Here is a 57,671-nt window from a genome sequence, read left to right on the forward strand (position 1 = left end):
AGCCCCCTCCCCACCAATCAAAAGATCGTTACCATCCCCGCCGTTCAGAACATCGTCACCAGCCAAACCGCGCATCTGATCATCACCTGCAGTACCCACCAGTGTATCTGCAGCGCTGGTTCCGTTAATAACTGCCATTACAGCTTCCTTGTGTGTGTTGGAAATTTACGCTGAAAACGCTAAGTCCGTCGGAGGCCTTACCCTTCTCTGAACGCACGTTGGGCGTGATCACTGATTGGTTTAAGCAGGTAGGACAGGACTGTTCTGTCACCGGTTTTGATAAGCGACTCCACCGGCATACCCGGTACCAGCGTCAGGCCGGACAACCGCGTCGCCTCGCCTTTGGAAATGCGGATACCTGCCCGATAGAAACCGGCACCGGTGCGTTCGTCCTGAATCAGATCGGCAGACAACCGCACCACCGTTCCCTTGAGTTCCGGCGTGGTACTGCGATTGAAAGCTGACAGGCGCAACGTGGCGTCCTGCCCGAGGGAGACTTGGTCAATATCCTGCGCACTGATCTTCGCCTCGACCAACAACTCATCATCGGCAGGGACAATCTGCATCAGGCCTTCGGCGGGGGAAATTACTCCGCCAACTGTGTGAACGGCCAATTGCTGTACCCGCCCGGCAATCGGTGAGGTGATGTCGATGCGCTTGAGTTGGTCATTGGCGGAAATTTCACGCTCAATCAATTCGCCCTGGCGTGCGAGTAAGTCGCGCAGCTCTTCTGAGACCTCGCTGCGAAAAGTCTGATCGACCTGTAGCCGTTGCAGCTCGGTTTCGGCGATCTTGCCCCGGGCCTCGGCAATGGAAGCCATCAATTGTCCACGCTCGCCGCGCAGCCGAGCGATGCCGCGAGCCAGGGCATTGACCCGATCCAGAGTCATGAGGCCTTTGTCGAAGAGTTTTTTGACCGCTTGGTACTCCGTGTCAATCAGCTCGATTTCTTCGGACTTGGTTCTCTGCTGGATGTCGTGGCCGACAATGGTTTCATTGAGTTGCTGCACCCGCTGGCGCAGTTGCTTTTTCTGTCCTTCACGAGATGCTCGTCGATCCAGGAACAGTTGCTGCTCACTGGCCATCAGCACACTTGCCTGCTCGACACTCATGCGTGCGAGCAACTCTTTCGGCACCGCGACTTCATTGGCATTGTCGCGCTCGGCTTCCAGGCGTGCCTGGCGTGCCCAGGCTTGATTCAATGATTTGCTCACGATGGCCTGACTGGCTGCTTGTAAGGTCGCATCAAGACGGAGCAAGACATCCCCCGCTGCAACCTGCTGGCCTTCCTTGACCAGTAACTCGGCGACCACGCCGCCTGTAGGGTGCTGGATTTTTTTGACGCTTCCCTCCACCGCGAGGGTGCCGGTGGCAATGACCGCCCCGGACAGATTGGTGCAGATCGCCCAAGTCAAACCGCCACCGAGCAACACCACCAGAGAGATCACACCCAGGCGCAAATGACGGGCTAACGAATGGTTGAGGGTACTTTCCTGATCGTTGTACATCAGTTCGATACTCCCATTTCCACAACATTGCTCGCAGGCCGAGAAGCCGGTGGCGTGATTTTTCTCAGCACGGACTCTTTAGGTCCAAAAGCTGCCTGAAGGCCGTTTTCCAGAATCAGTACCTGATCAATTACTGACAAGATGTTGGTTCGATGGGCGATGACTACAACAATGCCGCCGCGCGCCTTGATCGCCAGGATCGCCTTGGCCAGTGCATGCTCGCCCTCGGCATCGAGATTGGAGTTGGGCTCGTCCAGCACCACCAGGAACGGGTCGCCATACAATGCCCGGGCCAGTGCAACGCGTTGGCGTTGTCCTGCGGACAGATTGACACCGCCCTCCCCGACCTGGGTTTCGTAACCTTGGGGTAGTTGCAAAATAAGCTCGTGAACGCCCGCCAATTGGGCGGCGGCGACGATCGAATTGTCAGCCGCTGAAGGGTTAAGACGTGCAATGTTCTGAGCCACTGTGCCGGAGAACAACCCCACGCTCTGCGGCAGGTAGCCGATCAGCTTGCCGCGGGCCTGATTCGTCAGCAGATCAAGCGGCGCTCCATCGAGCCGCACGTGTCCACGGGCGGGGCGCCAGGCGTTGACCAGAACACGGGCCAACGACGATTTTCCCGATGCGCTCGGCCCCACGACACCTACAGCGGTGCCTGCCGCCACAGCGAAATTGATGTTCTGCAGAGTCAGGCGCTGATTGCCGGGAGCTGCGGCAAATATCCCCTCCACTTGCAAGCTACAATGAGCCGCCGGCAGTTCAGTCTTGTTCTGCTGATGGGGAAACAGGCTGAAGACTTCCAGCAGTTTTCGCCAGGCGATATGCGCGCCCAACAGACTGCGCCAAGTAGCAATAACCTGCTCAGCAGGGGCCAGCGTGCGCGCGACGATGATCGAAGCGGCAACCATCGTGCCACCACTCAGATCACCTTGAATGACCAGATAGGCACCCAGAGCCAACGACCCCGATTGTACGGCCAGGCGCAGGTTTTTCGAGATTCCGCCAAATAAACTACCGATGTCCACCGAACGACGCTGCAACGTGGTGTAAGTGCTGTGGTGGTTTTGCCAGATAGCCGAAGCATGCTCGACCATGCCCATGGCAGCCAGTGCTTCGGCGTTCTGGTGGGACTGTTGGCCGTGATGGTTGCGTTTGTTCAACGCCTCGGACGAGGCTTGCGTCAATTTGCGGGTTTGTCGGTCAGTCATGACCGTCAGGGCGATCAGAACGATCATCAGCACTGTGGTCAGCCAGCCGAATGACGGATGGATATAAAAGCAGACCGCCAGGTAAACCGGCATCCATGGCAGATCAAAGAACGCCACCAACCCTGGCCCACTGATAAAACCGCGGATCTGGTCCAACTCCTGGGCCGGTTTCAAGGCGTCCCCTGTAATCTGTGTCTTTAATGAGGCTCCGGAAATAACACTGAAGACTCTGGAAGACAACGCCAGATCAAAGGCAGAAGCGATTCTGACCATGACCCGGGAACGCACGATATCCAGCAGGCCGGATAATGCGTAAACCCCCAGCACCAACAGCCCTAGGGCAACCAATGTCGGAATGCTCTGACTGGGAATGACCCGGTCATACACTTCCAGCATGAACACCGGCCCGATCAACGCCAGAATATTGATCACACCGGAAAACAGCGCAGCGCCCAGCAGCCCCCGACGCAGTACCGATTTCAATGAAGGTGCAACGACAGGCGCACTGATAGCGTTATGGGGTTTCAACTGGTATCCGTCCCTTGGTTTTCGTGACATCCCTGTCGTCAGTCAATACAGACTCGATGACAGTCGTATGGAAACTTGACGCTCGGTGAGCGTTTAGGACTGAAGTGCAAGTTCCGCACCAGCCAGCCGACAAACGGTCGTTATTCCGTGAAGAATTTCGCGCATAAAAAAACCGATGCCTCGGGACATCGGTTTTTTAAAACAGCCAGCTATCAAGTCATCTGAATGATGGTCTGCATGATGGTGCTCTGGGTGGAGATGGTCTTGGCGTTCGCCTGGTAGTTGCTCTGGGCCTTGATCAACTCGACCAGTTCGTTGGTCAGGTTGACGTTGGACTCTTCCAGGGCGTTGGAGACGATCGAACCCAAGGTGCCGGTTTGCGGAGCATCGTAGCCTGGGATACCCGAGGCGAAGGTTTCCTTCCAGCTGGTACCACCTACCGGCTGCAGACCTTGCTCGTTGGTGAAGCTGGCAAGCGCGAGCTGGCCGATCGGCTTGGTCTGGTTGTTGCTGAAGTTGGCCAGCAACACACCACTGCCGTCGATGGTCAGGTTGGTGATCTGGCCGGTGGCGTAGCCGTTCTGGGTCGGAATCGAGCGTGCGGTGTCGGCGTTGTACTGGCTGGTATTGCCCATGGAAATCGTGATGGTTGGTGCACTGGCGGCGCCGTTGGCGGCCCATACGCCGTTGGTCACGGTGCCAGGTACCCAGCCAGTCAACACCAGGTCGCTGTTGATGGTCGGCGTAGTGGCAGGCGGCACTGGCGGCGTGCTGACCTGAGTCAGCTTGCCGCTCGAATCAAAGCTCATGGTCGAAGGAATGGGAGCGTTCGCACCGGTCGTGGTCGGCGCGGTGCCGTTCAGGTTACGACCATCGATCAAGGTATAGACGTTCCAGGTGTTGCCGGCAGTCTTGACCATGTACTGGTCCATGGAGTGCTGGTTGCCCTGGGTGTCATAGACCGGGGTGGTGAATTGCTTGGTGAACGTCGCCGTGTCGGCCGGGTTGAACGCTGCGGTGATCGCCGTCGCCGTCGAGTTCAGGTTGATCGTCGAGGACACCAGGCTGGTGGCCGTTGGCGGCAGGTTGGAGGTGTCGATGCGCAGGTCGGTCAGGATACCGTTCTGAATCTTGCCGTTGGCATCCACGCCATAGCCCTGCAGGCGTGCAGTGCCGTCGCTGTTGGTGATGTAGCCGTCCTTGTCGGTCTTGAAGGTACCGGCACGGGTGTAGCTCAGGGAGCCGTCGTTGCTCAGGACAAAGAAGCCCTGGCCCTGAATGCCCATGTCCAGCACGTTGCCGGTGTTGTTCACGTCACCCTGGCCGAACTGCTGGGAGACGTTGGCCAGGCGCACGCCGTTGCCGACGGTCTTGCTGCCCGAGCCCAGCCTGGTGGCCGAGTAGACATCTTCAAATTCCGCGCGGGACGATTTGAAACCGGTGGTCGCCACGTTGGCGATGTTGTTGCCGGTCACGTCCAGCTGTTTGTTGGCTGCATAGAGACCGCTAAGGCCGATGTTAAAAGACATGTTGACTCCTTTTGCCGGTTAGTCGGCTCTACATACCAATAGTTTGTACTTTGGACAGGGCGATGCTGCCCAGCCCGGCCAGGTTGAGCATCAGCTCACCGCCCGTCTGGCTGATCGTCACGCTGCTGACCGTGGCCGGCAGGTTGGTGATCAGCGACGTGGCCTTGCCATCGATGGTGGTCGAGGCCGCGAAAGTGTAAGTGCCCGATTCGACCGTCGTGCCCGCGTCGTTCTTGCCATCCCAGATGAAGGCGGAGTTGCCGGCCTTCTGGCTGCCCAAGTCGATGGTGCGAACGGTCTTGCCGTCCTTGTCCATGATCTTGACGGCAAGGGAGGACACCGATGCCGGTACCACTACGGTGCCGTTGAGGCTCTTGGAGGTATCGACCACGGCCTTGTCGCCCGGGGCAATGACCGAGCGCCCGACCAGCGACGAAGCCTGCAGGGCCTGGGACGAGTTGTAGTTGCCGGCGATGCCGCTCACGGTTTCGTTGAGGGTGGTGATGCCTTCCAGGCTACTGAACTGCGCCAACTGGGCCACGAACTCACCGTTGTCCTGAGGCTCCAGCGGGTTCTGGTTTTTCAGTTGGGTAACGAGCAGTTGCAGGAACGCATCCTTGCCCAGCTCCTGGTTGCCGCTCGCCGCCTTTGTCGCATTCCCCAGGCCGTCGGTCGGGGTATTGGTCTTGACCGAGGAGTTGGCCAGAATCTCGTTGAGGCTCAAACCACTTGTTGTATTGGTAACGCTCATGTGACTCGCCCCTTATCACTGACCGAGGGTCAGGACCTTCTGCATCATGGTTTTGGCGGTGTTCATCATTTCGGCGTTGGTCTGGAACGAACGACTGGCGGAAATCATGTCGGCCATTTCTTCGACGACGTTGACGTTCGGGTAGTAGACGTAACCCTTGGCGTCCGCTGCCGGATGGTTTGGCTCATAACGGGCTTCGAGGTTGCTCTGGTCTTCGACCACGCCAAGCACCTGTACGCCCTGCCCGGCCGCGTCCTGTTCCTGGAACAGCGAGTCGCTGCCGCCGGACTGGCCGCCCTGGAACATGGTGGCGAATACCGGGTGGCGGGCGCGGTAGGTCTGGTCGATGCTCGACGAAACGGTTTCGGCGTTGGCGATGTTACTGGCGACGGTGTTCAGGCGAGTGGTCTGGGCACTCATGGCACTGCCGGCAATGTTGAATACGCTAGCAATCGACATGGCTTACTCTCCGCGCAGGGCCGATACCAGCCCTTTGAACTTGCTGTTGAGCAGGGTGAAGCTGGCCTGGAAGTTCACGGAGTTTTCCGCGTAGTTGGACTGTTCCAGTTGAGCGTCCACGGTGTTCTGGTCGATCGAAGGCTGCATCGGCGTGCGATACATCAGCGATTCGTCGCCATTGCCCAGGCCTTCGGCCTCGATATGACGGCTGTTGGTCAAGTTCAGGGCGAAATGGCCGTTCTTGGTCTTCTCGTTCTGCTCGGCGAGCACCTTGGAGAAGTCCAGGTCCCGAGCCTTGTAGTTCGGGGTGTCGGCGTTGGCGATGTTATTGGCCAGGACTTCGGCACGCTGGGCGCGGAAGCTCAGGGCCTGTTCGTGGATACCGAGCGCTTTATCGAAGCTGATGCTCATGTCGGAAACCTTTGGGTGACCAGAATGTACGTACAACGGCTAAAGCAAGCGCCGTGCCACTTGCCAAAACCCCATAAACCGGGGCTTTGCGGGCACCGGCAAGGCGGCAATGCCAGAAAAGCGGCAACTGGTTTCCGCTGGCTGCCGCTTTTCTGCCGCTTATCCAGGGCAGTGACCGTCAAATTGTGGGAGCGGGCTTGCTCGCGAATGCAGTGTGACAGTGACATTTATTTCGACTGATACACCGCCTTCGCGAGCAAGCCCGCTCCCACAGGGATAGTGGAGGGGAGGAAATTAGCGGGCATAAAAAACGGGAGACCCGTGGGACTCCCGCTTTTTTTGACAACCCAAGCCAATCACTTCGCCTGGTAGATGATTCCCGGGCTGCACTGGACCATCTGGTAATGATCCGGCAAACCGTTCAATGCCTCGGAGGCGCCCAGGAACAGGTAGCCGCCCGGCTTGAGCGTGCCGTGGATGCGCAGCAGGATGTCTTTCTTCACTTCGGCGGAAAAGTAGATCAGTACGTTGCGGCAGAACACGATGTCGAACTTGCCCAGGCTGGCATAGCTGTCGAGCAAGTTGAACGAGCGGAATTCCACACGGCTCTTGATCGGTGCCTTGACCACCCATTTACCCGGCCCTTTCGGATCGAAATAGCGTTGCAGGCGATCCGGCGACAGGCCCCGGCCGATGGCCAGGCTGTCGTACTCGCCGGTCTTGCAGTTATTGAGCATGGTCCCGGACAGGTCAGTGGCGACGATCTGCACGCCACCTTTCAACTGGCCAAGGTTGGACCGCTCGAACTCATCGATGGTCATCGACAACGAATAGGGTTCCTGTCCCGACGAGCAGGCCGCCGACCAGATTCGCAGGCGTTGGCCCGGGCTGGCCTTGATGGCCGCCGGCAGCACTTTGTTCTTCAACACCTCGAACGGATAGGTGTCACGAAACCACAAGGTTTCGTTGGTGGTCATCGCGTCCACCACCATCTCGCGCAAGCCACTGCGCGGCTGGCTCTGGATACGCTGCACCAGTTCGCCCAATGACTTGAGACCCTGTTGCTCCATCAGTTTATTGAGACGGCTCGACACCAGGTATTGCTTGTTTTCACCAAGCAAGATGCCACAGGCTTTTTCCAGGAAGACCCGGAACTGTTCGAAATCCAAATTACCCGTAGACAAGATACCGCCTCTTTCATCGCGTTGACTTGCCGGGCGCACAACGCGCCCGACCTTTACTTACTCTGCAGCCTTGATCCGATCGACCACCCGGGAAGCCAGGTCATCGGGCCGGAATTTCGCCAGGAAATCGTCGGCACCGACCTTCTTGACCATCGCCTGGTTGAAAACACCGGACAACGAAGTATGCAAGATGATATGCAGCTTTTGCATACGTGGGTCGCTGCGGATTTCCGACGTCAGGGTATACCCGTCCATCTCCGGCATCTCGATGTCGGAGATCATCATCAGGAACTCTTCCTCGGGCTTCTTGCCCTCATCGACCAGCGCGCGCAGGTAATCCAGCGCCTGACGCCCATCGTTCAACGCCACTACCTCGACACCGACCGTTTGTAGACAGCGGGTCACCTGCTTACGTGCCACCGAAGAATCATCGACGGTCAATACCCGCAACGAAATCGCCTTGTGCTGGGTCTCGGCGTCCACCACACCTGCGGAAATAGCCTCTGGAGTGGGTGCCACTTCAGCGAGGATTTTCTCCACGTCGATGATTTCCACCAACTGGTTATCGACCCGGGTCACTGCCGTCAGGTAGTGATCGCGGCCAGTGCCCTTGGGCGGTGGATGGATCTCTTCCCAGTTCATGTTAACGATGCGTTCCACCGAGCGCACCAGGAAACCCTGGGTCTTGGTGTTGTACTCGGTGATGATCACAAACGGATTGCTCTGGTCCAGCAACCGACCGGAACCAGTCGCCATCGCCAGGTCGAGAATCGGGATGGTCGCTCCCCGGATATTGGCCACCCCGCACACGACGGGACTGGACTTGGGCATCAACGTCAGCTTGGGGCATTGCAGCACCTCACGGACCTTGAAGACGTTGATCCCATACATTTGTTGGCCGTCGAGACGAAACAACAACAGCTCCAGGCGATTTTGACCGACCAGCTGGGTGCGCTGGTTTACCGAATCCATTACTCCCGCCATGCCCTGACTCCTACATAACGCTAATGTGTCCGTCGCGCATTCATCACTAAACGGCACGGGGCTTGCTATTGAACCGGCATGAACGCACAAACGACATTTTCTCGACGCCTGACCACTCTCTGCCGCCACTGGCTCGGTGCGCTACTGGCTGTCTGCCTGTTCGCTTCGGGCGGTCCTGCCCTTGCTGCTGTTCCGGTTACCTTGCCTGATCTCCTTATCGGCGTCACTCAGGGCTTTCTTGAATTCACCGTAGAAGACTATTTGGCAACCAGTCAAACCGAAGGTCGCTACGAAATCGAAGTCAACCAGCTCGACCCGCGCCTGCGCATGCCGATGTGCGACAAGGAATTGACTGCTTCGCTGGAGAGTCCGGCCAGGCCCCTGGGCCGCGTCACGGTGAAGGTTCGTTGCGACAGCGCCGCCCCCTGGACAGTGTTCGTGCCTGCTCAAGTGCGCCTGTTTCGAGAAATTGTCACAACCACTCGTCCGCTCAAGCGGGCCGGAATTGTCGAGCCCCAGGACGTGATGTTGCGCGAACGGGACATCAGCCAGATCACCCAGGGCTTCCTGACCTCCGTTGATCAGGCCATCGGGCAGAAACTTGTCCGACCAATGGTCGCCGATCAGGTCGTGACGCTGGTGCACCTGGAGCAGGCCGAAGTGGTCCGCAAGGGCGACCAGGTGGTCATCACCGCCCGCAGCGGTTCCCTGGCCGTGCGGATGCCCGGCGAGGCCCTGTCCAACGGCGGCATGCGTGAACAGATACGGGTAAAAAACCTCAACTCCCAGCGCGTGATCAAGGCGCAAGTGATGGCCCCAGGCCAAGTGGAAGTGGCGATGTAGTGATCCGGTAAAGGAGGTAGAAAGCTGGCGCTTGATCCCGGTGTTCCCTAGACTGTGCCTTACGCAAAGGCAAGCGCAGACGTGCGCATGCTCATTGAATAAATGAGCCTAAAGTTTTTTTGGGGATGGCCGAAAACATGGCAAGCGTCCAAATACCCAGAGGTTTTTTACCATGGTCATCGATTTCAATCGTTTAAACAGCTCTTCACCGTTGACAGGCACTACGCGTACCAGCGCGACCAAGGAAACCGCCGAAGCCGGTAAATCCGCGCCGCTGCCTACAGCAGCCGAACAGGTCAGCAACGGGGAGTCGGTACACCTCAGCAATGAGGCTCAGCAGTTGCAGAAGGTCACTGACAAGCTGCGCGATCAACCTGTCGTCGATAAGGCCCGCGTGGCCGAGTTGAAAGCAGCCATCGCTGATGGCAGCTACAAAGTCGACAGCAACCGCGTAGCCAGCAAACTGCTCAACTTCGAAGCCCAGCGCTAGGCCGCCCCGCCTGCGCCAGGCTTTTGGACGCTTAAGACCCAAGGCCAGCCATGCACGACACTAATTTATTGCAACTGATCATCGACGACTTTGTTCCAGTGCAACAATTGCTGGAATTGTTGCAGGCCGAATCCGTGGCACTGCACGGTCGCGATATGCCTCTGCTGGAGAACATCCTGGCGCAGAAACAGGCATTGATCATCTTGCTTGACCAGCATGGCCGCAAACGCAGCGAGATCCTCGCCAGCCTCAACTTGCCCGCCAGTCATGACGGCCTTGAGCAACTGGCCAGCCAGTCGACGATCGGCGACCAGCTGCTGTCCCAGAGTAAAGTGCTCAACGACCTGCTCGCCCAATGCCAGGCGACCAACGCCCGCAACGGCCAGTCGATCCAGATGCAGCAGGCCGCCACCGCCAACCAATTGCGCATCCTGAACGGTGGCGAGATCCCGACACTGTATGACGCTAGCGGCTCGACGGCCAGAATGGTCAAGCACCGCCCGCTCAGCCAGGCATGAAACGAACAATGCCTTCGCTCTATCAACGCGCGATACATGCTGGCAAAATGCTGGCTATTCGTAGTCGTATTTTGCCTGGAGATTGACCCACCGTGTTCAATGCCTCAAACGCGGATGATGCTCCGCAGCCACCCAAGGTCCTCACCACGCCCCTGGAAATCTCCGGCAATCTGCGGATGCTGCAAGAAAGCCACGACCCGCTGATCATTACCTTCCATGAACGTACCCAGCGCTTCCAGAGCTATCTGGTCAACGTCGATCGTGAGACCAACTCCATCGCCCTGGATGAAATGATCCCACGCGATGGCGAGCGTTTCCTGCTGGCCGGCGAGCCGTTTCGTGTCGAGGGTTTTCATGATGGCGTGCGCATCGCATGGGATGGCAAGGGTCCACTGACCATTGACGAATCCAGCGACGGTCGCTGCTATCGCGGTGCCCTGCCCGACGAAGTGGTCTACCACCAACGCCGCAACGCCTTCCGCGCCGCCCTGAAACTGGCGCAACTGGTGAGCGTCGAACTGGGCGGCGACAAGCTCAAATCCCCCGTGGACGGCAAGCTGCTGGACATCTCCGCCACCGGCTGCAAGTTGCGTTTCGACGGCGACATCACCGAACGGCTGCAATTGGGCCAGGTGTATGAGCGCTTCATCGCAGCCCTGCCGTTTGGCAACATGACCGCGCCAGTCGAGCTGCGTTACCTGCATTTCGAAGAAAGGATCAACACCACGTTCGCCGGTGTACGCTTCCACAACATCAGTGGCCTGGTGCAACGGCAGGTCGAACGGTTCGTCTACCAGCTCCAACGAGAAGCGCGGCGCTTCGATAAAGACGACCTCTGATCTTCGAGCGCCATAAAAAACGGGCAGTCCCTTGCGGTGACTGCCCGTTTTTTTATGCCCGCTTCAAGGCCTGGCCTGGGTAAAGCTGGGTGTCTCCGGTTCGTCAGACGCCGCTTCGGTTTCAGTAGCCGGCTCTGCGACCGGCTCAGGCTCCACCTCCGGATTGGCCGGCGCCTGCATCTGCTCCTGTACCACCTGCTCATCCACCCGGGGATCGAGGCACGCCACCAAAGGCGAACTCGACATACTGTCCGGCATCGCCACGTGATGCAGCGGCGCGTCATCGACCTGATGCAGGTTGGTCACCGCTTTCGGCCGGATCCGCCATACCAGCACCAAGGCAAAGAAAGCGAAAAAGCCGTACAGCATCTGGCTGCCGAACATTTTCATCAGCACGCCGGCCACCAGCGGCCCGATGCTGGCACCAATGCCATAGGTCACCAGCAGCATGGCCGTCAGCGACACCCGGCGATCCCCTTCGACGTGGTCGTTGGAAAAGGCCACTGCCAACGGGTACAGGCAAAACTGAACCAGCGAACAGCAGAAGCCCGCCACAAACAACACTTCCAGCGGCACCTTCGGCAGGATCGCCAGCGGCAGCGCGCAGATCGCCAGGAACAGCGCAAAACAGCGAATCAGCATCGCCCGGTCATAACGGTCGGACAGCCACCCCAGCGGCCACTGCACCAGCAGCCCGGCGAAGATGCAGCTACCCATGAACAGGCCGACCTGCTCGGTCGTCAGGCCCTGCTGGGACGCGTACAGCGGCGCCAGACCGTAGAACGAGCCAACGATCAGCCCCGACCCCAGTACCGTGCTCAACGACTGCGGGACACGCTTGATGAAGAAACGCGGCTCCATCGGCGCCGGACGTAGCGGGGCCGGGTGAATCCGCCGGGTCAGGGCCACCGGCACCAGGCACAGGGCGAAACACAGCGCCACCAGCATCAGCAGCTCCAGGCCCAGGGCCGGGTGCATGACCAGGATCAACTGACCCAGCACCAAGCCCAGGTACGAGGCGATCATGTAGCCGCTGAACACCACTCCCCGTTGCTTGGCATCGGCCTGTTCGTTGAGCCAGCTCTCGATGACCATGTATTGGCACATCATCCCGAGGCCGACGATCATCCGCAGCACGATCCAGGCCGGCAGCCAGTTCACCAGGCCATGGCCCAGCACTGCCGCGCCGACGATCCCGGCGCAGGCCGAATAGGCGCGAATGTGCCCGACGCGGGCGATCAACCGGTGGCCGATCTTGCCGCCCAGCACCAGGCCGAAATAGTTGGCGGCCATCAGCGCACCGACCCAGAGGCTGTCCACATGGTCGGCGGCCAGGCGCAAGGCCAGGTAAGTACTCAAGAGGCCCGAGCCGATCAACATCATCAGCGAGGCGAAATAAAGCGCTCGAAAAGGTTTCCAGATTTGGCGCATCGGCGTTCCGAGCGGCTCCTTGAGGTGAGTAAGGGCTATCTATTGAAGATAGCCCGAATGCGGCGGTTCTTTATGCCTGGGCCGCTAGGACACGTCGCTCCCAGGGCGTGATTTCATCGAAGAAGCTGGTCAGCTCCAGGGTCTTGGAAGCGATGTAGCCTTCGATGAACTCCGTGCCGAACAGTTCCTTCGCCAGATGACTACGCTTCAGACGCTCCAAGGCGGCATGCAAGGTACATGGCAACGACAGATTATCCGGCACTTCGAATTCACCCTGGATCGCCGCGCTCGGCTCCAGGCGATGTTCAATCCCGTATAACCCGGCAGCCAGGCTGGCGGCAATCGCCAGGTAGGGGTTGGCATCGGCCCCCGGCAAGCGGTTCTCGACCCGCCGGGCCACCGGCGAACTGGCGGGAATCCGCAAGCCGGCCGAACGATTGTCATGGGACCAACAGGCATTGTTCGGCGAAGCGAACGGATGGCACAGGCGCTGATAGGAATTCACGTTCGGCGCGAACAACGCGGTGAAATCCGCCAGGCACGCCTGTTGCCCACCGATGAAATGCCGGAAAGTGGCCGTCGGTTCGCCCGCCTCGTCGCTGAAGACGTTACGACCGCTGCCTGCCTCGACAACGCTTTGGTGGATATGCATCGAACTGCCCGGCGTGTGAGCCAGCGGCTTGGCCATGCAAACCACGGTCAGGCCGTGCTTGAGGGCCACTTCCTTGAGCAGGTGCTTGAACAGGAACGTCTGGTCGGCCAGCAACAAAGGGTCGCCGTGCAGCAGATTGATCTCGAACTGGCTCACGCCCATTTCATGCATGAAGGTGTCGCGAGGCAAGCCCAGCGCCGCCATGCATTCATAGACTTCGCTGAAGAATGGGCGCAGGCCGTTGTTGGAGCTGATGCTGAACGCCGACTGGCCGTCTTCGCGACGCCCATCCAGGCCCAGCGGCGGCTGGAACGGCTGGGTCGGATCAGCATTGGGGGCGAACACGAAGAACTCCAGTTCGGTCGCCACCACCGGGGCCAGGCCCAGGGCTGCATAACGAGCGACAACGGCCTTGAGCTGGCCGCGCGTGGAGAGCCGGGAGCTTTCACCGGTCAGTTCGTCGGCATCGCAAATCGCCAGAGCACGGGGCTGTTGGCTCCACGGCAGGCGGTGGATCTGTTTCGGGTCCGCCACCAGCGCCAGGTCACCGTCATCGCTGCCGTAGAAACGCGACGGTGGGTAACCGCCCATGATGCATTGCAGCAGCACGCCTCGCGCCAGTTGCAACCGCCGACCTTCGAGGAAACCTTCGGCGGTCATCACCTTGCCCCGCGGCACGCCATTCAAATCCGGCGTAACGCATTCAATCTCATCAATGCCCGTCAGTCGCTGCGCGAGTGAACGCTGGCCATCGGTCGTCATGACGCAATCCTTGTTATGTGCGAGCCGCGAACGGCAACCCGTACAAAATAGGCTTCGGCTGTTCGGAATATCAAGCACCCGGTAAGAATAAACACCGAACCTTGGAATACATTGTGGGAGCGGGCTTGCTCGTGAAAGCGGTGGGTCAGTAAAACATTTGCAATGCTGACACACCGTCTTCGCGAGCAAGCCCGCTCCCACAGGTTTTATGTGGTGGCAGCGCTATTTATGCAGGGCATGTTCAGGGCAGGTAAAGCCGGAACACTCCACCGCCCAACACACCGCCATTGGCAATCTCAGTCCGCCCGCTCACGCCGCCGCGCTGGTGCAGCCCGGCAATCCGCGCAGCAAAGTACAAGCCCAACCCGGTGCTGCCGCTGCTGTGGTTGATACCCTGCACATACTCGGCCTGACGCTCGATCATCTCTGGCGGGTAACCTTCGCCGTCGTCATTGATGGTCAGCACCAGTTGCCCGGCCTCGTCGCTCACACTGATCAGCAACGCCTGGCGCGCATGACGAATGGCGTTGTTGATGCAGTTGTCGAGCACCGAAGCCACCAGCTCGCGGTCGAAAAAGCCCAGGGGGCTGAGCGGATCGACGTCGTAGGTGGCCATGATCCCGCGACTGCGGAATACATCCTGATGGCCGGCCAGTTGCGCCTCGATGAAATCGTCCAGCTCATGATAGGCCGGGTGCAGCGGCAACTGGTTGACGCCGAGCTTGTACAGCCCCAGCAACTGCACCATCAGGCCATTGAGATGAGCGAACTCGAACTCGATGACGCCCTGCTCCGAGGTCTGGCGCTCGGCGTCGGGCAGGCGCTCGAGCCATTGCCCATGCGCCTGCATGAGCAAGGTCAGGGAGTTTTTCATGTCGTGCACGGTAGACGCGATCACCGTGGAAAAATCGAGTGCCTGTTCGCTGTCATTCATCGCCAAATGCCTTGCTTCGCAGTTTTTGATAACGCGCAAAACGCGCATCAGTGTCGGGCATCATGCCCACCAGTTTCAGGCAGGCGCGGCACTCCTGCAGCAGTTCCGATTCCACACTGGTATCGGTGCCGTGCAACAGGGACTGCGCCATGTTCAGGGCAATACTGATGTTCTTCGGTTGCATCTTCAGGGCCCGGCGGAACAACTCCCGCGCCTCCGGCAACGCGCCGGTCTTGTAGACCCGCACGCCTTCGCGGTTGAGCTCGGCGGCGGCGTTGCCTTGGTTGAGGATGTTCGGGTCGTCGGTGAGCTTGGCGATGCCTTGCATCACGGCCGGGTCATCACCGTAGATTTCCGCGCAGTTCTTGAGCATCGATTCGCCGGCGCTGGTCTGCCCGAGCATTTGCAACTGCTTGGCCACCAGCAACGCGGCCTCGGCACTCATGAACTGCTCCATGCCATCGAGGCGCTGCAAAGCCTGTTCGGTGAGTTTCTCGGCGGTCTCGGCATCATTGAGCAACAGGCTGGTGGCCTTCATCAGCCGCGCCCGGACCTGCAGCCCGGGGTCGTTGAGGTTCTCCTTCGCCACGGCGCTGAGGGTCGTGTTGATCTCCAGCCGGGTCCGGGTATCGAGACCTTTTTCGCTGCCCTTGCTGATCAGTGCATGGGCCAGGCCGAGATTGCTTTCCGGGTCCTTGAAGCGCGACTGCGCGCCCTGCCCGACCGCCTGGCGATAGGCCCGGGAAGCCGTGTCGTAGTCTTCGTTGGTCATCGCCAGCTTGCCCAGCAACGATTGACGGCGCACCGCCAGCGGCGACAGGCGCACCGCTTCTTCCAGCACGTGCTGCGCCTGCTTGGTGTCGCCTTCGGCCACCAACACCTCGGCCATGCCGTCATACAACGCCGGCATCATCGGGAAGACTTTCAGGGCCTTTTCATAAACGGCCTTGGCCTGCCCCACCTGGCCGCGCTTGAACATCAACTTGCCCAGCCCCGCGTAGGCCCACGGCAACGGACGATCCTCGAGGATGGAGTTGTACAGTCGCTCCAGGGCTTCGTTCTGATTCAGGTCGCGCAACGCATCGGCGCGATAACGCAGGCACAACGGCCCGTAGCGCGGATCCTGCTTGCACAGGGCGATGCAGGCATTGAGCACTTCCATTGGCTTGCCACGATCCAGGGCCTGCAGGATCGGCTTGAGCAAGGTCTTGCGCTGCTCGAGCCGTTCCAGCCGCTGGGCCAGGCCGGAGCGGTTGAACGGTTTGGTCAGGTACGCATCGGGCTCATGCTCCAGGGCACTGAGCACCATCGCCTGGCTCGTCTCGGCGGTCACCATGAGGAACACACTTTCATGGCTGATCAACTTCTCGACCATCAGGTCTTCGAGCACCTGCTGGCCATTCTTGCGCCCGTCGCCCAGGTGATAGTCCTGCAAGATGAAGTCATAGCGCTTCTGCGAACACATGCGCAGCGCCACTTCACCGGTGTCGGCGGTGTCCACGTCCTTGACGCCCAGCTCACGCAACATGGAGCGGATCGAACTGCGGAAATCCGAGAAATCATCGACGATCAGAAAACTTTTTTGGTGGTACGCCAGCATCGAGGATGTCCAGGCAAGTAAGAAAATAACCCAATGGCATAACAACGAAATGCCGTGTCACAGCCCCGAGGCGCGCAGATGATAGCCACCAGCCAGCAACGTTCAAGGGATTTCAGCAACCGCTTGGCCTGGCTGTGTCGTGACGCACATTGCGAGCCGAAACGCTGGAGAAAACCGGGCTCATCGGGTTATCGGCAGGAGGTGGCGTTCCGTTAAGAGGAACGTGGGGGAGAAACCGCGTGCGGACGACCTGCCAGGCACAGAGTCGCGACAAACAAAGAATCTGTGGCGAGGGGATTTATCCCCGCTGGGTCGCGAAGCGGCCCCCAATCTGCGCTTGCGGTGTATCAGTTTGATCCGTTGCCGTTTTGGGCTGCTTCGCAGCCCAGCGGGGATAAATCCCCTCGCCACAATGGGTGATGTAAAACCTCCCTCTTCGACTCAGTCTCTTGCCTCGCAGCGAACGTACTGGCTCCCGCTAATCAACAAACAACTTCACCCTCGCCATTCACACCTTCGAATAACATCCCTGTAAGACCTGCTCGCTCCAGACTAAGCTTCACATCCTCGCTCACTATCAACGCCCCCAAATGCTTCTTGACACGAAAAATATGTTTTCCCTGAACCTTGGCAGGATCAATGACGAGGTTCAGAAAAACACTGTATTCGCCAGCTCGATCAGGTCGTACGGGGTCATTGACCTCATATTTTTTGAAGGCGGACCGTGATTCGTCCACGCAATCCAATTGGGTCTCGACAATCATTACGTAGTGACAAACGTGAGCTTGCTCCCCCGCAACCGTCACTGGCTCAAGCACGACATTCATATACGGTTCATCAACGTCGGGAATTCCCACCAATGCATCCCTGGCCTTTTCGCTCAGGACCGGCACAGAGGCATATCCAGCCAGGGAAAAATCCAGATTCACGCCTTTCTCGCGAACCTCAAGGGCATAGGTACACGGCTCCATGTACTCAGAAGGGGGATCGATGAAGAGCCAGTTGTTGCAGTGTTTTATATCGCCCAAATACCAGCGTTCTGGAAACTGCACATCTTCTCGCAACAGGTAATACTTCATTTCAGCTCGCCGCATGTCATTACTTAACTGAAAGAAAGGGCTGTAGGCCTGCTCGAAACCGCTAATGTCGCCTCAACAACTTCGCCCAAAAACCAACCTTACTCTCCACCGCCAACGCAGCAGGCAGTTCAAGTTCCTGCCTCGCCGGATGCGTACTCGGGCCGTTGGGCCTCAATAAGTCCCCAGGGTAATGCTCAAGCCCCAAGCACTGTGAGTCGTCCATATCGAAAGCCTTGACCGCCACCACGGCCTCTACGCACCAACGACCGAAATAGGCGCCGCCGTCGAAGTTTTCATCGCCGTAGGTGTACCAATAGGGATGTTTATAATTGACCGCCTGTGGATCAGAGCCGGTTTTCGCTCCCGTACGTATTTCCTGATACCAGTGACTGACGAAAGCCTCCAGCTTTGAGGCTTGCGCATCCACCGGTACATCGACTGCCGCCAGCAATCGTCCATAGGGTTTAGGGTAAAGGAGAACGGGCCCTACTGTGCGCGCTGGACTGCGACTCGCGATGATCCGGTCGAGCAGCACATCCTCCCCTTCGTTGCCGATAAGGACCAGCAGCCTTTGCCATTGATCATCTGGTATTTCCAGTGCCAACCCCAAGCCGACCAACCAGAAGCAGACAATGTAATGATCGTAGTTGACGCGCCAGCTGTGACGGGTGAGTTGCTGCTCCGGAGTCCAGACTTACGCACCGAGACGCTCAGCCTCCTCCCAGGCATCGAGTAATCCAGGGAAATAACGCGACAGGTCGGCAATAGGACATCCGGCAGAGTAGCGACTTAGCATCTGGTGCCAGTGTTTCTGCGCAATGATGAAAACGTACTGCGGCGCATAGTCGGGATCGCCGGCAGGTTTAGCGGCGGTTTCAAGCGCATCAACGATGCTCTGATCACTATACTCAACCCATTCCGACCAGTAGCGGGAGTCTCCTAGCGGTGCCCGAATCACCTATGTTTCCTCCCGAAATTTAACATCCTGGAATTTGCCTGTATTTAAGCTGGGAGCCCGTGCGCCTATACCTAAAGCCCGAAGAAACGCTCGTAGGCCGTCTCCACCCGAACAGCAAGCTGATCAGAAATGATGACCAGGTTTTCTAGCGCAGCCGTCTCTGCGGACAACAACGGACTCGACACCGCTGGAGCAGTCAAACCCAGTTGCTGTCGGACCTGGAAAATCGCGTGGATCTCTAAAGGCAACAGATCGAAAGGCGCATGCTTGAACTCAGGATCCCAGGCCCCACCGTTGTCTTCAGCGTTGGATAAGTGATATCGACAAAGCGCTTCCAGCGCATCAGCAAGCCCTTGCTCATTTGTCCATTCGTCTATCACTTTTTGATAAATGCCCAGATCCATCGACTTGATCTCTGGAAGCGCAGCACCTTGCGAATAGACTGAATAAAGCCAGAGCATGAAAGGTTCAAATCGACGCCGTTCAAGATAGCTCGAATCGACGGCGCCTTTGACAGACAACATTCCGGCAAGCACATCGGCCACGGATGCAGCCAGATCACGACGATCAACCGCTATCAACCCGGCCAGCAAGCACCCAGCAATGCTCAACTGGTTAGTCAGATTGGGGACGGTTTGGATGCCTTGAAGAAAACTCGTTTTGGAGAAAGCCTTGGCCTTGAGCATCAGCGCCCAATAACGGTACATCATCGAGCGCGAGACCTCTTCCCAGCCAGTAGCCTCTCCGTCACTGATCGCGACTTCGCCCCGAATGCCGTAATAAGTCGCCAGCATCCCCAACGAGTCAGCCACATTGGCCAATCCGTTTAATGAGTCGCTGGCAAGGTCCTCATCGATATAGTCAAGCTCTTGAGCCGTCAGGCCTTCCGACTGCGACAGCCAGCGCCGGTGCTGATGAAGCCGGACGTTGATTTCATCCATTTCGATATACTCCTTTACGCCAGTACAACGTCGTTCCGCTTACCGTGCTCACTCAGGAACGCATCTGTCGAAGGTTCGTTACGTGAACCTCCAAATTGCACTTAACCAACTGATCCAGCGAAGCCGTCCCTCCAACAAACAATGCCGGCTCAAAACCGTAGACCTCACGCTCGTCAAGTGCACCCAATTTTTTTAGCGCTCGATCAAATAAAAACTCACCTTGATTATCCTCCAGATCATAACGTTCTTTATCAGACATAGCGAAAAACGTCTGAATGGCTAGATCCGGATCTTTATTAGGCACTTTCAGTTTATTCATCAACGCAACGATAGATCCCGTCGGACATGAAACAACAATCTTCTGATTGTATTTCTCCCCCCAAGCATACAGCGTTCCAAAAGCACTCCGGGCAATGACGTGATAATTATCTATGTGCGAAAATTCAGTACCGGCTAACCACATATCGAGCAGGTGTTTGTAATCGTCTGGGTCCACCGTCCAGAAAAGTCCATTGGCATACCCACACCAACCTTCTTTCTGCCAATAGGTGAGCAACGCGTCCGGTAGTACTCCCCGATATTTCGCAATATGGGAGTCAAGCACCTGCCGATATGATGTTGCCTCACCCATTATACGAATGAAACACTCGAAATCTTCGTCTCTCACCTCCGTGTGATCTCCCGTTGGTAGCTCAATGGAGAATATTATTTATGACTGATCCACTCTGCTTTAGTGAGCCACTAAGAACCCACTCTCGGTTAGAGCACAGCGCCCTCCAGCTCGCCAGAATCTAAAGTAAGACTCCAAATTAATATTAAATTCAAACAATGGCCGCCCAACGTACCAAGCAAGATAATAATCCGCAGCCAATCCATAGAACGCCTCAAACAGCGCATAAGTCTGCTCGGCATCAGAAACTCTGCTCCCCCTGATTGCATCCCCAATTTCATCAAACAACCAGTAATGAGGAATATCTTGCTGAAGCCAGTGATCCATATCGTGACCATCAACAAAAAGCATCTGGGCACTTTCACAAATTTTTAGGACCTCGGAATCACCGAGCACCCCGCACACTCTTTCTTGCTCCTTGAACCACTCCCGGCCTAGCTGAATTAATTCGTCCTTTCCAACTTTAAGTCTTGGCAAGAGATACAGAGACTTCTCCATATCTCCAGAGGCTAGAATGCGCTCGGCTCTATCAACCAGCTCTTCCGAAAACGGAAAATAGCTGAATATACGTCGAAGCTCCTCGGAACCACTGTGCGCTTTCAACAATCCCAAAAAGTGAGATTTATCGAAGACTGCCCTGCCTTCACAGAAGGCGCACCAGTCGGACAATAAAGACTTCATACCTATTTCCCCAGCCTTTGGTAGCGGCGGTAATAGAAGAAAAGGGCGAAGAAAAGGGGACAGATTTATTTGGAAACCTAGGAGCCTAACAATTAAATAAACCTTCCCCTTTCCAACAAATAAATCCGTCCCTTTTCCACCTTTTCCACTACAGCCAAGAAGAAAGACTAACACCGATAAAACAACACCGACTCAAGGCCAGTGTCGAGGATAAGTAATGATCAAGAAAATTCTATTTTGCAATCTGACAGAGGGATTGAGCGGCCATCGGAAATAACCAATTGATCACCTTTGATTTGGGCGAGTAATAGACCAAGGCCCATTGCCCCTGCCTCAATATCTTTTCTCCAACCATCAAGATCACCATGATAGGAAATCGCATGAAAAATAGGTCCCGAGGGCGGTGTGACTTTGCACCCGCGATCATTTACCCCTCCGCGAACAGCATTCGGAGGCTCAGAAAAGCAAGTAATGTTATTAAATTGTTTTCGTAGTTTATTTTTCCCATCGTCCGAAAAATAAACAACTTGCTGCCCATCCACAACCGTAACACCAGGTACATTTCGAGCGTTCGACTGCTCAATTTTTCCACCCAGAATTTTTTCTAACGCTTCCCGATCACTACTCATCTCACACCTCACTTTGTTGCCGGGGTAATTACAAATTTAAAGTTTGTGACGCCCGCATCGGCAAACACCTTCGAATAATAACTAGCTAGTTCTCGGCTGTTCGTATGATAAATAACACCGCCATCGAAAGCAGAGGAGTATTTCTTCGCCTGATCTACCATTTTCGTCTGCTCAGCTACTGACCACGGCTTCGAGCCAGCCAGGCTTTCTGGGTTCCGAATAGAACTAGCCCAGTCATCGACAAATTTTGCTTCAATAGCTGTGGGTTTCCCGCCGATCACTGCCACTTCATCAGCGACACCGTTGACACGTTTCCCATCGACAATTGCCGTGTATTTACGTTCAGCAAATGCAGTATCCCCATACATCCCACGCACACCACTTTCGTAACTCTGTGCCTTATCGATGGCCCGGCTACCACTCACAGCAACCGGATTGGTTGTTTCCAGCGCGGTACCTGCCCCTTTTGCACCAACATTGTACTCCCCCGCATTCTCGACAACCTTCCCATTAACAGTCGTCGTGCCAGGGCCATACCCCCCCTCAAGTTTTTTGCTATACGCCCCCTCCACGCTGCTCCACTGCATCGGCTTACCAGCCGCAGCTTCAGCTTTGGCAATGTTGGCCATATCGGCCATTTTTTCAAGCTCTTTGGCCCCCACCTTGATCCCGGTTTTCGCCAGCGCCACGCCGCCCTTGGCCGCCGTGCCCACGCCCGTGGCGATGGTGCCGACTTGCCAGACCAGTTCGCCAATATCCTCGCCCAGTTGCACGGCACGTTCGTCGCCGCCGTGTTCCAGGGCGTCTTCGATACGTGCGATTTTGGCTTTGGCGTCATCGACCATGGCGTTGCCTAATCTCTGGCGCGCCTCGGGATCCTCGATCAAGGCTTTGATACCTTTGATCCCTTCAACCGGATTAAGAAGGAATTGCGCCAGCCCTTCGACGTCGCTCCAACCCGCCTGCGCCAAGCCCTTGCCGATGCCGAATCGGGTCAGTACTTCTTGTTTTTGGTAAATGTACGCCCACTTGGCAACCACCTTAGTTTTGCCCACCAGGTCAGCCTCGCTGTACTCCTTCTCGGCCTGGACCAACTGCTGGGTCGCCAGCCAGTTGTTGTCCACCGCAGCGCCGGCGGCGCTGTTGGCGGTGGCCGGGTCCAGCGAGGAGCTGGTGGCGGCCAGCCCGGTGACGATGCTGACGATCAGGTTGCGCTTGGCTTCGCGCTGGGCTTCGCTTTCGTCGGGGCTGGCTTCGGAGAACAGGCCGGTGAGCAGGCTCGACGCCGCCGCGCCTGCCGCGCCGCTGCCACAGCTCTGGCTGCTGGCGGCGGCGCCCGCGCAGGCGACGATCCCGTGCAGGGCGGCGTGCAACGGCGAGCCTTCGGTGAGCTTGCCGTCCGCCACCAGGTCGCCGATATAGCCAGCCCCCTGCTGCTGCAGGTAGTTGACCACCAGCCCTTGGACGAACGCACTGTTGCCGCCACTGATATTGCCGCTGGCCGCGCCCACCAGGGCGGTGGTGATCTGCCGGTAGGTGCCGCCCGCGCCCCACTTGTCGGCGATGCCGCTGGCTTCTGTATTCAGCCGCTGGGAATTGTTGAGCAAGGCCAGACGCTGGACGTCGGTCAGGTCGGCGTTCGGGTCGAGGGCCTTGGCCCGGTCAGCCTCGGCCTGTTTGCGCTTGAGGTCGACCTCCTTGGCCTTGTTGGCGAGCAAGGTGCTGGCTTCGTTGGAGAACGCCCCGACGATCTCGAAACCGGCACGGATTTCGTCTTCGTCGAAGATCGGCTTGAGGGTGTTGCTGGTGTCGCGGTCGCTGGACACGTCGCGGTTGAGGCTGGCGACGGTTTGCTCGCCATTCTTGCCGGTGCGCTTCTGTTGCTCGGCGTCGTTGCTGATGACGATGGTGCCGCCACTGATGCCGCTGCGGGTGACGCTGCTGGCATCGTCGCTGGCACTGATGGCGATCGGCATGGTGGCGCTGAGGTCGTTGTCGTTCTTCGGCAGGTCGGTGCCCGGGGTCTGCGTGCCACCGCTGGTGGCGTTGCCCTGCTGGTCCTTGCCGACTTCGCGATAGCCGCCACCGACGCTGACAGTGCTGGCGTCGTACTCGGCCTTGTTCTTGATGTCGCGGCTGGTGAGGCTGGCGGTGACCAGGCGATTCTTGCCGTCCTGCACGGCCTTGTCGCTGCTGGCGATGACCGCGCCGACCAGGTCGGTGTTACCCCCGACGCGAATGTCGAACCCGTCATCCCCGGCCTTGATGCCCGATTGCTCGATCACGCTGGCGTAGTTGGAATCGATGTCCGTGGCGCCGAAGCTGCCGCTGACGCCGTTGACTGAACTCATGCCGTAGCAGAACGGCGGAATGCACAGGCTGATGCCAACGCCCAGGTTCTTCTCATCGACCACGTAGGTGTTGGTGTCTTGCAGGCTTTCGATGTTCAGGTCGCCGCCGATGTCGGCCAATACCTGCTTGCCGCTCGCCACCGCGCCTCTGAGGTTGGTGTCACCGCCGGAGGACAGCAGCAACTGGTTGCCCGCCTGGACATGGGTATTGGTATGGGTGAGTCCATCGCCATCCGCCTGGCCACGACTGCCGGATGCACCCAGGTCCAGGGTGAAGCCGTTACGGGCACCGAGGGAGAAGCCGATGCCGATGCTCGCGCTGCTGCCTTTGCTGTCGGTCTCCTGCTTGTCGATATTGCGGGCGGCGAGCAGGTTGATGTCACCGTCCGCCAGCAGGCTGGCATTGCGTCCGGCCTTGATATCACTGCCTTGCACGGTAATGTCGCTGGCGGCTCCGGCCCCCGTCGCGCGCAGGCGGATGTCGTTGCCGGCGGTCATGGTCGAGCCGGCCGCGCTATCGCTGGTGTAGGTGGTGGTGCTTTCGTTCTTCTTGGTGCCCAGGGACAGGCTGATGTTGATCCCGCCCGCCGCGCCCGGGTCCATCGCCACGGCGGTGGCGGCGTTGTTGGCGGCCATGACGGCGGTAGCGGCGGCCAGGGCCTTCATGCGCCCGTCGTCGGTTTTCTCCGACGCCCGTTTCATCTGCTGGGATGTCTGGATCGCGCTGATCACCGGGTTGGTCACGGTGAGGGTGAACCCGGTCTGCTTGAACAGCGTCTCGCGCTCGCGCTCGCGGGTGTTGCGAGCCTCGACGACGTCGATGGTCTGCGCCGTGACGTCGATGTTGCCTTGGGGCGCCGACACCTGGCTGCCCACCTGGCGATAACCCTTGCCGGCTTCGATCAGCACATCGCCAGCGGTCGAACCGACGGTACTGGCCACGGCCGTATGCTCGGTGGTGAGGTCCTTGACGCTCTGTTGCTGGGTGCCCAGGGTGACGGCAATGCCACCGCCGCTGAACAGGCCGCTTTTCTTCACGGACTTGTCGTGGCGTTCGCTGCTGCTGTCAGTGTCCGCTTCGATGTTGACGTTGTTGTCCGCCACCAGGACAGTCTGGGTCGTGGACACCACGTTGCTGCCCTTGAGGTTGATGTCACGACCGGCCTGCACATAGGTCTGCTCGCCGCTCAGGGTGGAGCCTTCGGCCGAGGTCTGGCTGAGCGTGTCACGGGTGGTGGTGGTCTTGCTGGAGAACATCCCGTTGCTGCCTTTGACCTTGTGCGCTTCATCGGCGAACTGGTAGTTCTGGCCGGCGGTCAGGTTGACGTCGCGCTTGGCCTCGACGAACACCGCGCCTTGCTCACTGGTGACACGGGCGGCGCGAGCGTTGAGGTCCTGGCCCGCGCTCAAGCGCACATCGCCCTGCCCTTGGATCAGGGAGCCGACTTCGGTCCGGCTGGCGTCCTTACGCCAGTTGCTGCTGTTCCAGGTCAGCGCTTGCTGGTGCGCTTCGCCGACGGTGGCCAGGTTGATGTTGTTGCCCGCCTCCAGCAACGTGCTACCGCCCTTGCCGGCATTGACCACCTGGGCCCCGGTGAGGTTGAGGTCGTTGCCGGCACTGACCCCCATCGTGCCCTGGGCACCGCTGACGAACAGCCCGGCCACCCGCGACAGGTTGGTGCGGGTGCCTTGGGCGCTGCTGCTGTCCCGGCTGCTGGAGATGACGTTGATGTCTTGCCCGGCCTTGACCGACAGGCTGTCCACGGCACCGATCAGGCCGCCAAGATTGTTGAGGTTTTCCCGCGCGGTGAGCGATGCCTTGTCGGCCTGGATGCGCCCACCGAGGTTCTCGATGTTCTGCGCGGTGATCGCCATGACACTGCGCCCGGCCAGGCTGCCACTGTTGACCAGGTTGCCGGCGATGTTCAGGTTCAACTGCTGCCCGGCAATCAGGGCGCCGGAGCCATTGAGGTCGCCCTCCTGGACTCGCACGTACACCTGCGGCACCAGTACGTTGCGGGTGTCACCGTTGGCCAGGGTGACCTGCTTCTGCACCAGCCAGACGATATCACTGGTCAACTGGGCCATTTGCGCGGAGGTCAGGGCCACGCCGGGCACCAGTTGCCATTGGCTGGCGACAGTCACGGCGTTGTCGATCAGGGCGCGGTACTGCGCTTCGTCATTGGCGTAGCCATCGAGGAAACGTCGGCCGGTGAGTTGCGCGATCTGTTCGCGAATCAATTTCTGTTCGTAGAAGCCGTCGCCCAAACGTTGTTGCGTCAGTGCCGGATCGACTTGCAGGCGCTGCAACATGTAGTCCGACGACAGCCAGGTGCGATAGCTGGCAAAGCGCGGGTCGGTTTCGATCAGGTAGCCGCTGGTGGTCTGGGGATTGGTGGTGAACAGGCTGTTGTTCGGCAATGCCAGGGATGGCCCGCCGCTGCGGATCTGCTCGGCTACGCCTTTGTTGTTGAGGGTGGTCTGGGCCGCGACCTGGACGATGGGCGCCACTTGATAGGTCCTGTCGACCGGGGCGCTGACCGTGCCTGTGGCGGCTATCTGCTCGCTGACACCCTGTGTGGCGCGGGCGCCGATCTGTGTCCCCGTCCCGTTGCCGGCGGCGTTCTGGGCGAACACGGTTGGTTGCAGGGTAATGTCCTGGATCAAGGGTGCGGGCGTGTAGGCGGTGACGGCCGTTCCCTGACGGTCCCGGCCCTTGCGCTGGATGCGATAGAAATTCGTAGCGGTGCCGCTGTCGGTAGTGGTGCGCTGGCCGGTCAGTTCGGTGTTGGTCAGGCTGGCGATGTTGGCCTGCAACAACCCACCGGCAATGATGCGGCTCTTGTCGTTGAGCACATCGCCTGCGTTGATCTGCATCGTCCCACCGGAGAGAATCTGCGCCGGTGCCGAGGTGGCGATCTGGGTTTCCTGGACCACGCGGGTGTAGTCGTAGCGGTTCCAGTTGTCTTTGCGACCCTCAGGCGTGTAGAGGTAAAGGACCTCATCGTTACGCAGGGAAATCTGGTCGCCCTGGTAGCGGTTCGGCGAACCGCTGAGCTGGAATTCCTGCAAGGCCGTGCGGCTGACTTCCACCTGTTGGGTGCTGAAGTGTTCGTTGGTGTTGCGCACGCTTTGCACATCGAGCGACAGGTTGCCGAGGGCCTCGATGGTCGCGCTGGCGTTGGTCAGCAGTTGAGCACGGTCCTGGGCCTTGTCAGTGGCGCTCAGCGCACCGCCGATGGCGAGGTCGCCGGCACTGAAGATCAGCGCCTGTTCGCGGTTGTCCAGGGTGCCGGTGCCAATGTCCAGCGTCTCGCGGGCGGCGATGGTCGCGGCGACACCGTTCTCATCGCGGTTGCTCAGTGCCGAGGTGGCGATCGCCAATCGATCACCGTACAGACGCCCAGTGCCCAGGTTATTCAGCGACAGCGCTTGCACACGCACCTGCTGGCCGTCGATCAGGCCACGGTTGGTCAAGCTGTCGTTGACGGTCAGGCGCACCTGGCCGGCGCTGATCTCGCCATTGGCGGCGTTGTCCAGCGTTTGCGAGTGAACTTGCAACAGGCCGCCCGCCAGCAGTTTTCCGCTGTTGTTGAAAGCCCCACCGGTGCTCAGGTCAACCTTGTTATTGGCCTGGATCTGTCCACTCAGGTCCAGGCCACTTTGCAGGCTGAACGTCAGGTCGCCCAGGCTCAGGGCTCGACCGGTGCCCGCGTAATAGGCGGCGTTGAGGGACAACAGGCTGCCGGCAAGCAAGGTCCCGTCGAGGTTGTGCACCGCCTGGCGACGTTGCGCCGGATCGCGGTCGGTGATGGTCAGGCCTTTCCCTGCGGAGATCAGTCCGCCCTGGTTATCCAGCACCTGGCTGACACCGATGGACAAGCCTTCGTCGGCGCGTACGGCACCGGCCTGGTTGCCGAAGGTGTTGAACGCCAGGCTCATGGCGCGGCCTTCGAGGCCTTGGTTGGTACCTTGGGTGGCGCTGTTGTCGAGCACGTCGGCAGTCACGCCCAGCGTTCCCGCACTGCGCACCAGCCCGCCCTGGTTGTTGAGCGTCTCACCCAGCACCAATTGGACATCGCCAAGGCCCTGCAACTGACCGCCGCGGTTATCCACCCGGGCGCCTTCGACCTGTACGCTCTTCTGGCCAATGATCTGGCCGCCGCTGCCGTTGGTAAGGTCGGTGGCCTTGAGCACCAGCGCGCCCTTGGCGCCGAGGAAGCCGGCGCTGTTGTTGAAATGGGCGCTGTGGATTTCCACCGCGTCCTGGCCGCTGATGCCTTGGGTGGTGCCCGACTGGAGGTTGTTCAGCGCCTGGCTGCCAGTGTCGATGAACAGCTTGCCCTTGGCCTGGATCAGGCCCGCCGCGTTGCGCAATTCGCCGCTGCGCAGGTCGAGGGTTGCGCCGGCATTCAGCGTGCCCTGGCTGTTGTCCACCAGCATGCCGTGGCTGTCCAGATCCAGGGCCTGGCCACTGATCACCCCGCCTTGGTTATTCAGGCCCTGGGCCGACAGATCGATATCGCCCAGCGCTTCAAGGCGCCCGCCGCTGTTGTTCAATGCCTCGGCCGAGACGCTGACCAGCAACCCGGACTTCACCGAACCCAGCACGCCGTTGGTGTTGTTCAACTGCCCGGCGATGATCTCCATGCGCTGGGTGGCGGCGAGCGTGCCGCCGATATTGTTCAAGCGGTCGAACTCTGCGTGCAGCTCACCGCCAGCACTCACGGTGCCTTGGGTGTTATCCAGCAGCTCGCCGCTGACCCTTGTCGTACCGCTGGCGGCCAGCGTCCCGCCGCCGTTGTTGACTTCGTTGTCGGCCGTGACGGTCAACGCACCGTTATCGGTGGCGAGGACTTTACCGCCTTGGTTGTTCAACGCGCCGACCTTCAGGGCCACCGCCCCGGGGCTGCTGACTTGCCCGGCCTGATTGTCAAAACGTTCACGGGCGGTGACCTGCAAAGGTTGCGCACCGGTCTGGAGAATGCGTCCGCGCTGGTTGGACAAGGTCGTGGTGTCGAGCGTGATCTGTTGGCCTTGGGTCAAGCCATCATCAACCACCACCTCGCTGGCCTTGACGCTCAACTTGCCATTGCTCGCCAAAGTGCCTTTGCTGCCGGCCAACTGGTTGGCCTGGATATCCAGGGTGCCTTTGCCAGCGTGCTCGACCTTGCCCCCGCTGTTGTCGAGACGATTGGCGCCAAGCTTCAGGTTGCTGGCGTTGGAGGCAATCCGCCCACTGCTGTTGTCGAGCGTGGCGACGGCTGTGATCGATGTGTCGGCGGTGCCCGTCTGCACCAGCTCACCGCCAGCATTGGAAACATCCCGCGCGCTCAATTGCAGGTTGCCGGCGCTGACTTTGGCCGCATCGGTGCGCAGGGTCTTGGCCGCTTTGGCGGTCAGCACCTGGCTCGCATCGACTTGACTGCCACTGAGATTGGCATCGCCGGCGCTGGCTGTCAGCGTGACGTTGCGGCCCAGGGTCTGGCTACTGCTCAGGTCCAGGTCAGCGGCCTCGACGCCAACATCGCCGCCGGCAAGGTTCTGGCCTTGCGCCTTGACCGTGTTGGCCCGCAGCGCAAGGTTGCCGCTGCTGCCCAGCTTGCCATCCGCCCCAACGCCCGCCGCCAGGCTCGAGGCCTTGGTGCTGCGAAGGGTCTTGGCGGTCAGCGTCGTATTGTTCTGGCTGGCAACGGTGCCGCTGTTGTCGATGTCACCGGCGCTGTCGAGTCTCAGGTCGCCCTTGGCGTAGAGCGTGCCGCTGTTGTCAACGCTGGCGGCAGTGATTCGGGTCGCTGTTGCGCTGCTGATCGCGCCCTGGTTTTGCAGTTTGCCGTCGGCACTGATCACCACCTCACCGGCCATGGCGCCGATCTGCCCGGCGTTGCGCACACCGACGCCGGACTCGGTGCCCACCAGCATGATCTTGCCTGCATACATGCCACCCAATTTGGCAACGTCGATGGCAACGGTGGGTTTTTCCCCATCGGCGGCTGGCAGCGGCGTGGCCTGGGTGTTGTCGGCATTGACCTGATTGCGTCCGGCGGTGACCTTCAAGTCGTTGGCCCACACTCCGGCGTTGACCTGCACCGAGCGGGCAATCAGATCCGTGTAGTCGGTCTCACGGGCATCCAGGCCTTTGCCTTCGATGTTGATGGTGCCGCCCTGCACGGTGTAGCCGGTGATGCGACCGTTCTCCAACTGCGCCCGGCCAGTACTGAGGGTGGCCCGGTCGGCGTTGATGAAGCCGCACCCGTTGCACGTGATGCCGGACGGGTTGGCGATCACCACCTCGGCGCGCTGGCCGGCCACTTCGACGTAACCGCGCAATTGACTGGGATTGCTGGCGTTGACTTCGTTGAGGATGACCCGCGCACTGCCATTGCCCAACATCGGGTTGCCTTCGATCCAGCCGCCCAGTTTCGTCTGGCTATTGCCGATGCCGTTGTTGAGGATCACGCCACGGCTATCGACGTCGAACTGGTTGTAGGTGTTGCGCGAGACGCCGGCGGCGCTGGGGGCCTGGATATTGACCTGCGGCGTACCGTTGGCGCTTTGTATCACGGTCGGTCGCTGGCCGGCTGGAGCACCCGGGTCGGCGACGATGGTTCCAGCCCAGGCCGGTGCCATGCTCAAGGACACCAGGCCGATCGCCGTCATCAAGGCAAAGCGCAACGCCCCGAGCGTCGCCGTACAAGCCGCTGCGCCCGTCGACGGACCGGAGCGGGTCCCCGGCGCCTTGACCTGGCTGGTGACGTTCTCGGCCACGACCATCAGCAGTCCGCGGGCCTTGTTGAAAACGATTCGGTACAGATGCTTGTTCATAGCAATTCCATTTGCGGAGCCAGCCCGCACGAGCAGTGGTTGGAGTTACGCTTCGATTGCCAGTGGGTGGGCGGCAAACCAGGCCTGGGCCTGTTCGGGAATGACCCCGATCCCTTGGAACGTCTTGACCCGCAGGCCGCGCTCATCGCCTCGGTGATAAAGGGCACGGGCGCAGCGATCGATGAAAAGATGACGTTGCAACAAGCGGCTCAATACCGCTGTGTGGCCAAAAGGGGCGACCCAATCGTTGAGCCAGAGGCGCTCGCCGCTGTTCCAGTCGTCTTGTGTCAGCGCCAGCGGCGACTGACGCAAGTAACGCTGCTCTGCCGCCTCGTCGAGGTTGAGCCAGGACAGGTAGAACACCGGCTTACCGTGTTCAGAGCCGAGCACGAACTGGCGATGCTTGAGGGCCGGCAACAGCAGTGTCGGCAAGGTGTGCAACGGCGCATCGCGATGGGCCTTGGAGTGCATCCACAACCAGGTGGCGGAACCGAATACCGCGGCCTCGTTCCAGGGTTCGTCGATCAGGCCGGGGGCGATAATGTCTAGCGTCTCGAACTGCATGGGATCACCTCAGAATGACCAGATGACGGTGAAGGCGCTGGTCACGTTGGCCGTCTCGAAACCATCGGGTTTCTTCAACGGCGTACCCACCGACCAGTCATAGGACAAGCCCTTGTAACCGCCGCGAATACCCACCACGGCCCCTGCCAGGCGCTGGCCGATCAGAAACTCGCTGGCCTGACCGCTGACTTCGCCATAGTCGATACCGGTGTAGAGCTCCTGGCCGCTCTGCCCCAAGGACAGGCCGATTTCGTTGCGCAGGGTCCAGCCACGGTCGGCGGAAAGAATGTTTTCACCATCGAAGCCCCGCACGCTGTAACGCCCGCCAATGGAGAAACGATCCTGGGGCACCAGCGGCGTACGGTTCCATTGCGCGCGCCAGCCACCGATGTAGCGCAGTCGCTGATCGCCGACCACGAACGGCACCTGCAACTGGGCGTCGGCGGTGATGATCTGCGAGCGTGACGTGCCGGCATCAAAATCTTCTTCGGGGGCCCTGAGCGAGTCATGGGCACCGGTGCCACGACGATAGGCGACGCCCAGGTCAAGAATCGAAGCGCCTATGAACTCCCGATGGTCCAGCCCCAATTGCCAGCCGGCCATGCGCCGTTTCTGGTTGCCGATTTCGGTGTCGTCGATGAAGTTCTCCGACGAGCGCGTCCACAGGCTGCCCCAGGCGGTGGTCTTGCGTACGGCGTCGCGGTACAGCAGACGGGACAGACGCAACTCGTTGTTGCGACTCTCGCCCCGGTATTGATAGGTCTGGTTGGCGCCCGCGACGGATTGTTCGTAGTTGTATTCGCTGCTGGTGAACCCCAACTGCCAGTAGCCGAACGGCAACGAATAATGCAGGGTGCTGCCATCGGAGCCACGGTGCCCGGACTCGCCACCGCCCAGGTCATGGTTGACGCTGGCGTAGAACAAATCGTTGAGCGACAGCAGGTTGTCCAAGGACAGCGACACGTTGCCCTGGTATTTCCCCGTGGTCTTACTGCCCGAGTTGTCCACCGACAGGCTCACACGGGCGGGGAATCGCTGGCTCCAGGCGATCACCACGTCGCTCTCACCAGGCTTGGCATCGGCGGCCCGGGCCGGGGCGATCTTGATATCGGCCTCGGCGGTCGGCACGCGCTTGAAGTTTTCCAGCGCCTGCTCGATGTCGCGCAAGTTGAGCAGATCACCAGGATTGGCCGGCATCGCGTTCCAGGCATTGGCGCGGGAACTGGTGCCCTCCTCGAAACGAATATCGCGAATACGCCCGGGCACCAGGGTCAATACCAGCACCCCACTGTTCAAGTCCTGGGCTTCGGCGAGCACGCGAGTGGTGACGTAACCGGCCTCGATGATCGCGTTCTGCATGCGTTTCATGGTCAGGTTGATCCCTTCGCCACCGAGACAACGACCGATGGCGGGATCATCCTTGGGATTGGCAGCGCGCAACGCCCACTGGAATTTTTCCGACGCCTCGCCGATCAGGCGGATGTCATTGATGGCGAAGCAGGGACTTTCCTTGGCGGGCAAGCGTTCGACACCTTCAGCCACGGGCGCCGCTTGCAGGCGCACGTCCGGCCGGGATTCCAACTGATCGCGCAAAACCCGTTCGCGCTCTTGCTGGCGCAGCAGTTCTTCTTCAGGTTCGGCCGCCTGTGCCGCACTCCACGCGCCCGTCATCCATGCCGCCATCAACAGCAGCGCGAGGCGCTTGGCGTTTTGGGCAGATGAACGGGTTCTGTCAACGCGGCGAGAAGCGCTGCTCGGTTTACGCGATCGGCAGGGTGCGGCTGGGCGCATGTCACATCCTTGTGGCCTGAATCAAAGACACGGTGAGTCAGGCCTGCCGGATGCGGCACTGGCACTGACATAAATAAGAGAGGTACGGATTCCATCGAAAACGAAGGAAAAGTCCTACAACGTACCGAGACGGTCAGATAGCAGAGTGGGAAGAAAGTTTCGCATTAGCGAAATATCCTCGATACCAATGGCTAGAAATGGGCAGTTGGTCACAGCTCAGGGGGAGAAATGGCTGTGCCAGGCCTGAACAGCGCGCTCAGGCCGAGGTTGATCGTGCGGGAGATAGGGATGCAAACCGGAAAAGTCAGCGGTAGTTTCGCTAACCCATTGTTTATAATGGTGTCCCAGGGCAGGTTCGAACTGCCAACCTTCCCCTTAGGAGGGGGATGCTCTATCCAATTGAGCTACTGAGACACGAATTGACCACGAGAGACGCGGTGCGTAGGACGGCGTGCATGTTAACGACCTACCCTGCGTTTGTCATGTCGCCCATGGCTTTTTAAGTGTAGGCAAATGGTACTCCCTGTAAGGCTGACAGGTCGTAAACGTCAAGTTTGGCCGCCATTCATCTGCTCTGGCTCGCTTATCCTAGTAAATCGGCCATTTGCCACTATCCTGTACAAGACAGGGACGGCACGCGTTTTTGGCCATTTCCGTTATCCGCCAGACGGTATGGCACATAGACACAATCCGACGGTCACAGATGCGGACCTGTTGATTTTTACCAACCAGTCCGCATTTTTTGATGAAGGGTACTGGCATAACGCCTTTACCCGGATCAGAATTTGTCACAGAATTGGCGCCAATGATCTGGCAATTTTGAGGCATGATGCGGGCCTCTTAACAATTCAGGTTGAACATTTGGCAATGGAGCTTGTCCTATCGACATCCTGCGGCCAATCCCGAGAACCGCTCCCCTGAACTAACCGGTTAAATATATGCGCCCATTGAAACAGGCAATTTATTCCAGCCGTACGGCTGACAAATTCGTCGTACGTCTGCCAGACGGAATGCGGGAACGCATTGCCGAAGTGGCTCGCAATCATCACCGCAGCATGAACTCTGAAATCATCGCGCGCCTTGAGCAAAGTCTTATTCAGGAAGGCGCGTTGGGTGAAGAGTTGAGTATGCGCCTGGACAGCCCAGAGCTGTCGTTGCATGAGCGTGAGCTGCTTCAACGCTTCCGACAACTCTCCCATCGCCAGCAGAACGCCCTTGTTTCGCTGATAGCCCATGACGCAGAAATGGCCGCAGACGCGACCTGATCGCACCGCAAACACTCAAGCCAGCCTTGTGCTGGCTTTTTTTTGCCTGGGGTTTGGCCCAGACCTGCGTTTCTAGCGTTCATCAGAGTCGCTCCCCACCCACACCACTGCCGATAGATGGCAGCGATGTTAAATTGATCCGCTAAAAGCACGGGCTGGGAGGCCTGTATGACAGGTCACGCATTCAAGGTACGAAGAATTGCAGGGCTGGGCGTGGAAATCGTCGAGGCCGATTCGGATCGAACATTTGTCCGGCACATGCACGAACATTTCGGCATTGGCTTGCTTTTGCGCGGGGCACAACGCTCTGCCAGCGGCCGAGGCCCAGTGCAAGCGATTGCTGGCGATCTTATATCGGTCAATCCAGCTGAAGTGCACGACGGAGCCCCCATTGGAGAAGGAACGCGCCGCTGGCAGATGCTGTATTTCGACCCACCGCTCATTGCCCAGGCATTCAAGGATATGACAGACGATGGGGGTATATGCGCCCATGAGTTCGCTTTTCCGGTGCTGCAAAGCCGGCGTGCGGCCGAATTATTCCGCACCTTGTACCGAACAATCGCCCAAGTTGAAGAGTTTGGCGACCAGATGAAGATCGATGAAACGCTTTCGCTTCTGCTCGAACATTTACTGAATCAACCCGTTCCGATATCACCCATGCCAGGTATTGCGGCAAACCGTGCGAAAACCATGATCGACGACGACCCGCAGTCGCCTATGTCGCTTGCATTGCTGGCCAGGGAAGCAGATCTAAGCCGCTTTCAACTCGTGCGCGCCTTCACCCGCCTGACCGGATTGCCCCCTCACGCCTATCTGGTGCAACGACGTATCCAGCGCGCACGGCAGTTGATCGCTGCGGGCATGTCGCTGGCCGACGCGTCCCTTACCAGCGGTTTCGCAGATCAGAGCCATATGACTCGATGCTTCGTGCGCAGCTTTGGATTTTCACCAGGTATGTACGCCCGGCAAAGCCACTAGCAATTTCGTTCAAGACGCCCCCTCGCCATCGCAGGCAGGCTGGAGACTTCATGACTCCAAGGGCAGCGTCGCATGGACCTCGAATTTTTTGCCACATCCCTGATCATGGCGGCTTCGCCTGGCACTGGCGTGGTCTATACGGTAGCGGCCGGCCTGGCCCGAGGCAGGCGCGCGAGCGTGGTAGCCGCATTCAGTTGCACCCTGGGGATCGTGCCCCACATGCTGGCAGCCATCACGGGCCTCGCCACACTGCTGCACGCCAGCCCATTGGCCTTCGAGATCATCAAGTATCTTGGCGTCGCTTACCTGCTGTGGATGGCATGGAGCACACTCCAGAGCCACGGAGCCTTGCACATTGACCCGAACAAAACGCCGCCCTCGAATGGCGCGGTGATTTTTTCGGGCATCTTGCTCAATCTGCTGAATCCGAAGCTGTCGATTTTCTTCCTCGCCTTCCTACCGCAATTCCTCTCACCAGGAGAAACAAATGCCACGTGGCGCATGCTGCAACTGAGCTTCATCTTCATGGCTATCACCTTCGCCATCTTCGTCGTCTATGGCGTGTTCTGCGCATCGATGCGCCACCATGTTCTGGAGCGTCCATCCGTGTTGCAGTGGATACGCCGCATCTTCTCGTCAGCTTTTGTGTTGCTGGCTGCACGACTGGCATTGATGCATTGAGACGCAGAAAATTCCGCGCAATAAAAAACCCGCCAAACAGGCGGGTTTCTGAATGAACGACTCAGAGCAGGAAAATCGTCGCCAACCCCAGGAAAATGAAGAACCCGCCGCTGTCCGTCATGGCAGTGATCATTACACTGGCGCCCATGGCAGGGTCACGCCCCATGCGGGCCAGGGTCATGGGAATCAACACCCCCATCAACGCCGCCAACAACAGGTTGAGCGTCATCGCGGCGGTCATGACCACGCCCAGCGACCAGCTACCATAAAGCAGGTAAGCCACCACACCGATCACGCCTCCCCAGATCACACCATTGATCAGGGCGACCGCCAGTTCCTTGCGCATCAATCGCGACGTATTACCAGTGCTGACCTGGTCCAGCGCCATGGCGCGGACGATCATGGTGATGGTCTGGTTGCCGGAGTTGCCACCAATGCCGGCGACGATGGGCATCAGCGCCGCCAGCGCCACCAGCTTCTCGATGGAGCCCTCGAACAGACCAATGACCCGAGAGGCAACAAAGGCCGTGATCAGGTTGATCGCCAACCAGGCCCAGCGGTTACGCAGGGATTTCCAGACCGAGGCGAAGATATCTTCTTCTTCGCGCAGACCGGCCATGTTGAGGACTTCGCTTTCGCTTTCCTCACGAATCAAGTCAACCATTTCATCGATGGTCAGACGGCCGATCAGTTTGCCGTTCTTGTCGACCACCGGTGCCGAAATCAAGTCATAACGTTCGAACGCCTGGGCCGCATCGTAGGCGTCTTCGTCCGGGTGAAAACTCACCGGATCACTGGCCATGACCTCGGCCACCTGCTTTTCCGGGTCATTGACGAGCAGACGCTTGATGGGCAGCACGCCCTTGAGCACGCCGTCGTAGTCGACCACGAAAAGCTTGTCGGTATGGCCGGGTAGCTCCTTGAGGCGCCGCAGGTAGCGCAAAACCACTTCAAGGCTGACATCCTCGCGGATCGTCACCATCTCGAAGTCCATCAGCGCACCGACCTGCTCCTCGTCATAGGACAACGCCGAGCGCACACGCTCACGTTGCTGGCCGTCGAGGGCTTCCATCAGTTCGTGGACAACGTCCCGTGGCAGTTCGGGCGCAAGGTCGGCGAGCTCGTCGGCGTCCATTTCCTTGGCCGCCGCCAGCAACTCGTGATCATCCATGTCGGCGATCAGGGTTTCCCGAACCGAGTCCGACACTTCGAGCAGGATGTCACCGTCACGATCGGCCTTGACCAACTGCCAGACCGTCAGACGCTCTTCCAGTGGCAAGGCTTCAAGAATGTAGGCAACGTCAGCGGAGTGAAGATCATCGAGCTTGCGTTGCAACTCGACGAGATTCTGCCGGTGGACCAGGTTCTCGACCCGATCATGATGCGGACCTTCCTGGCGATGCGTCAGGTCTTCGACGACCCGCTGGCGCTGCAGCAGCTCAACGACTTGAGCGAGACGATCCTGAAGGCTTTCCTGCGTTTTTTTTACTTCTACTTGGGTCATAGGCGAACTCCACTCCCAGCAGTGGAGCACGCCGGAAGGTTCAATCAGTTAATTCATGATTGGCAAAACTTGATATTGAGTAACTACTGGGTAAGTCCATGGAGATATTCCAAAGCCCCGGCGGGGCTGACGGGCGCAATCATACACCGCTTGATGCTGTCTTGACGCTGTAAAACGTTAAAAAATCATGGCAAGAACAAGCGCTTGCGAGACAAACCTGAACATAGGCTGAACCTGTCCCTTTACGACGACTTATCCGGAAAAGAAAACACACGGTCCGGCACAAATGCAGCGACTACCCTTCTCTTCTGCACCGTCAAGGAGGACGACCGGATGCCCCTCAACCACTGCCTGTTCCTGCTCGCCTGCCTGCCGTTATGGGCTGCCGGGCAGACCGTGCATCGCTGCGAAAATAGCGCAGGGCACGTTACGTTCACGACCCTGAGCTGCGGCCCGGGAGAAGCCCTGTCACTACAACAGATCCATCCGTATCGCCCGGGTTCGACCGAACCGACGACCGAGGCGATGCTGCCCGAAGCGGAGCGCTGGCAAACATCCAGCAACAAAACCACCCGCAGGGAGCCGACCGTCGTCGGCCAGTTCCAGGACCGTTGCGGGAACCTCATCGACGCCAGGCAACGCCGCGATGCCATCCTCGACCGACGAATCATCGCCGGCATGAGCCAACAGGACGTGGAAAGCGCCCTGGGCAAGCCACACTCAATCAAAATTCGCAATTCGAGCACACGGTATACCTACAAGGCGAAGAAAGGTCGCAGCGCAGAGATCGTGTTCGATGAAAGAGGATGTGTGAAAGGCAAATCGTAGACAGCAAAAAGCCCGCGTTAACGCGGGCTTCTTGGTATATGGTGCACTCGACAGGATTCGAACCTGTGACCGCTCGGTTCGTAGCCGAGTACTCTATCCAGCTGAGCTACGAGTGCAAGTTGTGGTTTTATACCAGATCACAACTGGTTGACGCCAAGTTATTTGCATTGCTGCAAACGACTCTTAAATGGTGCACTCGACAGGATTCGAACCTGTGACCGCTCGGTTCGTAGCCGAGTACTCTATCCAGCTGAGCTACGAGTGCATTTGTTGCCGCGCATTATAGGTCGTCAATTCCTTTTGTAAAGCGCTTTTTTCAGTAATTTCAATCACTTACCGATCAAGCCAGGCTTTGACGCACTAAACGAATAATGGCGGAGAACGGGGGATTCGAACCCCCGACACCCTTTTGAGGTGTACTCCCTTAGCAGGGGAGCGCCTTCGGCCACTCGGCCAGCTCTCCGCAACACGGGGCGTATATTAACCACCTTCATCCCCGTTTGCAAACATAAAAATCGATAAAAATTAATGGCTTGGTTCGTCGTCCTTCTCTTTCTTGATACGCAGGTAAATTTCCTCGCGGTGTACAGCAACCTCTTTCGGGGCGTTGACGCCGATACGCACTTGGTTTCCTTTGACGCCGAGCACGGTCACGGTGATTTCGCCATCGCCAATAATCAGGCTTTCTGCACACCGACGGGTCAGAATCAGCATACTTTTCTCCTCACGCAATTCACTTAAGGGACAACAGTCTGCAAAAAAAGAGGCATTGGACCTACAACCGAAACGGTCGAAGCCTACAGGCCTAGTATTGACCAGCGCGGGCAAAAGAACAGTTTTGGGACGCGCCATTCAGAAAAACAAAGGGCGCGGTCCAGCCGCGCCCTCAAGACAACGCCTTACTCGCCCTGTCGGGCGGCTGCGTCGAGTTCGAAAGCCGTGTGCAGGGCGCGCACGGCCAGCTCCAGGTACTTCTCTTCGATCACCACGGAAACCTTGATTTCCGAGGTAGAGATCATCTGGATATTGATGCTTTCCTTGGCCAGGGATTCGAACATACGGCTGGCCACGCCTGCGTGGGAGCGCATGCCGACACCGACGATCGAGACCTTGGCGATCTTGGTATCGCCCACCACTTCCCGGGCACCGATCTCGCCAGCGGTCTTTTTCAGGATCGCTTCGGCAGACTGGTAGTCGTTGCGGTGCACGGTGAAGGTGAAGTCAGTGGTGTTATCGTGCGCGACGTTCTGCACGATCATGTCGACTTCGATGTTCGCGGCACTGATCGGGCCGAGAATCTTGAATGCCACGCCGGGGGTGTCTGGCACGCCACGGATGGTCAGCTTGGCCTCATCGCGGTTGAAGGCGATGCCGGAAATGATCGGCTGTTCCATGGATTCCTCTTCATCGATAGTAATGAGGGTGCCCGGACCCTCTTTGAAGCTGTGCAGAACGCGCAGCGGAACGTTGTACTTGCCAGCGAATTCGACCGCCCGGATCTGCAGCACCTTGGAACCGAGACTGGCCATTTCCAGCATCTCTTCGAAGGTGATCTTGTCCAGGCGCTGAGCCACAGGCACTACCCGTGGGTCAGTGGTGTAGACACCATCCACATCGGTGTAGATCTGACATTCGTCAGCCTTGAGGGCCGCTGCCAGTGCCACGCCAGTGGTATCGGAACCGCCACGGCCAAGGGTGGTGATGTTGCCGTGCTCGTCCACGCCCTGGAAACCGGCGACGACCACTACACGACCAGCCTTCAGGTCGCTGCGAATCTTCTGGTCGTCGATCTGCAGAATACGCGCTTTGTTGTGCGCGCTGTCCGTCAGGATACGCACCTGGTTGCCGGTGTAGGACACCGCTGGCACGCCACGCTTGATCAGCGCCATGGCCAGCAAGGCGATGGTCACCTGTTCGCCGGTGGAAACGATCACGTCCAGCTCACGCGGGACCGGTTGCTGGTCGCCACTGATTTGCTTGGCCAGATCGATCAGACGGTTGGTCTCGCCGCTCATTGCCGACAGCACAACCACCAGGTCATCGCCCGCATCACGGAATTTCTTAACCTTGTCGGCGACCTGTTCGATTCTCTCGACACTGCCGACCGAGGTGCCTCCAAATTTCTGTACGATCAAAGCCATTTCAAAGCCGCCTCTGCCCATGAAGGGCGCCCAATAATCACTCAACAGCGCTCGGGCTCGTGACTAGACCACGAGCCCGCGGCGCTGCCTTAAATACCCTGCTCTACGAATGCAACGGTCTGGGCCAGTGCCGCGTCCAGTGCGCCGACGTCGGTACCACCGCCTTGCGCCATGTCCGGGCGACCGCCGCCCTTGCCGCCCACTGCCGCAGCGGCTTGCTTCATCAAATCACCGGCTTTGAGTTGGCCAGTCAGGTCCTTGGTCACGCCTGCGACGAGAACGACCTTTTCCTCATGGACACTGCCGAGCAGGATCACTGCGCGGCCGAGTTTGTTTTTCAGCTGATCGACCAGCGCCAGCAGCGCCTTGCCATCCTGGCCATCCAGACGCACGGCCAGTACTTTCACGCCCTTGACGTCCACGGCCTGGGCCGACAGATCGTCGCCCGCGGCGCTGGCGGCCTTGGCCTGCAACTGCTCGAGTTGCTTTTCCAGCAGGCGGTTGCGCTCCAGCACGGCCGACAGCTTGTCGATCAGGTTGTCACGGCTGCCCTTGATCAGGGTTGCCGCTTCCTTGAGTTGTTCTTCGGCCGCGTTGAGGTACGCCAGGGCCGCAGCACCGGTGACCGCTTCGATCCGGCGTACGCCGGAGGCCACGCCACCTTCGCTGATGATTTTCATCAGACCGATGTCGCCGGTCCGGTTAGCGTGGATGCCGCCGCACAGCTCGACCGAGAAGTCGCCCATGCTCAGCACGCGCACGCTGTCGCCGTACTTCTCGCCGAACAATGCCATGGCGCCCTTGCGCTTGGCGGTCTCGATGTCGGTTTCTTCGGTTTCTACCGGAGAGTTCTTGCGAATCTCGGCGTTGACGATGTCTTCCAGCGCCTTGAGTTGCTCAGGCTTGATGGCCTCGAAATGGCTGAAGTCAAAGCGCAGGCGCTGACTGTCCACCAACGAACCCTTCTGCTGGACATGCTCGCCCAGCACCTGGCGCAACGCCGCGTGCAGCAAGTGCGTGGCGGAGTGGTTCAGCGACGTGGCATGACGAACGTCGGCATCGACATGAGCGGCCACCGGCGCTGCGATCATCAGGCTGCCGGAAGCCAGCACGCCGTGGTGCAGGAACGCGCCGCCGGTCTTGGTGGTGTCACGCACGTCGAAACGCGAGTTGCCGGCCTGCAAGTAACCGCTGTCGCCGATCTGGCCGCCGGATTCGGCGTAGAACGGGGTCTTGTCCAGCACGATCACGCCTTCCTGGCCTTCGCTCAGGATGTCGACCGACTGCCCATCCTTATAGATAGCAACGATCTTGGCCGAGCCGGTGGTACCGGCATAACCGGTGAACTCGGTGGCCACCTCAACCTTGACCAGGCTGTTGTAGTCCATGCCGAAAGAGCTGGCGGAACGCGCGCGGACCCGCTGGGCTTCCATCTCGCGCTCGAAACCTTCCTCGTCGAGGGTCAGGTTGCGTTCGCGGGCGATGTCACCGGTCAGGTCCATCGGGAAACCGTAGGTGTCGTACAGCTTGAACACCACATCGCCCGGAACCACGTTGCCCTTGAGTTCGGCCAGGTCTTGCTCGAGGATCTTCAGGCCTTGCTCCAGGGTCTTGGCGAATTGTTCTTCTTCAGCCTTGAGTACGCGCTCGATGTGCGCCTGCTGGGACTTGAGCTCGGGGAAGGCGTCGCCCATCTCGGCCACCAGCGCCGCGACGATCTGATAGAAGAAGCTGCCCTTGGCGCCCAGTTTGTTGCCGTGACGGCAGGCGCGACGGATGATCCGACGCAGCACATAGCCGCGACCTTCGTTGGACGGAAGCACACCGTCGGCAATCAGGAAACCGCAGGAACGGATGTGGTCGGCCACCACTTTCAACGAAGCCTGGTTGTCGTTGGTGCAACCGATGGCCTGGGCCGACGCGCTCAGCAGGCTCTGGAACAGGTCGATTTCATAGTTGGAATGAACGTGCTGCAACACCGCACTGATCCGCTCCAGGCCCATGCCGGTGTCGACCGACGGCGCAGGCAGCGGATGCAACACGCCATCGGCGGTGCGGTTGAACTGCATGAACACGTTGTTCCAGATCTCGATGTAGCGGTCGCCATCTTCTTCCGGCGAGCCGGGTGGGCCGCCCCAGATGTCGGCGCCGTGATCGTAGAAAATCTCGGTGCACGGGCCACATGGGCCGGTATCGCCCATGGTCCAGAAGTTGTCGGATGCGTAAGGCGCGCCTTTGTTGTCGCCAATGCGCACCATGCGCTCTGCCGGAACACCGACCTCCTTGGTCCAGATGTCATAGGCTTCGTCATCGCTGGCGTAGACCGTTACCCAAAGCTTCTCCTTGGGCAGGTTCAGCCACTTGTCGGAGGTCAGGAAGGTCCAGGCGAAGGTGATGGCGTCGCGCTTGAAATAGTCACCGAAGCTGAAGTTACCCAGCATTTCGAAGAAGGTGTGGTGACGTGCGGTATAGCCGACGTTTTCCAGGTCATTGTGCTTGCCGCCGGCACGCACGCATTTCTGGCTGCTTACCGCACGGGTATAGGCACGTTTTTCCTGGCCCAGGAAGCAGTCCTTGAACTGGTTCATCCCCGCGTTGGTGAACAGCAGGGTCGGATCGTTGCCCGGAATCAAAGAGCTGGAGGCTACTCGGGTGTGGCCTTGCTCTTCGAAGAAGCGAAGGAAGGCTTCACGGATTTCTGCGCTTTTCATTAGGTTCTTCCACGGAGGCTGCGGCCAAAGGCCTGTGCAAAACGTCAACAGACGAAGCAACGGCAAAGGGCCGCATTATATCGGCCCTGCGCGCGGGGTACAGCGTGTTTATGCGATAGAAACTGTCAATTGGCCCGGTTGACGGGTCAGTGGCGGGAAAATTCGACGAAAGTGCCGACCACCTGGTCGATTTGCGCCGCGTTCACGTCCATGTGCGTCACCATTCGCAGGCGTGGTGCCGCGCTTAGCTTGACGCCCCGTTCAGCGGCAAAGGCCTTGATCGCCTCGGCTCGCTCGCCCATTTGCACGTAGACCATGTTGGTCTGAACCGGCTCGACCTGGTAACCCGCCGCCCGCAACCCCTCGGCCAGGCGCAGGGCATTGGCATGGTCCTCGGCCAGGCGCTGGACCTGGTGTTCCAGGGCATACAGCCCCGCCGCCGCCAGAATCCCGGCCTGGCGCATGCCGCCGCCCACCATTTTGCGCAGCCGGCGCGCCTTGCCGATCAACTCGACGCTGCCGCACAGGACCGAGCCCACTGGCGCGCCGAGGCCTTTGGACAGGCACACCGATACTGAATCGAAGTACTGCGTGATCTGCCGGGCATCGACATTCAACTTGACCGCAGCGTTGTACAGCCGCGCGCCGTCCAGGTGCAGGGCCAGGCCATGCTCCCGGGTGAACTGCCGGGCCCGGGCCAGGTATTCCAGCGGCAGGACCTTGCCCTGCATGGTGTTTTCCAGCGCCAGCAGGCGGGTGCGGGCAAAGTGGAAATCATCGGGCTTGATCGCCGCGGCGATTTGCGCCAGGTCCAGGGAGCCGTCCGCTTGTACCTCGAGGGGTTGAGGCTGGATCGAACCGAGTACCGCCGCACCACCCCCTTCGTACTTATAGGTGTGGGCCTGCTGGCCGACGATGTATTCGTCGCCACGTTCACAATGAGCCATCAACCCCAACAGGTTGCTCATGGTGCCCGTAGGGACGAACAGCGCGGCGGCGAACCCCAGGCGCGCGGCCAGCTCGGCTTCGAGGCGATTGACGGTCGGGTCTTCGCCATACACATCGTCGCCGGTCGGCGCACTGGCCATGGCATCGAGCATGCCGGCGGAAGGTTGGGTGACCGTGTCGCTGCGAAGATCGATAACGCTCATGAGTCTGGCCTCGGGTTCGGGTGGCGGGAAATCCCTTTCGAAGGGCAATTACTGCGGGCATGGCGCGGAATAATCAAGCCCGGTCGACGGAAATGCCACCCCCCTTGTGTGCGAGCCGTGGGAGCAAAGCTTGCTCGCGATAGCGGTGGGTCAGTCAACATCAATACTGCCTGACCCGACGCCATCGCGAGCAAGCTTTGCTCCCACGGCTCGCTCCCACAGGGGGTTATGTGTTAAAAATCCTCCGCTGCCACAAACCATGGCGGCAAAAACGTTCTCAGGGCGGGGTGTAATTCCCCACCGGCGGTAATTGCGCGCAACGTGCATAGCCCGCGAGCGCTTGGCGATACACGGTTTTACGGTGTAACGGCAAGGTCAGCAGACCCGGTGTGATCCCGGGGCCGACGGTCATAGTCCGGATGAAGAGAGAACGGGATTGGCACCCAAGGGCCGACTGCGACTGTCTGTGCGCGGCGTACCCTCGAATCCCCTTCGATTCATGACGCCCTGTTTTTCACACAAACAGGAACCAGAACATGCAACCCACTGCAATCGACAGCAAAAGCAAAAGTCATCCGGGCGAGCGCGTCGCGTTCATCCAGGCCTGCTGGCACAAGGAAATCGTCGACCAGAGCCGTAAGGGCTTCGTCGCCGAAATGATCAATCAGGGTTATCAGGAAAGTGATATCGACTTCTTCGAAGTCGGTGGTGCCTTCGAGATTCCGTTGCACGCCAAGCTGCTGGCCAAGTCAGGCCGCTACGCTGGCATCGTCGCCGCTGGCCTGGTGGTGGATGGTGGCATCTACCGTCACGAGTTCGTCGCCCAATCGGTGATCAGCGGCCTGATGCAGGTGCAGCTGGAAACCGAAGTGCCGGTGTTCTCGGTCGTGCTTACGCCGCATCACTTCCATGCCGGGGAAGAGCATCAGAAATTCTTCTTCGAGCATTTCGTGCACAAGGGCCAGGAAGCGGCGAAGACCTGCGCCGATACCCTGCACAAGACCCGGGCGTTGCGGCGCAGTGAGCAGCGGGCGGTAGCGGTCTAAGGCTGGACGCAAGCCCAAATGTGGGAGCGAGCCTGCTCGCGATGACGGAGTGTCAGTCGCTATAGATGTCGGCTGATATACCGCTATCGCGAGCAGGCTCGCTCCCACAGGGATCTTGGTCAGTTTGAAACTGAGTCAGGCCAGGTTTTCATCTGTCGCCGGCACGATCAGGATCCCGGCCCGCAAACCATTCTTGACCTTGGGGTTGGGGAAAATGATCCGCGCCCCCTCTTCTTCAATCACCCAGCGCGTCTGGGCGATGTCCTCGGCCAGCACATAACCTTTACCCAGCTCCGAGAAATTTTCGATGTCCGCCGGCAGGTTCAGGCGAAAGCTGTCGCTGTGCTTGATGATTTCCCGTGCCACGCTGAACAGCTGCAAGCCATCGAGCCCTTCATCCAACTCCGGCTCGTTGCCCTCGATGATCTGTTGCAGGCGGGTTTCCAACAGGCTGACATTGACGCCGTCGTTTTGCCCGAATGGCCGGGCCTTGCCCAGTTCCAGGGTGAAAGACTCGGCACCGAGCTGATCGTAGGTGTAGGCACTGAACACGATGGACGGCTTGTTCTGCAGCAACACCGCCTCCACGCCCGCGGCACACAGGCGCGCCAGTTCACGGCGTGAGTGCTGGCGACCTTCCTTCCACGGGTACAAGGCGAACTGCTCGATCTTCGAACCGCGAATGGCCGTGTGCAGGTCGTAATGCAGGCGACTGCGTTCTGGCCGGCTGAAAAAACTCGCGGCCAGCCGCTCCAGCTCACAAGCCCGTAGTGCTTCAGGCCCACCACTCAGCTCATGGCGACCATTGAACAGCCGGTTGACGTCCTGCTCGACAAAACGCTCACCGCGCCGGATGGCCTCGGGGTTGCCGAACAGGAACAGAATGCGTGCCCGTGGCTTCAGGTCGCCACGGGCAATGTCATGCAGCAAGCGGTCGAGCAATTCGATGGGCGCGGTTTCGTTGCCATGGATGCCGGCCGACAGCAGCAGGTCCAGGCCGTTATCCCGGGCTTCGGGCGGCTTGACCTCCAGCGCGCCCTCGCTCAACCAGCGCATCCGTACGCCTTCGACTGTCAGTTGAGTCTTCTCCGCCGGTTCACGGCCGGCGAGGGTCAGTTCAAGCAGTTTGCCGAGGGCGAGCATAGCGCGGTTTCCTTAATGGTCGTGGCCGCAATCCGGGCCATGGACATGGTCATCGTCGCCGACGTCCGCCGGTTCCATTTCCAGTTGCAGGCTGACCAGGTTGGTTGCCAATGGACGCAACAACAGGTTGGCGTATTCCTCGTCCCCTTCCTCGACGTCCACGCCGATCAGCAACTGGCCGCGGCCGTCCTGCTGGATCCACAGTTCCTTGCCTTGCCACATTACCGCGACGCGGGTGCAGGAGGTTTCCAGTTGGGTGCCATCGGTGTCTTCAAGGATCAGCTGCAGGGTATCGCTCATGTTTTAACGTTCTCGTCTGGGGATAAGGCAACGCGCCCTGCTTTGACTGTAGTCAGGTCGCGCGCGCTTTCAATTGATCTGGAAAGGATAAACCGCGCCAAGTTTAAGGATTTGTGTCAGTTCATCCAGCGCCGCACGGCATTCGAGCAGCAACTGCGGGTCTGCCAGGTCATTTTCGGTCATGCGGTCGCGGTAGTGCCGCTCGACCCATTGGGTCAGCGAATCGTACAACGGCGCGGTCATGATAACCCCTGGGTTGACGGCCGCCAGCTCGGTTTCATTGAGGGCCACGCGCAACCGCAGGCAGGCTGGGCCGCCACCGTTCTGCATGCTTTGCTTGAGATCGAAGACTTTCACCTCGCGAATCACCCCTCCAGAGCCCGTCAGGCCTTGCAGATACTGCCAGACACGTTCGTTGCTGCGGCACTCTTCCGGCACGATCAACAGCATCGAGCCGTCGGGGCGCGACAACAGCTGGCTGTTGAATAGGTAGGAGCGCACGGCGTCATCGACCGTCACCGCCGAACGCGGTACACACACCGACTGAAATTTCCCACCGACCTTGGCGAGTTTGCTGCTCAGCTCGGCCAGCATCTTGTCGGTCTCGAGGAACGCATCCTCGTGATAGAACAACACTTCGCCATTGCCCACCGCGATCACGTCGTTGTGGAACACACCCTGGTCGATTACCGACGGGTTCTGTTGGGCGTACACCACGCCCTCCTCCCGCAGCCCATGCAGGCGGGCAACGGCCTGGGAGGCTTCCAGGGTCTGGCGCGCCGGGTATTTCTGCGGTGCGGGGTAACGGGTGTCGAAGGCACTGCGACCGAAGACGAAGAACTCCACGCCGGCTTCGCCGTAGGCGCGGCAGAAACGGGTGTGGTTGGCGGCACCTTCGTCGCCGAACTGCGCCACCGCCGGCAACGCGGCGTGATGGGCGAAGTGCTGCTGATTGGCGAACATCGCCCCCAGCACGCGACTGGTGGTCGGGTGTTCGATGCTGCGGTGGTACTTGCAGTTCAAGTTGGCGGCGGTGAAATGCACGCGACCGTCAGCGGTGTCGGCGCTCGGGCTGACGGTGGCGGCGTTGGCCACCCACATGCTGGAGGCCGAGCAACTGGCGACCAGCAGCGGCATCGCTTCTTTCGCGGCCTGCTGGATGACCTGGGCATCACTGCCGGCAAAGCCCAAGCGGCGCAGGGCCGCCACGTCCGGGCGCTCCTGTGGTGCCAGCACCCCTTGCTGGAAACCCATGTCCATCAGCGCTTTCATTTTCGCCAGGCCCTGCAGCGCCGCTTCCTTGGGGTTGGAGGACTGCTGGCTGTTGCTCTGGGACGCGACGTTGCCGTACGAGAGCCCGCCGTAGTTATGGGTCGGCCCCACTAGACCGTCAAAGTTGACTTCATAGGATTTCATCAGCGAGGCTCCACGAGAATCTGTTTTTTTATAGGCATCAAGTAACAACCGCAGCGCGGCCATCGCGAGCAGGCTCGCTCCCACAGGGTCTTGCACTGTCCTTGTGGGAGCGAGCCTGCTCGCGATTGGGGTTTACACCATTCTCACGCCGGGGGTCAGGGCAGCCGGCATGACAAGGCTTGGTGTCTCCAGGGAAGCCACCGGATACGCGCAATAATCGGCCGCGTAATAAGCACTGGCGCGATGGTTGCCCGAAGCACCGACACCGCCGAACGGTGCGCTGCTGGCAGCTCCCGTCAGCTGTTTGTTCCAGTTGACGATACCGGCACGGCTTTGCAGCCAGAACTGCTGGTAACGCTCCTGGGAATCGGACAGCAAGCCAGCGGCCAGGCCATATTGCGTATTGTTGGCCTCGGTGATTGCCGCTGCGAAATCCTTGTAGCGGATCACTTGCAACAACGGCCCGAACAGTTCTTCATCAGGTCGCTCGGCCACTGCCGTCACGTCCAGGATACCCGGCGTCAACAATGCAGCCTGGGCCTGCGGCTGGGTCATGCTCAACAGAGGCACGGCGCCCTTGCCCAGCAAATGGTTTTGCGCATCCATCAACGCCTTCGCCGCGCCCAGGGAAATCACCGAGCCCATGAACGGCGCTGGCTGCTGGTCAAAGGCCCCCACTTCGATGGTCGAACTGACCGCTACCAGGCGCGCCAGCAAGGCATCGCCCCAGGCGCCTTCCGGCACCAGCAGGCGGCGCGCGCAGGTGCAACGCTGCCCGGCGGAAATGAAAGCGGACTGGATAATGGTGTAGACCGCCGCATCGACGTCCGCCACCTCATCCACCACCAGTGGATTGTTACCGCCCATTTCCAGCGCGAGGATCTTGTCCGGGCGCCCGGAAAATTGTTGGTGCAACAGATTGCCGGTGCGGCTGGAGCCGGTGAAAAACAGCCCGTCGATGCCCGGGTTGGCCGCCAGGGCGATGCCGGTTTCCCGGGCGCCTTGCAGCAGGTTCAGCACGCCCGCCGGCAGCCCGGCCTCGACCCAGCACTTGACCGTCAGTTCGGCGACTTTCGGCGTCAGCTCGCTCGGCTTGAACAATACGCTGTTGCCGGCCAGCAGGGCCGGCACGATGTGGCCGTTGGGCAAATGGCCGGGGAAGTTGTAGGGGCCGAACACCGCCACCACACCGTGGGGCTTGTGGCGCAGTACAGCGGTGGCGTCGCCCAGGGGACCGCTCTTCTCGCCGGTCCGCTCGCGGTAGCTCTGCACCGAAATGGCGACTTTGTTGACCATGCTGGTGACTTCGGTAGCCGCTTCCCACAACGGCTTGCCGGTCTCTTCACCGATGCAATGGGCCAGCTCATCAGCATGGTTTTTCAGGGCGGCGGCAAAAGCTTCCAACACCTGGATACGCTCATCCAGCGAACGCCGTGCCCAGTCCGGGAACGCCTGGCGCGCGGCCTGCACCGCCGACTCCACTTGCGCCGCCGTGGCGCCGTTGCCCGACCACAACACCTGTTGAGTCACCGGGTTCAACGACTCAAAGAGGTCGCCCTGACCTTCCAGCCAGCTTCCTGCGATGTACAGCGAATTCATTATTTCGACTCCCGAGCAGCAGACAACGCGACGGCACGCACCTGATCGCCAGCGTTGAGTTGAAGACGTTTGGCGGTCAGCGGGTCGACCACCAGCGTGCCGGCGGCCAAGCGCGCGGGAGCTGCGGTGATGCGGCAGTCTTCGCGCTTGCGGTTATGAATGAGGAACGGCGTGGCATCGTCGCCCGGCGTGCCGATGGCCAGGACCAGCGCCTGGCTGTCACGAATCGCGCGGATCTTGCCGGTTTCGCACTCCACCGCCGGGCCGGCGTCGAAGATGTCGACGTAACCCTGGTAGCTGAAACCTTCGCTCTTGAGCATCGACAGCGCCGGCTCAGTGTCCGGGTGAACCTGGCCGATCACGGCCCGGGCATCTTCAGACAGAAAGCATGTGTACAGCGGGAACTTGGGCATCAGCTCGGCGATGAATGCCTTGTTGCCCACGCCGGTCAGGTAATCGGCCTGGCTGAATTCCATCTTGAAGAAGTGCCGGCCCAGGCTTTCCCAGAACGGCGAACGCCCATTGTCGTCAGACATGCCGCGCATCTCGGCAATAATCTTGTTACCGAACAATTGCGGGAATTCAGCAATGAACAACAACCGCGCCTTGGCCAGCATCCGACCATTGAGGCCACTGCGAAAATCGGCATGGAGGAACAACGAGCACAACTCGGAATTGCCAGTCAGGTCGTTGGCCAGGAACAGGGTCGGGATTTCCCGATAGATGTTCAATTCCTGGGACGCGCTGACCGTCAGGCCAACCCTGAAGTTGTACCAGGGCTCACGCAGCCCCACGGCACCGGCGATGGCGGAAATACCGACCACGCGGCCGTCGTCGTCTTCGAGCACGAACAGGTAGTCCGCGTCACCGCGCCCGGCTTCGCCGCGAAAGGTCTTCTCGGCCCAGCCGACCCGATGGGCCAGGCGCTCTTCGTTGGCCGGCAAGGTAGTCAAGCCAGTGCCAGTGCTGCGGGCCAGGGCGATCAGAGCGGGTAAATCGCTGCTGCGTACGGGACGAACGATCATGCTATCTCCTCAAACGGGTCGCTTGCGCCACCCGCGAAACTCAGCTGTAAGGCGTTAAACCGCCACCAGGCGCACGCTGGCACCCTCGCCAACGCCCAAGGCTTCGGCCGCTTCCATGTCCAGAATCACCGGTTTGCCCGGCGCGTAGTCAAGCTCGAGCAGCACGGCGCGGTAATCCTGCAACTGGGCATTGGCCACCAGGTATTGCCGACCAGCGCCCTTGACCGGTTCGCCGATCTTGACCGGCACCACGCGGCTCTGGGCGATCGAGCGGATCCCCGAGACACGGGCATGCAGGGTCGGGCCACCGTCGAAGATGTCGATGTAGTGATCGGTCTCGAAACCCTCGCGCATCAGGATGTCGAAGGTGATCTGCGCCCGCGGATGGACCTGGCCCATGGCTTCCTGGGCGGCGTCCGGCAGCAGCGGCACATAGATCGGGTAATGGGGCATCAGCTCGGCGAGGAAGGTGCGGCTTTTAAGCCCACACAGGCGCTCGGCGGCGGCGTAGTTGAGGTCGAAGAAGTTGCGACCGATGGCATCCCAGAACGGCGAGTCGCCATTCTCATCGCTGTAGCCGACGATCTCGGTCACCACCGAATCGGCAAACCGCTCCGGATGGCTGGCGACGAACAGCAGGCGCCCGCGAGAATTGAGCTCCGACCATGGCGAGCCGACCAACTCAGGAACCACGTAGAAGCTGGTCAGCAAGCTATTACCGGTCAGATCGTGGCACTGGGAGAGCACGTGGATCTTGTTGTGGATCTTCAGCTCACGGGAGGCATGAACGAAGGTCTCGTTGCGAAAGCTGTAGAACGGCTCGGAATAACCGGCCGACGCGACGATGGCCGAACAGCCTGCCAGCTTGCCGGTCGCGGTGTCTTCAAGCACGAAGAAATAGCTCTCTTCACCGTTGAAGCTGACTTCGGCGGCAAACGAGGCTTCGCTTGCGGCGATCTTGTCGCTCAGGCGTTCCACGTCATCCGGCAAGGAAGTGACACCGATCGGACTGTCCGCAGCCAGACGCTGTACCTCGCCCAGATCAGCCATTTGCGCGGGGCGCATCACCAGCATGGTGTCACTCCTTAACTTGAAATAAACGGTTCGACCGAAGGGTCGATACACAGAGAATAAAAACCGGACATCCACTCAAGCACAGAAGCAGACTTTCTGTGGGAGCGAGCCTGCTCGCGATGCGAACGACTCGGTCTGCCTGGCGGACCGTGGCGATTCAATCGCGAGCAGGCTCGCTCCCACAAAAGCCCGGCCCACACTGGAGCCAGTCAAGTCTGAAATCAGGCTTGCGTCAGCTTCGCCGCAGCCCGCTCGAAACGGTCCAGGCCGGCATCGATGTCGGCGTCTTCCACCACCAGGCTCGGGGCGAAGCGAATCACGTCCGGGCCGGCTTGCAGGATCATCAGGCCTTCCTGTTCGGCGGCGTTGAAAATGTCCTTGGCCTTGCCCTTCCAGGCATCGTTCAGCACACAGCCGATCAACAGGCCCAGGCCGCGCACTTGGGTGAACAGGCCGTATTTCGCGCCGATCTGCTCCAGGCGCGTCTTGAACTTGTCGTGCTTGGCCTTGACGCCGGCGAGCACTTCAGGGGTATTGACCACATCGATCACCGCTTCGGCTACCGCGCAGGCCAGCGGGTTGCCGCCATACGTCGTGCCGTGAGTGCCGACGACCAAGTGCTTGGCCAGTGCTTCGGTGGTGAGCATCGCCGCGATCGGGAAACCACCGCCCAGGCTCTTGGCACTGGTGAGGATGTCCGGGATCACGCCGTAGTGCATGTAGGCGAACAGCTCGCCAGTGCGACCCATGCCGGTCTGCACTTCGTCGAACACCAACAGCGCGTCGTGCGCATCGCACAGGTCACGGGCACCTTGCAGATAGGCCAGTTCAGCCGGCAGCACACCGCCCTCGCCCTGGATCGGTTCCAGCACCACGGCGCAGGTCTTGTCCGAAACAGCCGCTTTCAAAGCGGCCAGGTCGTTGTAAGGAACGTGGGTAATGCCAGTAATTTTAGGCCCGAAACCGTCGGAGTACTTCGACTGTCCGCCAACGTTGACGGTAAACAGGGTGCGACCGTGGAAACTGTTGAGCGCGGCGATGATTTCGTACTTCTCGCTGCCGAACCGATCGAACGCGACGCGACGGGCCAGCTTGAAGGCGGCCTCGTTGGCTTCGGCGCCGGAGTTGCAGAAGAACGCGCGCTCGGCAAAGGTTGCGTCGACCAGTTTATGGGCCAGGCGCAGGGCCGGCTCATTGGTGAAGACATTGGACACGTGCCACAGCTTGTTGGCCTGTTCGGTCAGTGCGCCGACCAGTGCCGGGTGGGCATGGCCCAGTACGTTGACTGCGATACCGCCGGCAAAGTCGATCAGCTCACGACCGGATTGGTCCCATACGCGGGAACCGGCACCACGCACAGGTATGAAGGCAGCAGGTGCATAGTTGGGAACCATAACCTGGTCGAAATCGGCGCGTTGTACCGCGGCTTGCTCAACGGACATCGGAGTCTCCTGATGAGGAACACCCGCCTGGAACTGGCGGGCTTGGTAAGGATTGTAAGGACAGTTTTCAGCCCGGCCTTGTCGCCAAGCGACAACTTCTTATAGCGCCAACCCACGTTTTTCGCGGGTTTACGGCAATGCGACAAATAGCGTCGCAAAGGCGCAGTTTAAACGTTGCCAAGGGGTTTGAGGCACTTGCCTCCAGATTTCCATTGCACCTGTGGCGAGGGGATTTATCCCCGTTGGGGTGCGAAGCACCCCTAAGCCAGGCAACTCGGTGTGCCAGATAGATAGCGTTGACTGTCTTGGGGCTGCTGCGCAGCCCAGCGGGGATAAATCCCCTCGCCACAGGATTACATTGCCTGCTCGCACAGGGGTTGTGCCAGCCCTAGCCCCGCTCTGACGGCACCGAGGACAATTCGAACGGGCTGCTGCTGCGCCGCTGGTTGCGGTCTTCTCGCGGCGTGGCGCCGAAGAAGTTGCGGTAGGCGCTGGAGAAGTGCGGCCCCGAGGAGAACCCGCAGGACAGGCCGATCTGGATGATGGACTTGCTGGTCTGCATCAGCATCTGCCGGGCCTTGTTCAGGCGCAGCTCCAGGTAGTACTGGCTGGGCACGCGGTTGAGGTACTGCTTGAAGATCCGCTCCAGTTGCCGGCGGGACACGCAAACATGCTGGGCGATTTCATCGGTGGTCAGCGGCTCTTCGATGTTGGCTTCCATCAGCAACACGGCCTGGGTGAGCTTCGGATGGCTGGAGCCGAGACGATTCTGTAGCGGGATGCGCTGGCGCTCGCCGCCCTCGCGGATGCGCTCGACCACCAGTTCTTCCGACACCGCGCCGGCCAGTTCCGCGCCATGATCGCGAGCCAGCACCGCCAGCAACAGGTCCAGCACCGACATGCCGCCGCAAGCGCTCAGGCGATCACGGTCCCAGTCGAACAGATGGCTGGTGGCGATGACCTTGGGGAAGCGCTCGGAGAAGTCATCCTGCCAGCGCCAGTGCACGGCGGCACGGTAACCGTCGAGCAAACCCAGCTGAGCCAAGGGATAGACGCCCGCGGACAAACCACCGATCACACAACCGGCGCGCACCAGTTGCTTGAGGGCGCTGCTCAGGGGCGAGGCCAGGGCGGTCGGCGGTTCATCGGCCAGCAGGAACAGCTTCTGGAAACCCTCGAGCTTGCCGGCCCAGGGCTCACCCGGCAGTTGCCAGGCGCCGTCGACTGGCGGCTCGGCCTGCAAGAACGACAGTTCGTAGACCACGTCCGGATGCACCCGCTGCGCGACACGCAAGGCCTCCTCGGCCAGCGCCAGCGTCAAGGCTTTAGTGCTGGGCCAAATCAGGAAACCTATTCGATGGGCAGTCATGGCGGGCAATCCGAAGCGAAAACAGTGTTAAAGCCAAAAGCGGCTGCAACCAAATTAGACCATCTGGCGCGCGGTGCGCAGCATGACCCAAATCAGGTGCGTAACGGGAGCGATTACTTGAGGCTGCCCGAAAGAAATTGTTGCAGGCGCTCCGATTGCGGATTGACCAGCACTTCGCGCGGGTTGCCGCTTTCTTCGACGAGACCTTTGTGCAGGAATACCAACTGGTTCGACACCTCACGGGCAAAGCCCATTTCGTGGGTCACCACCACCATGGTCCGGCCTTCCAGTGCCAGGGATTGCATCACTTTGAGCACGTCGCCCACCAGTTCCGGGTCGAGGGCCGAGGTCGGCTCGTCGAACAGCATCACCTCTGGCTCCACCGCCAACGCACGGGCAATCGCCACACGCTGCTGTTCACCGCCGGACATATGGCCCGGGTAAGCGTCCTTGCGATGGGCCACGCCAACCTTGTTCAAGTAATACTCGGCTTTTTCGCGAGCCTCGGCCTTGGCCACGCCCAACACATGCACCGGCGCTTCCATGATGTTTTCCAGCGCAGTCATGTGGGACCACAGGTTGAAATGCTGGAACACCATCGACAGCCGCGAACGCATGCGCTGCAGTTGCTTGGCGTCCGCAGCCTTCAAGGCGCCGTCCTTGCCAGCCACCAGCTTCAGCTCTTCGTTGTTGAGCAGAATCTTGCCAGCATGGGGTTGCTCAAGCAGGTTGATGCAACGCAGGAAGGTACTTTTGCCGGAGCCACTGGAGCCGATGATGCTGATCACATCACCGGCGGCGGCTTTCAGGGACACGCCCTTGAGCACTTCGTGACTGCCATAGCGTTTATGCAGGTCTTGGACTTCAAGCTTGTACATGCGGTCGGTTCTCACAAAACGTCAGTCGTTGAGCAGTCGATCGGATCGATGCGTTATCAGTGCTTGCGCGGGGCCAGGTAACCCAGCCAGCGGCGTTCGGCCAGTTTGAACAGGCGCACCAGGATGAAGGTCAGGCACAGGTAGAAAACGCCGGCCGTGATGTAAGCCTCGAACGGCAAGTAGTACTGCGCATTCACCGTGCGCGCGGCACCGGTGATGTCGATCAGGGTCACGATGGACGCCAGGCTGGTGGTCTGCAACATCATGATCACTTCGTTGCTGTATTGCGGCAGCGCCCGACGCAAGGCCGACGGCAGCAGGATCCGGCGATACAACTTATAGCGCGACATGCCCATGGCCTTGGCCGCTTCGATCTCACCATTAGGCGTGGCCCGCAGGCTGCCGGCGATGATTTCGGCGGTGTAGGCACTGGTGTTGATGGCGAACGCCAGGCATGCACAGAAGGTCGCGCTGGACAACCACGGCCAGAGGAAGCTCTCGCGCACGAACTCGAACTGCGCCAGCCCGTAGTAGATCAGGAACAACTGCACCAGCATCGGCGTGCCGCGAATCACGTAGGTGTAGAGCCACGCCGTCATATTGACGAGCGGCTGCTTCGAGACGCGCATCAACCCCAGGGGCAGCGCCGCCAGCAGACCGAAGAACAGCGACAATGCCAGCAGCTTCAAGGTGGTCAGCAAGCCACTGAAGTACAGCGGCAAGGCCTCGTAGATGACGTTGTAGTCGAAGATCATAGATCAGCCGCCCTTACGCCTACCGAGTAGCGCTTCTCAAGGTGACGCAATGCCAGCAACGAGACACTGGTGATCACCAGGTACATTGCCGCCACTGCCAGGAAGAAGGTGAAAGGCTCGCGCGTGGCATCCGCCGCCTGCTTGGCCTTGAACATCATGTCTTGCAGGCCCACCACCGAAATCAGCGCGGTGGCCTTGGTCAACACCAGCCAATTGTTGGTGAAGCCCGGGATCGCCAGGCGAATCATCTGCGGCACCAGCACCCGGAAAAACACCTGGAAGCCATTCATGCCGTACGCCATGCCCGCCTCGGCCTGCCCCTTGGGGATCGCCATGAACGCGCCGCGGAAGGTTTCCGACAGATAGGCACCGAAGATGAAACCCAGGGTACCGATACCGGCCGCCAGCGGATTCAGGTCGATGTAATCGTCATAACCGAGCATTGGCGCCACACGATTGAGCAGGTCCTGGCCGCCGTAGAAAATCAGCAGGATCAGCACCAGGTCGGGAATACCGCGAATGACCGTGGCATACAGGTCGCCCAGCCACGCCAGCCAACGCACCGGCGAGAGGCGCAAGGCAACACCGATCAGCCCCAGGACGATGGCCAGGGCCATGGACGACAAGGCGAGCTGAAGCGTCAACCATGCGCCATCGAGGATGACAGCCCCGTAGCCTTTCAACATGATTCAGGTCCTCGAAAGTGGGATGAAAAAATGGCGCAAACCGCAGAGATCCTGTTGCTTGCGCCATTTCGCACGAGTGGCGGGACGTCGTTACTTGCCGTAGATGTCGAAAGCGAAGTACTTGTCCTGGATTTGCTTGTATTTGCCGTTCTCGCGGATAGCGGTGATCGCGCTGTTGATCTTGTCTTTCAGCGCATCGCCCTTGCGAACCGCAATTCCAATACCGTCGCCGAAGTATTTCTCATCGGTGAAGGCCGGGCCGACGAACGCAAAGCCTTTGCCGGCGTCGGTTTTCAGGAAACCGTCATCCAACAGCGTAGCGTCCGCCACGGTACCGTCGAGACGGCCGGCTGCCACGTCCAGGTAGATCTCGTTCTGCGAACCGTACGGCTTGATCTCGGCACCCAGCGGGGCCAGGACTTCACGGGCGAAACGCTCGTGGATCGAACCGCGCTGTACGCCGATGTTCTTGCCCTTGAGCTCGGCCAGGCTATCGCTGACCTGGGTACCCGCCTTCATGACCAGGCGGGCCGGGGTGTTGTAGTACTTGTTGGTG

General features: G+C 59.7%; 48 protein-coding genes, 4 tRNA genes, 1 pseudogene and 1 riboswitch (1 of these 54 running past the window's edge). Of the genes and pseudogenes, 9 read left to right on the plus strand and 44 right to left on the minus strand.

The window, feature by feature from the left end; genetic code table 11:
• From AC30D9_RS24480 to AC30D9_RS24520, 9 genes are all read right to left on the minus strand, one after another.
• A partial coding sequence (locus tag AC30D9_RS24480) for a calcium-binding protein (protein ID WP_490145107.1) occupies window positions 1-138 on the minus strand: 138 nt, incomplete at its 3' end.
• A gap of 59 nt (window positions 139-197) precedes the next feature.
• The gene (locus tag AC30D9_RS24485; protein ID WP_134925449.1) at window positions 198-1,508 is read right to left on the minus strand and encodes an HlyD family type I secretion periplasmic adaptor subunit; all 1,311 of its coding nucleotides are present in this window, start codon (window positions 1,506-1,508) and stop codon (window positions 198-200) included.
• Window positions 1,508-3,247: a type I secretion system permease/ATPase gene (locus tag AC30D9_RS24490; protein ID WP_490145047.1), complete on the minus strand. Its 1,740-nt coding sequence runs from the start codon at window positions 3,245-3,247 to the stop codon at window positions 1,508-1,510. The genes AC30D9_RS24485 and AC30D9_RS24490 overlap by 1 nt, the downstream gene beginning before the upstream one ends.
• A 212-nt stretch (window positions 3,248-3,459) precedes the next feature.
• Window positions 3,460-4,776, minus strand: a complete 1,317-nt coding sequence (gene flgE, locus AC30D9_RS24495) for a flagellar hook protein FlgE (RefSeq protein WP_134925451.1) — start codon at window positions 4,774-4,776, stop codon at window positions 3,460-3,462.
• Window positions 4,777-4,804: 28 nt separating this feature from the next.
• On the minus strand, window positions 4,805-5,527 hold the full coding sequence (gene flgD, locus AC30D9_RS24500) for a flagellar hook assembly protein FlgD (RefSeq protein WP_134925452.1): 723 nt from the start codon (window positions 5,525-5,527) through the stop codon (window positions 4,805-4,807).
• A gap of 15 nt (window positions 5,528-5,542) precedes the next feature.
• On the minus strand, window positions 5,543-5,986 hold the full coding sequence (flgC, locus tag AC30D9_RS24505) for a flagellar basal body rod protein FlgC (protein ID WP_003204730.1): 444 nt from the start codon (window positions 5,984-5,986) through the stop codon (window positions 5,543-5,545).
• Between the two features lie 3 nt (window positions 5,987-5,989).
• Window positions 5,990-6,397 carry a flagellar basal body rod protein FlgB gene (flgB, locus tag AC30D9_RS24510; RefSeq protein WP_134925453.1) on the minus strand — a complete coding sequence of 136 codons (408 nt, stop codon included), beginning with the start codon at window positions 6,395-6,397 and terminating at the stop codon, window positions 5,990-5,992.
• Between the two features lie 356 nt (window positions 6,398-6,753).
• Window positions 6,754-7,581 (minus strand): protein-glutamate O-methyltransferase CheR, encoded by an 828-nt coding sequence (gene cheR, locus AC30D9_RS24515; protein ID WP_109753935.1) that lies wholly within the window; start codon window positions 7,579-7,581, stop codon window positions 6,754-6,756.
• Window positions 7,582-7,638: 57 nt separating this feature from the next.
• Entirely contained in the window at window positions 7,639-8,565 is a 927-nt protein-coding gene (locus AC30D9_RS24520; RefSeq protein ID WP_060741036.1) for a chemotaxis protein CheV, read from the minus strand.
• 78 nt (window positions 8,566-8,643) lie between these two features.
• Here AC30D9_RS24520 and flgA point away from each other — a divergent pair, with 78 nt between their 5' ends.
• The 4 genes from flgA to AC30D9_RS24540 all read left to right on the plus strand — a co-directional run bounded on the left by flgA (window position 8,644) and on the right by AC30D9_RS24540 (window position 11,255).
• Window positions 8,644-9,408, plus strand: a complete 765-nt coding sequence (flgA, locus tag AC30D9_RS24525; protein ID WP_134925454.1) for a flagellar basal body P-ring formation chaperone FlgA — start codon at window positions 8,644-8,646, stop codon at window positions 9,406-9,408.
• 172 nt (window positions 9,409-9,580) lie between these two features.
• Window positions 9,581-9,898 carry a flagellar biosynthesis anti-sigma factor FlgM gene (flgM, locus tag AC30D9_RS24530; protein WP_109753934.1) on the plus strand — a complete coding sequence of 106 codons (318 nt, stop codon included), beginning with the start codon at window positions 9,581-9,583 and terminating at the stop codon, window positions 9,896-9,898.
• A gap of 50 nt (window positions 9,899-9,948) precedes the next feature.
• On the plus strand, window positions 9,949-10,416 hold the full coding sequence (locus tag AC30D9_RS24535) for a flagella synthesis protein FlgN (protein ID WP_134925455.1): 468 nt from the start codon (window positions 9,949-9,951) through the stop codon (window positions 10,414-10,416).
• 92 nt (window positions 10,417-10,508) lie between these two features.
• Window positions 10,509-11,255, plus strand: a complete 747-nt coding sequence (locus AC30D9_RS24540) for a flagellar brake protein (RefSeq protein WP_307575378.1) — start codon at window positions 10,509-10,511, stop codon at window positions 11,253-11,255.
• Window positions 11,256-11,318: 63 nt separating this feature from the next.
• On the opposite strand, the gene AC30D9_RS24545 is transcribed toward AC30D9_RS24540, so the two are convergent.
• From AC30D9_RS24545 to AC30D9_RS24615, 15 genes and pseudogenes are all read right to left on the minus strand, one after another.
• On the minus strand, window positions 11,319-12,686 hold the full coding sequence (locus AC30D9_RS24545) for an MFS transporter (RefSeq protein ID WP_134925456.1): 1,368 nt from the start codon (window positions 12,684-12,686) through the stop codon (window positions 11,319-11,321).
• A gap of 70 nt (window positions 12,687-12,756) precedes the next feature.
• Window positions 12,757-13,998 carry a glutamine synthetase family protein gene (locus AC30D9_RS24550; RefSeq protein ID WP_490145108.1) on the minus strand — a complete coding sequence of 414 codons (1,242 nt, stop codon included), beginning with the start codon at window positions 13,996-13,998 and terminating at the stop codon, window positions 12,757-12,759.
• A 343-nt stretch (window positions 13,999-14,341) separates the two neighbouring features.
• Window positions 14,342-15,034 carry a sensor histidine kinase gene (locus AC30D9_RS24555; RefSeq protein ID WP_134925458.1) on the minus strand — a complete coding sequence of 231 codons (693 nt, stop codon included), beginning with the start codon at window positions 15,032-15,034 and terminating at the stop codon, window positions 14,342-14,344.
• On the minus strand, window positions 15,027-16,634 hold the full coding sequence (locus tag AC30D9_RS24560) for a tetratricopeptide repeat-containing response regulator (protein WP_307575380.1): 1,608 nt from the start codon (window positions 16,632-16,634) through the stop codon (window positions 15,027-15,029). The genes AC30D9_RS24555 and AC30D9_RS24560 overlap by 8 nt, the downstream gene beginning before the upstream one ends.
• Window positions 16,635-17,116: 482 nt before the next feature.
• Window positions 17,117-17,713 carry an imm11 family protein gene (locus tag AC30D9_RS24565; protein ID WP_134925460.1) on the minus strand — a complete coding sequence of 199 codons (597 nt, stop codon included), beginning with the start codon at window positions 17,711-17,713 and terminating at the stop codon, window positions 17,117-17,119.
• Between the two features lie 61 nt (window positions 17,714-17,774).
• Window positions 17,775-18,248 (minus strand): PoNe immunity protein domain-containing protein, encoded by a 474-nt coding sequence (locus AC30D9_RS24570; protein WP_280633902.1) that lies wholly within the window; start codon window positions 18,246-18,248, stop codon window positions 17,775-17,777.
• Window positions 18,249-18,290: 42 nt separating this feature from the next.
• Window positions 18,291-18,671: pseudogene (locus tag AC30D9_RS24575) on the minus strand (PoNe immunity protein domain-containing protein); the annotation flags it as partial.
• Between the two features lie 71 nt (window positions 18,672-18,742).
• A complete protein-coding gene (locus AC30D9_RS24580) occupies window positions 18,743-19,612 on the minus strand; it encodes a hypothetical protein (RefSeq protein ID WP_490145048.1) in 870 nt (289 codons plus the stop codon).
• Between the two features lie 52 nt (window positions 19,613-19,664).
• Window positions 19,665-20,279, minus strand: coding sequence for a GAD-like domain-containing protein (locus tag AC30D9_RS24585; protein WP_490145049.1), 615 nt, complete (start codon window positions 20,277-20,279; stop codon window positions 19,665-19,667).
• Between the two features lie 63 nt (window positions 20,280-20,342).
• Entirely contained in the window at window positions 20,343-20,963 is a 621-nt protein-coding gene (locus AC30D9_RS24590) for a hypothetical protein (protein ID WP_490145050.1), read from the minus strand.
• A gap of 221 nt (window positions 20,964-21,184) precedes the next feature.
• The gene (locus AC30D9_RS24595; RefSeq protein ID WP_490145051.1) at window positions 21,185-21,592 is read right to left on the minus strand and encodes a hypothetical protein; all 408 of its coding nucleotides are present in this window, start codon (window positions 21,590-21,592) and stop codon (window positions 21,185-21,187) included.
• Between the two features lie 8 nt (window positions 21,593-21,600).
• Window positions 21,601-30,768 (minus strand): two-partner secretion domain-containing protein, encoded by a 9,168-nt coding sequence (locus tag AC30D9_RS24600; protein WP_490145052.1) that lies wholly within the window; start codon window positions 30,766-30,768, stop codon window positions 21,601-21,603.
• A 45-nt stretch (window positions 30,769-30,813) separates the two neighbouring features.
• Complete coding sequence (locus tag AC30D9_RS24605; RefSeq protein WP_307575392.1) at window positions 30,814-31,332, minus strand: toxin-activating lysine-acyltransferase; 519 nt, start codon at window positions 31,330-31,332, stop codon at window positions 30,814-30,816.
• Window positions 31,333-31,341: 9 nt separating this feature from the next.
• A complete protein-coding gene (locus AC30D9_RS24610) occupies window positions 31,342-33,003 on the minus strand; it encodes a ShlB/FhaC/HecB family hemolysin secretion/activation protein (RefSeq protein ID WP_490145053.1) in 1,662 nt (553 codons plus the stop codon).
• A 457-nt stretch (window positions 33,004-33,460) separates the two neighbouring features.
• A tRNA-Arg gene (locus AC30D9_RS24615) sits at window positions 33,461-33,537 on the minus strand.
• Window positions 33,538-34,061: 524 nt separating this feature from the next.
• Between AC30D9_RS24615 and AC30D9_RS24620 the strand changes: the two genes are divergently transcribed.
• The 3 genes from AC30D9_RS24620 to AC30D9_RS24630 all read left to right on the plus strand — a co-directional run bounded on the left by AC30D9_RS24620 (window position 34,062) and on the right by AC30D9_RS24630 (window position 36,047).
• Window positions 34,062-34,388, plus strand: a complete 327-nt coding sequence (locus AC30D9_RS24620) for an Arc family DNA-binding protein (RefSeq protein ID WP_003204761.1) — start codon at window positions 34,062-34,064, stop codon at window positions 34,386-34,388.
• Window positions 34,389-34,556: 168 nt separating this feature from the next.
• Window positions 34,557-35,366, plus strand: a complete 810-nt coding sequence (locus AC30D9_RS24625; RefSeq protein ID WP_490145054.1) for an AraC family transcriptional regulator — start codon at window positions 34,557-34,559, stop codon at window positions 35,364-35,366.
• Window positions 35,367-35,438: 72 nt separating this feature from the next.
• On the plus strand, window positions 35,439-36,047 hold the full coding sequence (locus AC30D9_RS24630) for a LysE family translocator (RefSeq protein ID WP_490145055.1): 609 nt from the start codon (window positions 35,439-35,441) through the stop codon (window positions 36,045-36,047).
• A gap of 61 nt (window positions 36,048-36,108) precedes the next feature.
• Here AC30D9_RS24630 and mgtE read toward each other — a convergent pair whose 3' ends face one another.
• Complete coding sequence (gene mgtE, locus AC30D9_RS24635; protein ID WP_134925469.1) at window positions 36,109-37,551, minus strand: magnesium transporter; 1,443 nt, start codon at window positions 37,549-37,551, stop codon at window positions 36,109-36,111.
• 333 nt (window positions 37,552-37,884) lie between these two features.
• On the opposite strand from mgtE, the gene AC30D9_RS24640 reads away from it, so the two are divergent.
• Window positions 37,885-38,379, plus strand: a complete 495-nt coding sequence (locus tag AC30D9_RS24640) for a cell envelope protein SmpA (RefSeq protein ID WP_134926681.1) — start codon at window positions 37,885-37,887, stop codon at window positions 38,377-38,379.
• A 39-nt stretch (window positions 38,380-38,418) separates the two neighbouring features.
• On the opposite strand, the gene AC30D9_RS24645 is transcribed toward AC30D9_RS24640, so the two are convergent.
• From AC30D9_RS24645 to ltaE, 7 genes are all read right to left on the minus strand, one after another.
• Window positions 38,419-38,495 (minus strand) — tRNA-Arg (locus AC30D9_RS24645).
• Window positions 38,496-38,567: 72 nt separating this feature from the next.
• A tRNA-Arg gene (locus AC30D9_RS24650) sits at window positions 38,568-38,644 on the minus strand.
• Window positions 38,645-38,751: 107 nt separating this feature from the next.
• Window positions 38,752-38,842, minus strand: a tRNA-Ser gene (locus AC30D9_RS24655).
• Window positions 38,843-38,904: 62 nt separating this feature from the next.
• Window positions 38,905-39,093, minus strand: coding sequence for a carbon storage regulator CsrA (gene csrA, locus AC30D9_RS24660; protein WP_003178872.1), 189 nt, complete (start codon window positions 39,091-39,093; stop codon window positions 38,905-38,907).
• A gap of 185 nt (window positions 39,094-39,278) precedes the next feature.
• The gene (locus AC30D9_RS24665; protein WP_109753917.1) at window positions 39,279-40,520 is read right to left on the minus strand and encodes an aspartate kinase; all 1,242 of its coding nucleotides are present in this window, start codon (window positions 40,518-40,520) and stop codon (window positions 39,279-39,281) included.
• Window positions 40,521-40,609: 89 nt separating this feature from the next.
• Window positions 40,610-43,231 (minus strand): alanine--tRNA ligase, encoded by a 2,622-nt coding sequence (gene alaS, locus AC30D9_RS24670; protein WP_490145056.1) that lies wholly within the window; start codon window positions 43,229-43,231, stop codon window positions 40,610-40,612.
• A 146-nt stretch (window positions 43,232-43,377) separates the two neighbouring features.
• Window positions 43,378-44,382, minus strand: a complete 1,005-nt coding sequence (ltaE, locus tag AC30D9_RS24675; RefSeq protein ID WP_490145057.1) for a low-specificity L-threonine aldolase — start codon at window positions 44,380-44,382, stop codon at window positions 43,378-43,380.
• Between the two features lie 269 nt (window positions 44,383-44,651).
• Window positions 44,652-44,818, plus strand: a riboswitch (FMN riboswitch).
• A 100-nt stretch (window positions 44,819-44,918) separates the two neighbouring features.
• Here ltaE and AC30D9_RS24680 point away from each other — a divergent pair.
• Complete coding sequence (locus tag AC30D9_RS24680; RefSeq protein ID WP_122569283.1) at window positions 44,919-45,428, plus strand: 6,7-dimethyl-8-ribityllumazine synthase; 510 nt, start codon at window positions 44,919-44,921, stop codon at window positions 45,426-45,428.
• Window positions 45,429-45,563: 135 nt separating this feature from the next.
• Here the strand turns inward: AC30D9_RS24680 and astE are convergent, their stop codons facing one another.
• From astE to AC30D9_RS24740, 12 genes are all read right to left on the minus strand, one after another.
• Complete coding sequence (gene astE, locus AC30D9_RS24685; protein ID WP_490145058.1) at window positions 45,564-46,571, minus strand: succinylglutamate desuccinylase; 1,008 nt, start codon at window positions 46,569-46,571, stop codon at window positions 45,564-45,566.
• A gap of 12 nt (window positions 46,572-46,583) precedes the next feature.
• Window positions 46,584-46,871, minus strand: coding sequence for a hypothetical protein (locus tag AC30D9_RS24690; protein ID WP_003178862.1), 288 nt, complete (start codon window positions 46,869-46,871; stop codon window positions 46,584-46,586).
• A 69-nt stretch (window positions 46,872-46,940) separates the two neighbouring features.
• A complete protein-coding gene (gene astB / locus AC30D9_RS24695) occupies window positions 46,941-48,287 on the minus strand; it encodes an N-succinylarginine dihydrolase (protein ID WP_490145059.1) in 1,347 nt (448 codons plus the stop codon).
• Between the two features lie 132 nt (window positions 48,288-48,419).
• A complete protein-coding gene (gene astD, locus AC30D9_RS24700; protein WP_490145109.1) occupies window positions 48,420-49,889 on the minus strand; it encodes a succinylglutamate-semialdehyde dehydrogenase in 1,470 nt (489 codons plus the stop codon).
• Entirely contained in the window at window positions 49,886-50,911 is a 1,026-nt protein-coding gene (astA, locus tag AC30D9_RS24705; RefSeq protein WP_058543460.1) for an arginine N-succinyltransferase, read from the minus strand. Before astA ends, astD begins: the two co-directional genes overlap by 4 nt.
• A 54-nt stretch (window positions 50,912-50,965) precedes the next feature.
• The gene (gene aruF, locus AC30D9_RS24710; RefSeq protein ID WP_134925473.1) at window positions 50,966-51,985 is read right to left on the minus strand and encodes an arginine/ornithine succinyltransferase subunit alpha; all 1,020 of its coding nucleotides are present in this window, start codon (window positions 51,983-51,985) and stop codon (window positions 50,966-50,968) included.
• A gap of 221 nt (window positions 51,986-52,206) precedes the next feature.
• The gene (locus AC30D9_RS24715; protein WP_109753910.1) at window positions 52,207-53,427 is read right to left on the minus strand and encodes an aspartate aminotransferase family protein; all 1,221 of its coding nucleotides are present in this window, start codon (window positions 53,425-53,427) and stop codon (window positions 52,207-52,209) included.
• Between the two features lie 388 nt (window positions 53,428-53,815).
• Window positions 53,816-54,796, minus strand: coding sequence for a GlxA family transcriptional regulator (locus AC30D9_RS24720; RefSeq protein ID WP_109753909.1), 981 nt, complete (start codon window positions 54,794-54,796; stop codon window positions 53,816-53,818).
• 113 nt (window positions 54,797-54,909) lie between these two features.
• Window positions 54,910-55,674, minus strand: a complete 765-nt coding sequence (locus tag AC30D9_RS24725; protein ID WP_134925474.1) for an ABC transporter ATP-binding protein — start codon at window positions 55,672-55,674, stop codon at window positions 54,910-54,912.
• A 56-nt stretch (window positions 55,675-55,730) separates the two neighbouring features.
• Window positions 55,731-56,429, minus strand: coding sequence for an ABC transporter permease (locus AC30D9_RS24730; protein ID WP_134925475.1), 699 nt, complete (start codon window positions 56,427-56,429; stop codon window positions 55,731-55,733).
• Window positions 56,426-57,115 (minus strand): ABC transporter permease, encoded by a 690-nt coding sequence (locus AC30D9_RS24735; protein ID WP_134925476.1) that lies wholly within the window; start codon window positions 57,113-57,115, stop codon window positions 56,426-56,428. Before AC30D9_RS24735 ends, AC30D9_RS24730 begins: the two co-directional genes overlap by 4 nt.
• A gap of 90 nt (window positions 57,116-57,205) precedes the next feature.
• On the minus strand, window positions 57,206-57,671 hold the 3' portion of the coding sequence (locus AC30D9_RS24740; protein WP_307575414.1) for an ABC transporter substrate-binding protein. It continues 308 nt past the right edge of the window; only the last 466 of its 774 coding nucleotides appear in the window; its start codon lies beyond the right edge, outside the window — the gene reads right to left on this strand; the stop codon is at window positions 57,206-57,208.

It is taken from the genome of Pseudomonas sp. DF11, from assembly GCF_058148565.1.

Excerpts from the sequence above, each read along its gene's own strand:
- AC30D9_RS24715 (WP_109753910.1), bottom strand. The coding sequence starts at position 53,427 with ATGTCCGTTGAGCAAGCCGCGGTACAACGCGCCGATTTCGACCAGGTT.
- AC30D9_RS24600 (WP_490145052.1), bottom strand. The coding sequence starts at position 30,768 with ATGAACAAGCATCTGTACCGAATCGTTTTCAACAAGGCCCGCGGACTG.
- AC30D9_RS24560 (WP_307575380.1), bottom strand. The coding sequence starts at position 16,634 with ATGCTGGCGTACCACCAAAAAAGTTTTCTGATCGTCGATGATTTCTCG.
- flgB (WP_134925453.1), bottom strand. The coding sequence starts at position 6,397 with ATGAGCATCAGCTTCGATAAAGCGCTCGGTATCCACGAACAGGCCCTG.
- flgC (WP_003204730.1), bottom strand. The coding sequence starts at position 5,986 with ATGTCGATTGCTAGCGTATTCAACATTGCCGGCAGTGCCATGAGTGCC.
- aruF (WP_134925473.1), bottom strand. The coding sequence starts at position 51,985 with ATGCTGGTGATGCGCCCCGCGCAAATGGCTGATCTGGGCGAGGTACAG.
- AC30D9_RS24665 (WP_109753917.1), bottom strand. The coding sequence starts at position 40,520 with ATGGCTTTGATCGTACAGAAATTTGGAGGCACCTCGGTCGGCAGTGTC.
- AC30D9_RS24550 (WP_490145108.1), bottom strand. The coding sequence starts at position 13,998 with ATGACCGCCGAAGGTTTCCTCGAAGGTCGGCGGTTGCAACTGGCGCGA.
- AC30D9_RS24735 (WP_134925476.1), bottom strand. The coding sequence starts at position 57,115 with ATGTTGAAAGGCTACGGGGCTGTCATCCTCGATGGCGCATGGTTGACG.
- AC30D9_RS24640 (WP_134926681.1), top strand. The coding sequence starts at position 37,885 with ATGCCCCTCAACCACTGCCTGTTCCTGCTCGCCTGCCTGCCGTTATGG.
- alaS (WP_490145056.1), bottom strand. The coding sequence starts at position 43,231 with ATGAAAAGCGCAGAAATCCGTGAAGCCTTCCTTCGCTTCTTCGAAGAG.
- astA (WP_058543460.1), bottom strand. The coding sequence starts at position 50,911 with ATGATCGTTCGTCCCGTACGCAGCAGCGATTTACCCGCTCTGATCGCC.
- AC30D9_RS24580 (WP_490145048.1), bottom strand. The coding sequence starts at position 19,612 with ATGGATGAAATCAACGTCCGGCTTCATCAGCACCGGCGCTGGCTGTCG.
- AC30D9_RS24680 (WP_122569283.1), top strand. The coding sequence starts at position 44,919 with ATGCAACCCACTGCAATCGACAGCAAAAGCAAAAGTCATCCGGGCGAG.
- AC30D9_RS24565 (WP_134925460.1), bottom strand. The coding sequence starts at position 17,713 with ATGAAGTATTACCTGTTGCGAGAAGATGTGCAGTTTCCAGAACGCTGG.
- AC30D9_RS24725 (WP_134925474.1), bottom strand. The coding sequence starts at position 55,674 with ATGTACAAGCTTGAAGTCCAAGACCTGCATAAACGCTATGGCAGTCAC.
- AC30D9_RS24720 (WP_109753909.1), bottom strand. The coding sequence starts at position 54,796 with ATGACTGCCCATCGAATAGGTTTCCTGATTTGGCCCAGCACTAAAGCC.
- flgM (WP_109753934.1), top strand. The coding sequence starts at position 9,581 with ATGGTCATCGATTTCAATCGTTTAAACAGCTCTTCACCGTTGACAGGC.
- AC30D9_RS24535 (WP_134925455.1), top strand. The coding sequence starts at position 9,949 with ATGCACGACACTAATTTATTGCAACTGATCATCGACGACTTTGTTCCA.
- AC30D9_RS24730 (WP_134925475.1), bottom strand. The coding sequence starts at position 56,429 with ATGATCTTCGACTACAACGTCATCTACGAGGCCTTGCCGCTGTACTTC.
- flgD (WP_134925452.1), bottom strand. The coding sequence starts at position 5,527 with ATGAGCGTTACCAATACAACAAGTGGTTTGAGCCTCAACGAGATTCTG.
- flgE (WP_134925451.1), bottom strand. The coding sequence starts at position 4,776 with ATGTCTTTTAACATCGGCCTTAGCGGTCTCTATGCAGCCAACAAACAG.
- AC30D9_RS24630 (WP_490145055.1), top strand. The coding sequence starts at position 35,439 with ATGGACCTCGAATTTTTTGCCACATCCCTGATCATGGCGGCTTCGCCT.
- AC30D9_RS24690 (WP_003178862.1), bottom strand. The coding sequence starts at position 46,871 with ATGAGCGATACCCTGCAGCTGATCCTTGAAGACACCGATGGCACCCAA.
- AC30D9_RS24595 (WP_490145051.1), bottom strand. The coding sequence starts at position 21,592 with ATGAGTAGTGATCGGGAAGCGTTAGAAAAAATTCTGGGTGGAAAAATT.
- AC30D9_RS24605 (WP_307575392.1), bottom strand. The coding sequence starts at position 31,332 with ATGCAGTTCGAGACGCTAGACATTATCGCCCCCGGCCTGATCGACGAA.
- AC30D9_RS24555 (WP_134925458.1), bottom strand. The coding sequence starts at position 15,034 with ATGAATGACAGCGAACAGGCACTCGATTTTTCCACGGTGATCGCGTCT.
- AC30D9_RS24590 (WP_490145050.1), bottom strand. The coding sequence starts at position 20,963 with ATGAAGTCTTTATTGTCCGACTGGTGCGCCTTCTGTGAAGGCAGGGCA.
- AC30D9_RS24485 (WP_134925449.1), bottom strand. The coding sequence starts at position 1,508 with ATGTACAACGATCAGGAAAGTACCCTCAACCATTCGTTAGCCCGTCAT.
- AC30D9_RS24520 (WP_060741036.1), bottom strand. The coding sequence starts at position 8,565 with ATGGCGGGAGTAATGGATTCGGTAAACCAGCGCACCCAGCTGGTCGGT.
- flgA (WP_134925454.1), top strand. The coding sequence starts at position 8,644 with ATGAACGCACAAACGACATTTTCTCGACGCCTGACCACTCTCTGCCGC.
- csrA (WP_003178872.1), bottom strand. The coding sequence starts at position 39,093 with ATGCTGATTCTGACCCGTCGGTGTGCAGAAAGCCTGATTATTGGCGAT.
- AC30D9_RS24625 (WP_490145054.1), top strand. The coding sequence starts at position 34,557 with ATGACAGGTCACGCATTCAAGGTACGAAGAATTGCAGGGCTGGGCGTG.
- AC30D9_RS24620 (WP_003204761.1), top strand. The coding sequence starts at position 34,062 with ATGCGCCCATTGAAACAGGCAATTTATTCCAGCCGTACGGCTGACAAA.
- astE (WP_490145058.1), bottom strand. The coding sequence starts at position 46,571 with ATGCTCGCCCTCGGCAAACTGCTTGAACTGACCCTCGCCGGCCGTGAA.
- ltaE (WP_490145057.1), bottom strand. The coding sequence starts at position 44,382 with ATGAGCGTTATCGATCTTCGCAGCGACACGGTCACCCAACCTTCCGCC.
- astB (WP_490145059.1), bottom strand. The coding sequence starts at position 48,287 with ATGAAATCCTATGAAGTCAACTTTGACGGTCTAGTGGGGCCGACCCAT.
- AC30D9_RS24610 (WP_490145053.1), bottom strand. The coding sequence starts at position 33,003 with ATGACGGGCGCGTGGAGTGCGGCACAGGCGGCCGAACCTGAAGAAGAA.
- mgtE (WP_134925469.1), bottom strand. The coding sequence starts at position 37,551 with ATGACCCAAGTAGAAGTAAAAAAAACGCAGGAAAGCCTTCAGGATCGT.
- AC30D9_RS24545 (WP_134925456.1), bottom strand. The coding sequence starts at position 12,686 with ATGCGCCAAATCTGGAAACCTTTTCGAGCGCTTTATTTCGCCTCGCTG.